Raw genomic sequence first — 55,441 nt, forward strand, 5'->3', positions numbered from 1 at the left:
GGTCTATCTGGCCAGCCGCGCCGGGGACTATGTCGTGGGCGAAGTGCTGACGGTCGACGGCGGCGTGGTGCACGCCTGCCCGCCCGAGATGATCGATCCGTGACGGACGGCGCCGCAGGACATCAAGAGCAACACAGCGAGAATTGAGGGCAAGATGATCGATCTTTCGGGCAGAGTGGCCATTGTAACCGGCGCGGGCTCGGGGCTGGGGCGCGAGCATGCGCTGCTTCTGGCTGCGCGCGGGGCGAAGGTCGTCGTCAACGACCTGTCCGAAGCCGCCGCGCAAGGCGTGGCGGAAGACATCCGCAAGGCTGGCGGCGAAGCGATGGGCGTCGGCGCATCGGTGACCGATTTCGACGCCGTGCAGGCGATGGTCGCCCGCACCGTGGAGCGCTGGTCCAGGGTCGACATACTGGTCAACAACGCCGGCATCCTGCGCGACAAGACCTTCGCCAAGATGGATCTTGCGGACTTCCGGTTGATCATCGACGTGCATCTCATGGGCTCGGTCAATTGCACCAAGGCCGTGTGGGAGCATATGCGGGCGCAGAATTACGGCCGCATCGTCATGACCACGTCGTCGTCGGGCCTCTATGGCAATTTCGGCCAGTCAAACTACGGCGCTGCGAAGATGGCGCTGGTCGGGCTGATGCAGACGCTTGCGCTGGAAGGCGCGCGCAACGATATCCGCGTCAACTGCATCGCCCCGACGGCGGCAACGCAGATGCTGGAAGGCCTGTTGCCGCAGGCGGAACTGGATCTTTTGCAGCCTGCCCGCGTCAGCCCGGCGGTTCTGGCTCTCGTGCGCGAGGACGCGCCGACGCGGACGATCCTGTGCGCCGGCGCCGGCTCGTTCGAAACGGCCCATGTCACCCTGACGTCCGGCGTCTATCTCGGCGGCGGCGCGCAGGCGGCGGACGAGATCGTGGACAGATGGAGCGAGATCGCCGATCGCGGGAGCGAAACGGTGCCCGATTCCGGCGAGCGGCAGGGCCGGCTGGAACTCGCCAATGCCGGCTACCAACGCACACCGAAGGGCTGAGGACCGACGTGGTCGCGACAACGCAAATCACGACGAGCCTCGCCGACTATCTGGCGCGTGTCGGCCAGGAGGTCGGCGTCTCGGATTGGATCGAGATCGACCAGCATCGCATCGACGCCTTCGCCGACACCACCCTCGACGATCAGTATATCCATGTCGACACGGAACGGGCGGCGTCCGGCCCTTTCGGCGTGACGATCGCGCACGGCTTCCTGACGCTGTCGCTGCTCAGCCGCATGTCGTTCGACGCGCTGCCGCAGATCGAGAACACCAGGATGGCCGTCAACTACGGCATGAACAGCCTGCGTTTCCTGGCGCCCGTCAAATCCGGCCAGAGGGTGCGCGGGCGTTTCCTGCTGCGCGAACTGTCCCGCAAGGCCGACGACAGGCTCCTGATCACCCATGACGTCACCGTCGAGATTGAGAACGAACCCAAACCGGCGCTCGCGGCGCAGTGGCTGACCATGGCGATGTTCTGACGCCACGCGGCACCGCAATGGTGCTCCCGCCCAACCATCCGACAAAACCCTGGAAAGGCATGCCATATGAGAGAAGCTGTTATCGTTTCGACGGCGCGGACGCCGATCGGCAAGGCGTATCGGGGCGCCTTCAACGACACCCAGGCCCAGGCTCTTGCCGGCCACGCGATCGCGAAGGCGGTGGAGCGGGCCGGTGTCGCGCCGGCGGAAGTGGACGACGTGGTGATCGGGGCGGCCCTGCAGCAGGGTTCCACCCATATGAACGTCGCGCGGCAAGCGCTGGTGAGGGCGGGGCTGCCGACCAGCGTGGCCGGCATGACGCTCGACCGCCAGTGCGCCTCGGGCCTGATGGCGATTGCAACCGCGGCCAAGCAGATCGTGCATGACGGCATGACGGTGGCCGTGGGCGGCGGGGTGGAATCCATCTCGCTGGTGCAGACGCCAAAGATGAACCTCGACCGGTTCGAGGACCCGTGGCTGGTGGCGCATCAGCCCGACATCTACATGTCGATGCTGGAAACCGCCGAGGTGGTGGCGGCCCGCTACGGCATTTCGCGCGAGGCGCAGGACGAGTACGCCCTGTCTTCGCAACTGCGCACGGCAAAAGCCCAGGCCGAAGGCCGTTTCGACGCCGAGATCGTGCCGCTGAAGAGCGTCATGAAGGTCAAGGACAAGGCCACCGGCGAAGAAAAGAGCGTCGAGGTGACGCTGGACCGCGACGAGGGCAATCGCCCCGAAACCACGCTCGACGGTCTTTCCGGTCTGAAGCCGGTGTTCGCCGGAGGCCAGTCGATCGCGGAAGGCCGCTACATCACCGCGGGCAACGCCTCGCAGCTTTCCGACGGGGCCTCGGCAAGCCTGCTCATGGAGGCGCGGGAGGCGGAGAAGCGGGGCCTCCGGCCGCTGGGAATCTATCGCGGCATGGCGGTGGCGGGCTGCGCGCCCGACGAAATGGGCATCGGCCCGGTGTTCGCGGTTCCGAAGCTGCTGAAGGCGCATGCGCTGACGGTCGATGACATCGGCTTGTGGGAACTCAACGAGGCGTTCGCGGTGCAGGTTCTCTACTGCCGGGACCGGCTTGGTATCGACCCGGACAGGCTGAACGTCAATGGCGGCGCGATTGCCGTCGGTCATCCCTACGGCATGTCGGGGGCCCGGCTGGTCGGGCATGCGCTGATCGAGGGCAAACGCCGCGGCGCCCGCTACGTCGTGGTGACCATGTGCGTCGGCGGCGGCATGGGCGCTGCCGGCCTGTTCGAGGTCAACTGATCCTGCCGCCGAAGGCGGCTTCGATTGAAGCCGCCTTCGGCATGCGTCAAAAATTCCGTCCGAGGGCTGGGATTTGCCGGTGCGGGCGCCTGCCGGCCGCCGATCCGGTTAGCTCCGCCGGCCCACATCGCGCGGCGAGGCTCCGTATTTGCGGCGGAACATCGTGGAGAAATGCGCCGAACTGCTGAAGCCGTGATCGAAGGCGACGGAGGTGATCGAGCGCCGGTCGCCGCGCGCCAGGCAGTCATATGCGAGCTGGAGGCGGCGGTTCCATATCCATTCCGACGCCGACATCTCGCAACCTTCGAAAAGGACGTGCAGGTAGCGCAGCGATATGCCGTTGGCGGCCGCCACCTTCTCCAGCGACAGGTCGGGATCGTCGACATGATTTTCGATCCAATGCTGGATCGACCTCAGGCGCGCCTTCTTCACCGAGCCTTCCGCCGCCGGCATGTCGCCTTCCGAAGTCAGCATGGTGAAGGCCAGCATGTCCATCAACTGGTTGCCGAGACCCGCCCGCACGTCTGCGTCGAGCCTGGAGCCTTCGGTGGCCAATGTCGCGCAGAACTCCGTCGCGATCCGGCCCAGCCCCTGGGTCGTGTTGAGGACGGCCGATACCGGGATGCGCTCGCGGGGGAAACGCTGCGCAAAATCGTCACGCGGAATCTCCAGGTAGAACGAGCGCACCTCGCCGTGGCCGTAGAGCACGTATTGCTCGGTGGCCGAGAAGATGGCGCCGCGGGCCGTGTTGGAATTATGCGTCTCCCCCCGCTGGAGCACGCTGATGCGCCCCTTGAGCAATAGCTGCAGGTAGTAGCAATCCTTGTCGAGCCGCGCGATGTGCCTGTTGTTGCGCTGGATACGCTGCTCGGACAGCAGGATGTCCGTCAGCACGACCTCGCCGAACTTCGCCTCGCGGATGAAACCGCGATAGCGTTCGGGATCCGCCGCCTTGACGTCGACATTGACATAGACATTGCAGATCGCGTCGCGCCAGGCACGATAGCGATCCGACGGCGGAAGATTCTCCGTCGAAAAAACAAGGTCCATGGGCCCCTCCAACCCGTGGCAACGCTTCCGCCTGCTAGAGGCGGACCTCTCCTTCGCGTTCCCGGCCATTCACATTCGCATGGATGATAGTGGCGGCGGGGCAGGCAGTCCAGCAGCGCCGCATCGAGTGCGCTCTCACTCAAAAGCGGTGCACCCACACGCAAGAAACAGGCGGCCGTCACCGCTAGTTACAGGTTGCGGCCGGCGGAATCACTTCGGACGGCCGTATGGCAGGGAGGCCGATATGCCGTTTTGGGGACGCATGAGCCAGGAGCAGATCGTCTTCGGTCTGGCCCTGCTGCTGTGCCTTGGTTTCGCGCTGGCTCTCCCGGGCTTTCTCACGGGGAACAATCTGGTCAACCTCGTGCGCAGCGTCTCCGTCCTCGGCATCCTCGGCGTTGCGATGGGCATCGTGGTGATCGGCCGCGGCATCGACCTGTCGCTGGTCGCGCTGATGGCCATTTCCGTGGCGTGGACGCTCAGCCTGATCTCGGGCGGCATGCCCATGCCGCAGGCGCTGGCGTTCGGACTGGCCTTCGCCCTGGCGATCGGGGCGCTCAACGGCTGGCTGGTCGCCTATGCGGAAATCCCGGCGATCTTCGCCACGCTCGCAATGGGAACGCTCGTTTACGGCATAGGCCGCTACTTCCTCTTCAATCTGGAAGTTGCCTACATGCCCAAGGCGGCGGACACGCTGCTGTGGGTCGGGCAGGGTTCGCTTGTCGGCATTCCCGTGCCGATCTTCCTGTTCGCCGCGGTGTGCCTCGCCGGTCATCTATTCCTGCGCTATGCCAAGTCGGGCCGGTACCTGCGGGCGGTGGGCGACAACATCCTCGCCGCGCGGATAACCGGAATTCCGGTCCGGCCCGTGATCGTGCAGCAATATGTCATGTCGGCGCTGATAGGATATGTGGCCGGCATCATAACCGCCGCGTCCGTGGCGAGCATGAACACGCGGCTTGCGCTGTCCACCTACATCTACGACGTGATCCTGGTGGTCGTTCTCGGGGGAATAGGTCTCTCGGGCGGACGTGGCGGCATCCGCAACGTCATCGTCGGCACCCTGCTGATCGGCGTCCTGCTCAACGGCATGACGATCATGGACATCCAGTACACCGTCCAGAACGTCATCAAGGGCGTTCTTCTTCTTACGGCGATCGTGATCGACACGGTCCTCAACCCGCGCGACGAGCAGACCGCGCAGCAGGGTGACATCTAGCCTTATTCTTAACGGAGGAGAGACATGAAACTGTTCAAGACCGGCATCATCGCCGCAGCATTTGCCCTGTGCGCGGGCGCTGCGGTGGCGCAGGAGGGCATCGATGACCCGACCCGGGCGCCGTACTACGATTCCTTCAAGGGCAAGCGGGTGGCGTTCGTGCCCGTGGCCATGGGCATCGACCTCACGGAAGGCTGGGCCGCGGGCCTCAAGGAGGCCCTCGAGCCGCTCGGCGTGACGGTCGACATCCGCGACCCGAATTTCAACACAGACGCGGGCGCGCAGGCGCTCACCGCGCTGATCACCGAGAAGCCGGACGTCATCGTCGTGCACAATCCCGACGTCCAGTCCTATGCACGCCTGCTCAAGAAGGCCGAGGAAGCCGGCATCTACGTCGTGCAGGTGAACATGCGTTCCGCCTACTCGACCGACGTGTTCGTGGGCGCCGACTATGTCGCCATGGGCGAACAGATCGGCCAGCGCCTCGTGGACAAGTGTTCCCCGGCCAATGGCGGAAGCGGCAAGGTGGCGATCACGCAGGGCGTGCTGACGGCCGCGGCGAGCGTCTACCAGATGCAGGGCATCAACAATGTGCTGTCGCAGCATCCCGACATGCAGATCGTCTCGAACCAGGCGGCAGACTGGGATTCGACGAAGGCGAGGAACATCACCGCGACCGTCCTCCAGCAGCACTCCGACCTCTGCGGCATCACCGGGTTCTGGGACGTCATGGACATCGGCACCGCGGCGGCCATCAAGGAATCCGGCAAGGACGTCTACATGCTGACCCAGGGCGGCGGCAGCCGCCTGGCCTGCGACGGGCTCACCAACGGGAGCTATTCCGAGGTCGCCGTCTTCTTCGTGCCGGGACAGGCGCGCGACATGGCGACCATGATCAAGCACCTGCTGCAGCAGGGCCAGGCGCCCGGCACCACCAGGACGACGCTGTTCACGCCGCTGACCTTCCTGACGAAGGACAACATGACACCGGCTTCCTGCTGGGACATGCCCGAAAAAGGCTGATCTTTGGCAACGGCACCGGCGGCGCATGCCGTCGGCGCCGCATCCTTCAATCCGAGCATAGACCATGGCTTTTTCAGACAGCGTGGTGCGCTGGCGCTACCGCCTCGTGCCCGATCACCTTCTCGGCGAGATACTCACCAAGCGCTGGGTCGACAACGCGATCCCGCTCCTGATCCTGGCGGCGGTGGTTGCCGTCTTCGGATCGGTGATCCCGGATTTCTTCGGGGCCGCCAGCGTTTCGAACCTGATGCGGCAGTGGGGCGAGTTCGGGCTCATCGTGCTGGCGCTGACGGTCGTGATCGTGGCGGGCGGGATCGACCTGAGCGTCGGTTCGATCTTCGCGCTCGGCAACATCGTCGCGCTTGCGCTGTTCAGCGTGGCGGGGTTGCCTGTCGCGGCGGTGGTCGTGGCGACGCTCGCCTGCGGCGCGGCCGTCGGCCTCGTGAACGGCCTGCTCATCGGCTATCTGCGGCTGCGCGCGTTTCTCACCACGCTGGTCACGCTGATCATCGTGCGCGCGGTGGTCGACATGCTGTTGCTGAAATATGCGGTGGCGATCGCGGCGGCGTTTCCGGATTCCGACCTCTGGTACTGGTTTGGCGAGGGCTATCTGCTCGGCCTGCCGTTCAGCGTCGTCGTCGTCCTGGTCGTGGCCCTTGTCGCCCATCTCGTGTTGAGCCGCACCAGCGCCGGCTGGCATGTGCTCGCCGTCGGCGGGTCACGGCGCTCGGCGCACAATGTCGGCATTCCGGTGCGCAGGGTGGTCTGCGCGACCTATGTGGTGTCCGGCACGCTGGCCGCACTCGCCGGCGTACTCTTCGCCTCGCGGCTGGGCGCCGCCGGCTCCGACATCGGCAACGGCCTCGAGATCGCGGCGCTGACGGCGGCCGTGCTCGGCGGCAACAGCCTCGGCGGCGGCCGCGGCTCCGCCGCCAAGGCGATCATCGGCTCGATCACCGTCATGATCATGGTCAACAGCCTGGTGCGAATGGGCGTCACGAGCGGCGCCAACTCGTTGCTGCTCGGCATGGTGCTTTTGGCCGCCGTGGCGGTCGACGTGCGCTGGGTGAAGAACCGCCACAAGTTCCTGTCGAAAGTCTATGTGTCGCCGACCTATGCCGAACTGCCTCCCGCGCCGGCGACGGACGGCGCGTCGCCCTATGCCCTGAACGACCGGCTGCACCCGGTCGAGGCGATCGGGCTCGGCCGTATCGACGGGCCGGAGGACGTCATTCTCGACGAGGACGACAACATCTATGTCGGCAACCGGACGGGCGACATCGTTCGCTTCCTGGCGCCGGACTACCGGCGGCAGGAGGTCTTCGCCCATGTCGGAGGAAGGCCGCTCGGCCTGGCCATGGCGCGCGACGGCTCGCTGATCTGCTGCATCGGCGGCATGGGCCTCTATCGCGTCACCCGCGACCGGAAGATCGAGAGGCTCACCGACGAGACCAACCGCTCCTGGTTCTCGGTCGTCGACGATTCCCGCCTGCGGCTGGCCGACGATCTCGATATCGCGCCGGACGGACGCATCTTCTTCAGCGAGGCCACCGTTCGCTACGACATGCACGAATGGCCGGTCGATTGCCTGGAATCGCGCGGCAACGGGCGCATCATCTGCTTCGATCCGAACGCGGGCACGACGCGCACGGTGCTGAGGAACCTGGTCTTCCCGAACGGCATCTGCATGACCCATGACGGGCAGTCCTTCCTGTTCGCCGAAACCTGGGCATGCCGGATCAGCCGCTACTGGTTCGACGGACCCAAGAAGGGGACCGTCGAGCCGGTGATCTCCGATCTGCCGGGCTATCCCGACAACATCAACCGGGCTTCGGACGGCACGTACTGGCTGGCCCTGGTCGGTATCCGCACGCCGGCATTCGACCTTGCCCTGAAGATGCCGAGCTTCCGCCGGCGCATGGCCCGGCGCGTCGCGCCCGACGAATGGCTCTATCCCAACATCAACACCGGCTGCGTGCTGCGCTTCGATGAAACGGGCCGCATCATCGAGACGCTTTGGGACCGCGGCGGCGAAAACCATCCGATGATCACCTCCATGCGCGAGCACAAGGGTCATCTCTATATCGGCGGCATCGTCAACAACCGCGTCGGGCGCCTGAAACTCGAAGGCGTCGACCCGGACTGGACGGCGCAGCGATCCTACTGGGGGAAGGCATGATCCGCGGCCTGACGCGTGCATTGGACAATCTGTTCGGTCGCGGCGACGCAGCCGTCACCGTGCCGCCGCTCGACGGTGCGCTTCGCCCCAACCGTGTGCTGGACGAGGCCACCTCGCGCTGGGCGCTCGAGGGCGCAGACTGCCTCGCCGCGTGCGGCGGAACGCTTTTCGCCTCGGCCGGGGAGAGCCTTTATGCGCTAGGCCCCGACGGCGCGTGGGAGCACCGCTCTTCCCATCCCGAAACGATTGCGGGCTTGTGTGCGGTCGGTGAAGACGGTCTGGCGATCGCGCGCGCCGACGGCCGCATCCTCATCGAAGGCGGCAGCTTCGACGGGCGCAGCTATCGCGTCGGCGAGGGGATCGCCTGCATCACCGCGCTGGCCGCGCATGGTTCCATGCTCTATGTCGCCAACGGCTCGGCCGCGAATGCGGCGGACGACTGGCAGCGCGATCTGCTCGAACGCAATGCCTCGGGAAGCGTATGGTGCATCGACCTGGCGGGCGGTGCCGTCACCCGGATTGCCGATGGCCTCGCCTGGCCCGCTGGCCTGGTCGTCGACGGCAAGGGGCTCGTCGTTTCCGAGGCTTGGAAACACCGGCTGGTGAGGATCGATCCATCGCGGCCGGGCGGCAATGCGGTCCTGCATGGCGATTTGCCGGGCTATCCCGGTCGCATCGTGCCTGCGAAGGACGGCTATTGGCTGGCGATGTTCGCGCCGCGCAGCCAATTGGTCGAGTTCGTGCTGCGCGAGGACGCCTATCGAAAGCGCATGATGGCGGAGGTGCCGCAGCACTATTGGGTTGCGCCCAAGCTCCGGTCCGGCCGCAGCTTCTATGAGTCGCTCCAGGGCGGCGGCGTGAAGCAGCTCGGCATGCTGAAGCCGTGGGCGCCGACCATGTCGGCCGGCCTGTGCGTCAAGCTCGACCGCGGGTTCCAGCCGCGCTCCAGCCTGCAAAGCCGCGCGGACGGAAGGACGCACGGCGTGACATGCGCGGCCGAGCATGAGGGGCAGGTCTTCGTGGCCGCGCGCGGCGACGGCGTGATCGTATCGCTTGCGATCGCGGACATGACGGCGGGCGGAGGAGAGACGCAATGAGGCCGATCGTCGAACTGCGCAACGCGACCAAGCAGTATCGGGGCATTCCCGCCGTCAAGGATGTCTCCTTCTGCCTTCGTCGCGGCGAGGTGCATGCGCTTCTGGGCGAGAACGGCGCCGGCAAGTCGACGCTGACGAAGATGATCGCCGGTGTCGTCGAGCCCACCTCCGGCGAAGTCTGGATCGATGGCGCCAGGGTCGAGCTGGCGTCGCCGTCGGACGCGCTGCGCCGGGGCATTGCCATGGTCTACCAGGAAACCAGCCTGGTGCCGTCCCTGACCGTGGCGCAGAACATCTATCTCACCGACGCGAAAAGGTTCCACAGGCTGCGCGGCATCTATATCGCCGGCCAGCAGTTCCTTCAGTCGCTCAACTTCCATGTCGACCCCACCGCGATGGTGTCGGGGCTGGGCGCGGGCCAGAAGCAGATGGTCGAGATCGCCCGGGCCGTGCACCACAACGCCCAGGTCATCATCTTCGACGAACCGACGGCGACGCTGACGCCCGAGGAAAAGCATCAGTTCTTCGCTCTCGTCGAACGCCTGAAGCAGCGCAGCGTCTCGATCATCTTCATCTCGCACGCGCTGGAGGAGGCGTTGGCGATCGCCGACCGCATCACCGTGATGCGCGACGGCGAGCACGTCGTCACCGACGACGTGGAAAAATTCGATCGTGAAAAGATCGTGCGGGCCATGGTCGGCCGCACGCTGACGGGGGAACTCTACGGCTCGTCCAGGGACCGCACCGTGCGGCAGCCGAGCGATAAGGTGCTGAGTGTGCAGAACCTGTCCATGGGCAACCTCGTGCGCAACACGTCCTTCTCCATATTCGCCGGACAGATCACCGGCGTTTTCGGCCTGATCGGCTCCGGCCGCACCGAAGCCGCGAAGGTCGTGGCCGGCGTGCTGAAGCGCGACATGTTCCATGGCGGACAGATCCGCCTCGGCGACCGCCCGGTGCGCTACCGGGTGCCGCGCACGGCCGTCGGCGACGGCATCGTCTACGTGACCGAGGATCGCAAGGTCGAAGGCTTCTTCGAAACGATGTCGATCGCCGAAAACATCCACATTGCCGCGCTGGCCGGCGGCCGCACGAGATCGGCCACCGTGAGCATGAGCGAGATGCGTGCGCTGGCAGGCGAGTGGATCGAGGCGCTGAACGTCAAGGCGATCAACGCCGATGCCCGCGTCATCGAGCTGTCGGGCGGCAATCAGCAGAAGGTGGTCGTGGCCAAGGCGCTGGTGCAGAAGCCCCGGCTGGTCATCTTCGACGAACCGACGCGCGGCGTGGACGTGGGCGCCATCGCGGAGATCCACGCCCTCATCAACAGGCTGGCGGACGAGGGGATCGCCGTGATGGTCATCTCGTCCTACCTGCCGGAAGTCCTGCAACTGTCCGACCGGATCCTGGTGTGCCGGCAGGGCCGCATCGTCGAGGAATTCGAGGGCAACAGGGCGGACGAGGAAACCATCATGTATGCGGCGGTGCACTGATGGAACGGCAGTTGAAGACGACGCGCCCCGTTCGCGAGGTGCGCACGATCGAAGATGTCGAGGCTATCGAGAGCCGGCCCTATGAGGAGCTGGTGACGGCGCGCAACCTCTATGACCTGTTCCTTGCGACCGCCCGGCACGGCGGCGACCGCAAGGCGCTGACCGTGCTGCGCTCTCCCGATCCCGCCGACGTCGGCGTCGCTTTCACGCACGAACAGCTTCTGGAGGAAATCACGCGCGCGGCGAACATGTTCAGGCGGCTGGGCCTTGCGCCGGGCCGCGGGGTCGCCGCCTTCCTGACGCCGACGCTGCCGCAGCTTCCGGCACTGCTGCTCGGCGCGCAGGTGGCGGGCGTGGCCAGCACGCTGAATTACCTGCTGAGCCGCGAGGCCATCGTCGACCTGCTGAATGCGGAGAAGGCGACCATCCTCGTGCTGCCGGCGCAGGAGCTTGACGAAGACTGCTGGATGAAGGCCGAGCGCATCGCCGACGCGGTGCCGAGCCTGAGGCACGTGATCGTGATAGGCGGCAGCGGGCCTTTGCCGGCCGGGTATTCGGCGCTGAGCGAAGTGCTGGCAGGGAGCCGGGGCGACGGTCTCGATTTCGAGCCGACCAGCGATCCCGACACGGTCTGCGCCCTGTTCCACACCGGCGGCACGACGGGCCGGCCGAAGCTGGTGCAGCTTACCCATGGCAACCAGATTCACGCAGCCTTCGGCTTCGGCCAGGTGTTCGCCTACAACGAGGACGATACCGTCATCAACGGCTTTCCGTTCTTCCACGTCGGCGGCACGATGACGGTCGGCCTGTCCGTGCTCGCCGCCGGCGGGCACATGGTGGTGCCGTCGGCCTATGGGCTGCGGCCGCCCGCGGTGGTGGAAAACTACTGGCGCATCGTGCAGCATTTCCGCGCCACCGTCATCGGCGGCGTGCCGACCTCGATCACGGCGCTGACCGGCAGCTTCGATCCCAAATACGACGTCTCGACCGTGCGCATGGCGGGCACGGGCGGCGCGGTGCTGCCGAAGGAGATCGGCGCCAGGTTCGAGGCCGCCACGGGTATCCGGCTGTTCGAGACCTACGGCATGACGGAGACTGCGGCGGCGATCGCCTTCAACCCCGGCCGCGGCGAGCCTCTGGCGGGCAGCGTCGGCTTTCGCGCGCCTTTCTCGCAAATCCGTATCGTGCGGCTGGGAACGGACGGGGAGTTGTGCGGGCCGGGCGAGAGCGGCTCGGTGGAGGTGCGCGGGCCGCAGGTGTTCCCCGGCTATGTGGACCCGAAGCACAATGTCGGCACGCTCGGCGATGACGGCTGGCTGACGACGGGCGATGTCGGCTACCTGACGACCGATGAGCGCCTGGTGCTGACCGGCCGCGAGAAGGACCTCATCGTCCGCAGTGGCCACAACATCGATCCGGCGGCGATAGAGGACGTGGCGAACAGGTTTCCGGGCGTGCAGATCAGCGCTGCCGTCGGCATGCCCGATCAATACGCCGGAGAGGTGCCGGCATTGTTCGTCGTGCCGGCGCCGGGCGCCCGCATCGATGTCCAGGCGCTGAAGACATATCTGGAGGCGAACGTCCATGAGCCGCCGGCACGGCCGCGCAGCGTGCTCGTCATCGACGCCCTGCCGGTGACGGCGGTGGGCAAGGTGTTCAAGCCGGCGTTGCGCGACCTCGCGATCAAGGAGAAGGTGCGCCTGGAAGTGGAACGGATCTGCGGGCCCGACGCTTCCGCGACGGTCGAGGTCTCCCTCGATGGCCTCAAGCGCACCCTGGCCGAGATCGCCCTTTCAGGGGCCGGCGCGGAACAGGCGGCGCAACTCGAGGCCGCGCTCCGGCCGCTGCCGCAGAGCTATGTTGTGCGAGGCGCCGAAAGGCAGGAGGCCGAATGCGTCCGTCTCGACGTCGAGGACGGGATAGCCACGCTCACATTCGACCGTCCCGAGAGCCTGAATGCCGCCTCGGAGGCGATGATGCGCTCGCTCGAGCGCCGGCTTCGCGCCCTCGGCGAGATGCCGGGGTTGCGCGTGGTGATCGTGACCGGCGCCGGCCGGGCCTTTTGCGCCGGCGGCGACCTCGTCGAATTCGAGGCGGCCTTGAAGGCCGGCGGCACCAGGCTCGTCGATACGCTGAGATACAATCAGGACGTCATCCAGATGGTCGAGGACCTGCCCGTGCCGGTGGTCGCCGCGGTCAATGGCGTGGCGGTCGCCGGCGGGCTCGAGATGCTGCTGGCCTGCGACATCGTCATCGCCGCGGAGGGCGCGAAGATCGGCGACGGACATGCGCGATACGGCGTCGTTCCCGCCGGAGGCGCGACGGTGCGCCTGGCCGAGAAGATCGGCCCGCTGCGCGCGTCCCAGCTCTTCTTCACCGCGTCTCTGATCGATGCCGGGACCGCGGCCGCGTGGGGTCTCGTCAATGAAACCGTGCCCGGGGAACGGCTGATGGAGCGGGCAAGGGAGCTGGCGCGCGAGATCTGCCGGTGCAGCCCGCAGGCGCTGCGGCACATCAAGCAGTTGACCGGCCCCGAGGCGCGCGACGAGCAGCGCGCCCGGCGGCTGCGCGCCGAAATCGAGCATTTCGTCGGCCACGTCCATGGGGCCGATCTCGCCGAAGGGCTCGCCGCCTTCGGAAGCAAGAGACAACCTGTGTATCGGGATGCCGGATGAGGCCCGGTCGGCAGGCCGCTGCCGGCATTCGTCTGAGGGCCGGCGGCGGCAAGGCCGAGCAGGAAGCAATAGCCTGCCTGGGGGCCGCATACCGCCCGCAGGATCACGGTCTTTCATCCGTCGGATCGATGGGGCCGCAACCATCCCTTACCTCCCTTGGTCGGGAGGTAAGGGATACCGCGGTCGTCGATTTCCAAACGCGCCTTGAAAAGTCTGCGACTTTTCGGGATCACGTTTTTAGAACTTGCTCGTCTCGTCGTAATATTTGACGGCGTTGTCGCCGGTGATGATCGGCGAGGGCAGGGCGGTTTCCTTTTCAGGCTGGCCGCCGGCGATGATCGCCATGGCTCGGTTGAAGCCGGCGCGCCCGATCTGGTCGGACGAATTGCGGCCGGTGGCGCCGTAATTGCTGCCCTGCTTCATGATCTCCTTCAGCGTCCCCATCTCGCCGTCGACCGAGGCGATGAAGATCTGGTCGCTTTTGCCGGCGTCGGTGATCGCCTTCTGCGCGCCGAGGCACATGGAATCGTTCTCGCAGAAGACGGCGTCGAGGTCGCCGTTCTTGGACAGCAGGTCCTCCATCTGGCTGAAGCCGCCATCGGCGCTCCACTCGCCCCAGCCGGGCGCCACGACGGCCTCGATCTTGGTGCCTTCCAGCTTCGCCTTGACGCCGTCGGTGCGGTTGGAGCCGATGGTGTTGTCGGCCGGGCCGCCGCGGATGATGGCGACCTTGCCCTCGCCATTCAGCCGCTTGGCGATGTAGTCGCCGATGCCCTCGCCGATGGCGCGGTTGTCCGGGCCGACCCAGGCGGTGTGGTCGCCGCCCTTCAGCAGCCGGTCGACCATCACCACCGGCACGCCGGCCTGATTGATCGCCTCCAGCGCCGCCGGCGCGGCCTCGATCCAGGCGCCGGAGACGATGAAGACGTCCACGTTCTGGTTGAGCAGGTCCTCCACGTCGGAGGTCAGCTTGGCCACGTCGCCCTTGGCGTCGGTGGACAGGACCTGGACGTTGGAGAAGTGAGACGCCTCGTCCTTCACGGCGGCGTCCATGCCCACGAAATAGGCGCAGCAGAGCGACAGGTTGACCATGCCGATCTTGATGTCCTTGGCGGCGGCCGGCTGCGTGGCCAGCGCCATCCCGGCGATGCCCGCCATCGCGGCGAACCGCAGCTTTCTTGCAATACCCATTTTCTTCCTCCCTTTGACAACCGGCCACATGCCGGCGGCTTTCAAGCTTTCTTGCGCCTGGCGAGCACCGCCACCAGGATGATCAGCCCCTTCAGAAGCTGCTGGTAGTAGGAATCGACGTTGAAGAGGTTGAGCACATTGTCGACCACGGCCAGCGCCAGCACGCCGCCCAGCACGCCGAGCGTGGTGCCGCCGCCGCCGCCCAGCACGCCGCCGCCGATCACCACGGCGGCGATGGCGTCCAGCTCATAGCCGATGCCGACGCTGGGCTGGGCGATGCCGAGCCGCGAAGCCAGCAGCACGCCGGCGATCGCCGCGAACAGGCCGCAGGCGACATAGGCGAAGATAAGATGCTTGCGCACGTCCACGCCGGCCAGCCGCACCGCTTCCATGTTGACGCCGAGCGCGAAGGCGGCGCGGCCAGACACCGTGTGGTTGAGGTAGAACCACACCGCCGGCACGGCGAGCGCGAAGACGATGAAGGTGACCGGCACCGGCCCCGCGAAGGCGCCGCCGATCACGGCGCGGAACATCTCGTCGGCCGGATAGCGGGGCGTGTCGGCGTAGACATAGACCAGCCCGCGCAGGCTGCCCATAGTGGCCAGCGTGACGATGAAGGATTCCAGCTTGAACTTCGCCACCAGCCAGCCGTTGATGAAGCCCACCCCCGCGCCCATCGCCAGCGCGACCAGGATCGCCAGCGAGAAATGCATATGGGCCTGCAGGCCGGTGGCGAGCAGGCCGGCGAAGGCCAGCACAGAGCCGACGGACAGGTCGATGCCGCCGGTGCGCACCACCATCAGCATGCCGAGGCTCAGGAAGCCGTTGGTGACGAGCTGGCGCGAGACGTTGACGATGTTGCGCTGGGTAAGGAAGGCATCCGAAGCGAAGGCGGCGAACACCACCAGTACGACGATGGCCGCCGCGAACAGCAGGTCGGCGCGCTGCATGCGCTGCCAAAAGGCGGGCCTCGGGCGGGCGGCGTAGGCGGTGTCGGTCAATGCGGGTGCTCCGATGGCGTGGGCTGTACGGCAAGACCGGCGGCATGGGCGAACACGATTTCCGGCCGGAAGGTTTCGGGCGCGAGTTCGGCCGCGATCCGGCCCTTGCGCACGATGAGCAGCCGGTCGGCCAGGCCCAGCACTTCCGGCATTTCCGACGAGATCAGCAGCACCGCGGCGCCCTCGGTCGCGAGGTCGCGGATCATCTGGTAGATTTCCACCTTCGTGGCGATGTCGACGCCACGCGTCGGCTCGTCGAAGATGAACAGTTGCGTATTCTCGACCAGCAGCCACTTGGCGAGCACCACTTTCTGCTGGTTGCCGCCGGAAAGCTGGCGCACGGGGCTGTCGGTATCGCGCAGCCGGATGGAAAGTTCGCGCACCTTGGCATCGACCAGTTCACCGCGCCTGGCGTGATCGATGATGCCTTTGGGCGCGTAGCGGGCGAAGCTGGCCAGCCCGGCATTGTCGACGATGCTGCAGTCGAGCGCGAGCCCGTCGCCCTTGCGATCCTCCGTCAGCATCGCCACGCCGCTGCGAACGGCCGCCCGCGGCGTGGCGAAAATCGTGCGTTCGCCGTTCAGCCTGATTTCTCCGCTGTCCGCCGGCCGCGCCCCGAAGATCGCCTTGCCGATTTCCGTCCGGCCGCTGCCGACGAGGCCGAACATGCCGACGATTTCGCCGGCATGGATCGAGAAGGAGACATCCTCGAAGGCGCCGGCCAGCGTCAACCCGGCGACATCGAGCACCGCCGCGCCCGTCTTGCCGGTCCTGGGCGGGAAGATGGCCGACAGCGGCCGCCCGACCATGGCGTGGATCAGCCTTTCCTGGTCGATGTCGCGCAAGGAGCTGGAAAGCACGCTGCGGCCGTCCTTCAACACCACGACCTCGTCGGCGATGGCGAAGATCTCTTCCAGACGGTGGGAGATGTAGAGCACCGTGGTTCCGGCCTGCGCCAGCGCGCGCACCTTGCCGAACAGCATGTCGGTCTCCGAGGCCGAAAGCACGGCGGTCGGCTCGTCGAGGATGAGGACCCTGGGTTTCGTGACGAGCGCCTTGGCGATCTCGACGATCTGCTGCTGCGCGACGCTGAGCGTTCCCACCAGCGCGCGCGGATCGATGTCCTGGAATCCGAGCTCGCCGAGCACGGTCGCGGCGACGCGCTCGGCCTCCGCCCAATCGATGACGAAGGGCAGGGCTCGCGTCGGCATGCGGCCGAGCAGGATGTTCTCGGCGACCGAAAGATGGTGCAGCAGGCTGAGTTCCTGGTAGACGGTGCTGATGCCGAGCGCCATGGCGTCGGCCGGACGCGCGATGCGCGCCGGCTGCCCGTCGATCAGGATACAGCCGCTGTCGGGCAGCACCGCACCGGACAGCATCTTCATCAGCGTCGATTTGCCGGCGCCGTTCTCGCCGCACAGCGCCAGCACGCGGCCGGGCTCGACCGCGAAGGAAATGTCGCGCACGGCCGGGTTGCCGTCATAGCTCTTGGCGACCTGGCTGACGGCGAGGTGCGGCATCAGCGCGCCCCGAAGACTTCATGCAGCAGCAGCGTCTTTTCCTTGCTCATTTCGTGGAGCGTGTCGTGGATGCCCTCGCGGCCGTTGCCACTGCCCTTGTTGCCGCCGAAAGGCAGGGTCTCGACCCGCACCGCCGTCGTGTGGTTGACGACGACCGTACCGACGTCGAGGACCTGGTAGGCACGCATGACGCGGCCGAGGTCGCGGGTGAAGATCGCCGCCTGCAGGCCGAACGGGCTGTCGTTGGCCAGCGCCAGAGCCTGTTCGAAGTCGTCATAGGGGATGAGCGGCAGCACCGGCCCGAACGTCTCCTCGGCGAAGGCCGGGGTGCCGGGCGCAACGCCGGTCAGGATGGTCGGCTCGAAGAAGTTGCCGCGCCTCTTGCCGCCGGCGACGATGCCGGCCCCATCGGCCACGGCCTGCCGCACCTGCGCCTCGACGCGCTCGGCGCCGCGCAGGTTGATCAGGGGACCGACATCGGTGGCAGGGTCCATAGGATCGCCGACCCGCAGCTTCCTTGTCCGTGCCGCCACCGCATCGAGCAGCGGCCCGTAGGCCGTCCGCTCGACCAGGACGCGCTTGACCGCACAGCAGATCTGGCCGTTGCCGGAAGTGAAGCGGCCCGCCACCAGGGCGTCCGCGGTGGCTTCGATGTCGGCATCGGCGCACACGATGGTGGCGTCGTTGCCGCCGAGCTCCAGATGCACCTTCTTCAGCGTCCGAGCCGCGACTTCGAGGATACGCCGGCCTGCCGCCGTCGAGCCGGTCATGGCGATCATCTGCACGCCTTCGGCCCGGACCAGCGCCTCGCCGACCTCGCGCCCGCCTGTCAGAACCTGATGCGCGCCGCGCGGCAGGCCGGCGTCCTCCATGTAGCGGCTGACCTCGATGATGGCGAGCGGGCAATCCTCCGGCGGCTTGGTGATGACCGCGTTGCCGGCGGCCAGCCCGCCCGCGACCTTGTGGCTCCACAATTCGACGGGGTAGTTGAAGGGCACGATGGCGGCGACCACGCCGAGCGGCTGGCGCATGGTCAGCGCCAGCGACTTCTCCCGGCCCGGTATGGAATCCAGCGGCACCGACCTGCCGAAGACGCGCTTGGCCTCCTCGGCATAGCCGCGGAAGATGCGCGCGGCGACCCCGATCTCGCTGGTGGTCTCGCCGATGCGCTTGCCGTTCTCCCTGCACAGAAGCCGGCCCAGCTCGGCCTGGTTTTCCTCGATACGGCGCGCCACGGCCTCAAGGATTTCGTAGCGGCGCCAGGCGGGCATGGCGGCCATTGCCGTGCTGCCGCGCTGGGCGGCGTCGACCGCCCGCTCGACGTCGGCGGCGCTCGCGCGCGGAACCGCGGCGATTTCTTCGCCATTTGCAGGATTGAGGACCGGGTCCGTGCCGCCATCCGATGCGGAGGTCCACAAACCGTCGATCAGCATGTTCATGGCTCGGTTCCTCCCGCAAGCGGCTGTCGCCCGCTTAGTCGTATTTCAGCTAAAGAACCAAGTCAACGAATAGTGAACTTGAATTCAAGTTATCTATGCCGTATACGAATATTGAACAAAGGAGCCGAATCCTTGACCACGACCGAGCCCGGCAGCGGCATCGATTCGAATGTCAGCATCACCGCGCTGAAGGCGCTGGGCGTGCTGGATTTCCTCGGGGAGCAGCGGCGGCCGGTGACGGTCTCGGAGGTCGCGGCCGGCGTCGCCGCCGACAGGGCGACCGCCTACCGCATGCTCATGACGCTGGTTCATTCCGGCTATGTGCAGAAGGAGGCCGATGCCAAGCACTATCGGCTGACGTTCAAGGTGCTTTCCCTGGCGCGCCACCTGATGGGCGAGGACGAGAGGGCGCGCCGCATCCTCGCCTGCCTGCGCCGGATTTCCGACGAGACCGGGGAGACGGTCCATTATTCCGTTCTCGAGCGCGACGCAGCCGTGCTCGTATACCGCGCCAAGGGCACCCAGCGCGTCGCTGTGGATTTCCAGATCGGGGACCGCTCGCCCCTGCATTGCTCCTCGATCGGGAAGGTGCTTCTGGCGTTCCAGGACATGCGGCTGACAGAGGCGGTGATCGCCCGCGGCCTGGTAAAGGTTGCTCCCAAAACGATCACCGAACCGGATGAACTGCGCCGGTCACTCGTTCGCATACGCGCCGAAGGCTACGCTTTCGACGACCTGGAATTTGCGCCCGACATGCGCTGCGTCGCCCTGCCGGTGTTCGAGAACGGCGGCGAGGTGCCGGGCGGCATTGCCATTTCCGGGCCTGCGAGCCGGTTCGATATCGGCAAGCTCGAGTCTCTTCGCGATGTGGCCATGCAGCACGCCACGCTGCTTTCCCGAGAGCTCGGCGGCCTTCCGTGACCGGGCCACAGTGGTGATTGCGGACTGGGACGAGTTGGCGGCTTCCTGCCTCAGATCGACCAGCCGCCGTCGATATTGTAGGCTTGGCCCGTCGTGTAGGTGGCTCCGGCCAGGTATACGGCGAGATCGGCGATTTCCTCGGCCGTGCCGAGCCGCCCCATGGGCTGGCGCGCTATGAAGGCTGCGCGCGCCGTCTCGTAATCGCCCTGGGCCCGCATACGGGCCTCCAGCGAGGGGCTTTCCACCGTGCCGGGGCAGATGGCGTTGCAGCGGATGCCCCTGGTCACGTAGTCGGCCGCCACCGCCTTGGTCAGCCCCACCACCGCCGCCTTGGTGAGGCCGTAGACGAAGCGGTTGGGCACGCCCTTGGGCGCGCCGGCCAGCGACGCCATGTTGATGATCGATCCGTCGCGGCGCTCCAGCATGCCTGGCAGCACGGCGCGAATGGTGCGCACCATGGCGCGCACATTGAGGTTCAGGGCGAAATCGAGATCGCCATCCTTCATCTCCAGTATGGAGCCGGAATGGACGAAGCCGGCGCAGTTGAACAGCACGTCCACGGGGCCGATGGCGACGAACGTCGCCTGGACCGCGTCCTCGTCGAGCACGTCCAGCCTGCTGGTCACGATGCCGGGCGCGCCGGAAAGCCCGGCCAGCGCCGCTTCGTTGACGTCGGTGGCGTGCACCTTGGCGCCTGCGGCCGCGAAGGCCAGCGCGCTCGCCCGGCCTATGCCCTGCGCTGCTGCCGTCACCACCACTGTCTTACCCTGGAGAGTCTGCATCATGTCACTTTCGGCTTGAAGGCACTTATGGCCGCAACGGTGCGCAACCTAATCGATGTTGCCGGTGATTGGCGAGCCCGGGAAACGGCTTCGCCGGAATATGGTTTCTGCGAACCGAAGCGGTTCACGGGATGTCCTCGAATTTCCGCCAGCGGGGAAGTTCCACCGCTTCGTCCAGCGCCTCGCGGATCGTGCCCCACGCGTTCAGGGGCTGAAGCAACTCGACATCGTCGGCATGCCGTCTTATCGCGGCGAGGCTTTCGCGCATGGTCGCGACGACCCTGAAAATCAGGCTTGCGGGAAACGAAACCTGGCTGAAGCCCATTGCACCAAGATCGGACGGGCTGAGCCAAGGTGTGTTGCCGCCTTCAAACATCGCCGCAGACAGGAAGCATCCCTTGAACGCGGCGCCGACGCGCACGTAGTCGGCTTCGCTTCTCAATCCGGCGATGAATATCCCGTCCACACCTAGCGCAAGAAAGCGCTCGGCCCGGCTCATTGCCGCGTCGAGGCCGAGCGGCCCGTAGGCGTCGGTGCGGCCGATGATGAAGGTACCGGGGTTGTTTCGGGCAGAAAGGGCCACGCGCAGCTTGGCTTCGATCACCGCAATGTCCGCGACGGCGACGGCTCCGTCCGCCCGCTGCCTCTTGCGGTCCCGATCCTGATCCTCGAACAGCATTCCTCCGACGCCGATGGCTTCATACGCGGCCACGGTACGTGCCACGCTTTTCACGTCGCCATAGCCATCGTCGGCATCGGCAAAAAACGGGATCGTCGAAGCGGCCGCGATATCTGCGATGCCCTGAGCCATGTCGGTCAGGCCCACCAGGCCGATATCCGGATAGGCATGGCGTGCGGCCAGCATGGCCGAGCCGCCAATCGCGAATGCCTTGAAGCCCGCCTGTTCGATAAGCCGGGCCGACAGGGCGTCATGGGCGAGCGGGGTGATCAGGGGACGTTCGCTGGCCAGCGCATCCCGGATGGTCGGCCTGCTCATGAAAGTCCTCCTCTCTCGCCGGTCTCGGCGAAAAGCCAGGCGCGTTCGGCCGTGGCCGCCTTGTAGTGGGCATCGATGTCGCCCGCGTGCCGCATCGTCATGTCGATTTCGTCATAGCCGTTGATGAGCGCCTCGGCGCGCAATGGCGGGACCCGGAAATCGTACTGGCGATGGTTCGGGCCGGTGATCTGCAAGCTTCTCAAGTCGACATGGAAAACGGGGTTGGAGCCGTGATCCTGAACGCAGCCGGCAAGACCGTGCATCGTGTCGACATCGATCAGCCCCGGAACCAGGGCGTTCCTGAAGGCATTCTCGTAAAAGATGTCCGCAAAGCTCGGAGCCAGCACGCATTGGATGCCGAACTGCACAAGCGCCCAAACGGCGGCCTCGCGCGACGAACCGCAGCCGAAATTCTCGTCGGCGAGCAAGATTCTGGCGCCACGGAAGACGGGCTGGTTGAGGATGAAGTCGGATCGCTCTTTGCCCGCGGCGTCATAGCGCTGTCCTCCGAAGAGACCCTTGGCCAGATCGGCGTTCGCCGTCCGCAGCCATGAGGAAGGAATGATGGCGTCGGTGTTGATGTTGGCAGCCGTCATGACCGCCATGACGCCGCTGATCTCCGAAACGGCTTTTCTCATGCCGGCCAGCCCTTGCGTATGTCGGTAATCCGCCCCGCGACGGCCGCGGCCGCCACCATCGCCGGGCTTGCCAGATGCGTGCGGCTCCGGGGTCCCTGGCGGTTTTCGAAGTTGCGGTTCGATGTCGAAATGCTGCGCGCGCCGGCCGGAACGATATCCTCATTGATGCTGACGCACATGGAGCAGCCGGCGTCGCGCCATTCGAAGCCGCTTTCGCGGAAGATGTGGTGAAGGCCCAGCTCTTCGGCCTGGCGTTTGACCGACATGGAGCCGGGCACCACAAGCGCCCGGACGTTTGCCGCGACTCTGCGTCCGCGGACAAGCGCCGCCGCGGCCTGCAGGTCGGCGAGCCTTCCGTTGGTGCAGGAGCCGACAAAGGCGACATCGATCGGAATGCCCTCCAGCGGGGTGCCGGGCTCAAGTTCCATGTAGCGAAGGGCCGCCGCCACACGCTCACGGCTCCTGCCGTCGGCGAACGACGCCGGATCCGGGACCCGCTCATTGATTCCGGCGACGTCCTGCGGGGTCGTGCCCCAGGTGACCTGGGGTGCCAGTTGGGCACAATCGATGACCAGTTCGCGGTCGAAACTGGCTTGCGGATCGGTCGCTAGCGACCGCCATTCCGCCATGGCGCGCTCGAAAGCCGAACCGGCAGGCGCGTATTCGCGCCCCCTTATGTAGGCGAATGTCGTTTCATCGGGGGCGATCAGGCCCAGACGTGCCCCGAACTCGATTGACATGTTGCAGAGCGTCAGCCGGGCCTCCACGGGAAGCGCCCGAATTGCGGGCCCCGCATATTCGATCGCATGGCCGCGCCCGGCGGCGATGCCGAATTTGCCGATCACGGCCAGGATCATGTCCTTTGCCGTGACGCCAGGCAGGACGTCGCCCTCGAATCTGACCCGCATGTTTCGAGGCCTGTCCAGGGCCAGGGTCTGCGTGGCGAGCACATGTTCCACCTCGCTCGTTCCGACGCCGATCCCGATCGCGCCCAGCCCGCCGACGGTGGACGTGTGGCTGTCACCGCAGGCAAGCACGCAGCCCGGCAAGGCCAGGCCGAGCTCGGGGCCGATCACGTGGACGATGCCTTGGCGCCGGTCGTCCACGCCGAAATGACGAATGCTGCTTGCCTTGGCATTCGAGCGCATCAGGTCGAGCAGTTCGCGTCCGGCAGGATTGCTCAACTCATTCCTGCCTGGCATCGTGGAGACGATATGGTCCTGCGTCGCCACGGTAAGCTCGGGATATCGCACCGCGCGCCCGGAGTTGCGCAGGCCTTCGAATGCCCGCGCGCTGGTCGTCTCCTGGAGGACATGCCGGTCGACGAATATCAGATCGCGACCGTCATACAGCCGCTTGATCAGATGCGCGTTCCAGATCTTGTCGAAGACGGTGGACGGCGCGCGAGCGGACTTTGCCAAATCATCCGCCATGATGACGGCTCGTTGCCTTCGGCCGCGAAAAAGGCGCCGCCTTGGTGCCGGACCTTTTCACCGCATGTTGGCTTCGTGGCATTGAATATCCTTCCATGCGGTCCGAACCCGGCTGCCCGGTTCGGCTCGTCGTCTTGCGTGAAATAGGCAGAAAGCCGCTTCGCTCCGGCCGCCCAGGCAAAAAGGCTAGCGTTTCGCCTCATGACGGCAAAGCCACAATTTCCTCATGAAATCAGCAGGAAAACTCAGTCCAAGGCCGGCGCGAGCGGGCAATGCCAGGAACGTCAGTCGCTTTGCTCAATCTCCTGGAGCAGCCACTTTTCGAAGGCCAGGGTAAGCGGGGGCGGCTTTCGTGAGCCGGGATATACGAGATAATACGCACTTGTGGTGCGAACCCTCAGATCGAGGGGCGCCATCAGCCGCCCGCTGCGAAGATCGTCCTCGACGAAGGCCAACTGGGCCATGACGATGCCTACCTCGTCGATCGCGGCCTGGTAGGCGAGCGCCGAGTTGTCGAACTTCAAGCCGCCATGCCCGTCGACGGTTTCCACATTGGCCGCGTTCAGCCAAGTCGGCCAGTCTTCGGATCTGTGCGTCGAGCTGAGCAGGACATGGTTTGCAAGGTCGCTCGGCCTGGCGGGGGGCGCGACCGTCTTGAACAGACCGGGGCTGCAGACGGGCAGCAGCACCTCGCCGAACAGGCGCCTGCATGTCAAACCCGGCAGGGGCATGGCCCCGGAATGGATGCAGACGTCGATATCCTCACGGTCGAAGTCGATCGTTTGATGGGAAGTGGTGATCTGAACGTCGATATGGCGGTGCAGCGCATGGAAGCGGGCCAGCCGGGGCACCAGCCATCGAATTGCGAAAGTGGGCGGCAGCTTGACCCTAAGCGTGTTCTTGTCGGGACTGCTCCAAAGCTGCCGCGTCTGCTCCTCGATCTGGTCGAACGCCACGCGCAGAGCCATCGCATAGGCTGCGCCTCCGGGGGTCATTTCAATGCCGCGGCGCGTGCGGACGCACAACTGAACGCCGAGCCAGTTCTCAAGCTGCAGAACGTGGCGGCTCACCGCGCCCTGGGTGACGAGCAACTCCTGTGCGGCGCGCGTCAGGCTGCCGTTCCGCGCCGTTGCCTCGAAGGCGCGAAGTGCGTTAAGCGGAGGAAGGCGGCGGGCCATCTGATCTGAGTTTTCCTGCGGTAATTATGAGAAAATTATAGCTTTGCGATTCTCGTGTACGCCACTAGCATGGCATATAACCTGAGGATTTTGTAAGTGTTTCAACTATGAAGATTTTCCGGGTCCAAACGAAGCGTCAACCGGGAATATGATTTATTTCAAAGAAAAACTGATGCCAGCGCGAGGACGCCAGCAGGTTGCGCATCGAACTTTGAACAGGGAGCAGCGATCACAACCTGATTAATATGGTCCTCGGAAATTGCAGGTTTTCGGACAGGGTCACGCTGCGGAAGCAAAACCCAAGGCGTGACGATCGAAAGCTGGCAACGGTCTCGGATCAGACAGCATGCACAGGGTCACGGACCGATGAGCCCGGCGGGACTGCGTTGCGGGCCCGGAAGGTGCATCTTTCGGACATGGTCGAGGGGTGGCCTGCGAAACCGGCGCGGCCATCGAGAAAAGTTCCGATAAGCGACAACCGGTAGAAATAGGGAAAGAGGGAGATTTCCAATGTTCAGGGTGGTACAAAACTTCAAGCGGGCCCTCAAGGCGGTCGCGCTCGCGTGTTGCGTCGTCGGCGCGAGTTCGCCGGCCTTTGCGGACCTTCAGGATATCCTGGCCTCGGGGAAGGTTCGCATCGGCGTGCCGCTTGACGTGCCGCCTTTCGGTTTCGTTGATGAGAACCAGCAACCTGTCGGGCTGGATGTCGATGTCGCCCACATGGTGGCCGATGCCCTCGGGGTGGAACTCGAACTGCAGCAACTCACCGGGGCCAACCGTATCCCCTTCTTGCTTACCGACAAGATCGACATCATCGTTTCCGGCCTGGGAGCGACGCCGGAGCGCGCCAAGCAGGTCGCGTTCAGCGCCCCCTACTCCACGATCTATATCGGCGTCTTCGGTCCCAAGGACATCGACGTCAAATCGGCGGACGAAATCACCACCCAGACGGTCGGCGTGCAGCGCGGTTCTTCGTCCGACCTGGTATTGACCGAACTTCTCGACCCTGCCCGGATCAAGCGGTTCGAGGACGATGCGACGCTGAACGCGGCCTATATCGCGAAGCAGATCGACCTTATCGGCACGGCGAGCATCATCCTGAAGCACGTAGCAAAGCAGAATCCGGGCCTCGACGTCGACACCAAGTTTGTGATCCGGCACTCGCCGCCTCATATGGCGGTGCGCTACGGCAACCCGGATCTGCTGCGCTGGCTCGATACATTCGTGTTCTACAATCTGGTCAACGGTGAGTTGAACAGGCTGGCGGTGAAATGGCTCGACGAGCCGCTGCCGGAACCCTTCCCCAACCTGTAGAGCGTCGGTTTAATCCACGACAATGCCGGACCCTGTCGGCCGCGAGGCCGGCGGGGTCCCATCTGCCAGATCGCGCAAGCGGAAACTGAGTGAGAACGGTATGCAAGAACGTGTATGGGATCAATTTCTTACCGCCCGCGACAGGGATGTATTCGCCGCCGCCGGCTACGGGGTTCGGCAGGGCTTCGGCGCCAGGCCTGCCCTGCTGATCATTGATGTCAGTTATGGGTTTTGCGGCGACAGGCCGGAGCCGATACTGACGTCCATTAAGCGCTGGAGCAATTCCTGCGGCGAAGAGGCGTGGCATGCCATCGGGGTTATCGCGAAGCTGGTCGAGATCGCGCGCCGGAAAGGCCTGCCCATCATATACACGACCGCGCATTATCGTGACGACCGGTGGGATATCGGCATGGGCAACCTGAAAAATGGCCGGGCCGTCGAGTGGGGAGGTGGCGTGGAGGGAGCGGGCGATCCCAATCTCTTCGTGAAGGAGATCGAGCCGTCCCCGGCGGACATCGTCGTGGTCAAGCCCAAGCCCAGCGCCTTTTTCGGCACGCCCTTGTCGTCTCACCTGACGCTGCTCGGCGCCGACAGCCTGATCGTGACCGGCACCACGACCAGCGGCTGTGTTCGCGCGTCCGTCGTCAACGCATTCAGCCACAATTATCGTGTCACGGTTGTCGAGGACGGGTGTTTCGATCGATCGCAATCCAGTCATGCTCTCAGCCTGTGCGACATGAACGCGAAATATGCCGACGTCGTCCCGGGCGCGGAGGTGTGCGAGCATCTCGAGGCGCTTCCTCCGGGCCTGTTCGCTCTGCCGCAGGGTGCAGGCGCCGATGCGGCTCCATAGGGTGCCCGGCCATCCGCGCATGGCGTCCAGGCCGGACGCGGCGCGCCGGAGCCTCGTGAATAAACCCGGTTCGTTCGAGTGCTGACATGACTGGTTTCAGCTTTCGCCAGATCCTGCAATATCAGGGCCTGTTCGTGCAGGGCATGGAGATCACCCTGCTTCTGGCAGGCATCGCGGCGTTTTTCGGTGTCATCATCGGCGTGTTGGGGGCGGTTGGCGTTCGATGGGGGCCGAGGCCTCTCCGGTGGATCATCCGCATATATGTCGAACTCATTCGGAACACGCCGGGGCTGATCCAGCTCTTTATCGTCTTCTTCGTGCTTCCCTCGTTCGGGCTGCGGCTGCCGCCGCTCCAGGCGGCGGCCATTGCGTTCAGCATCTATTTCGGCGCCTACGCGATCGAGATCATCCGGGCCGGACTGGACTCCATCCCGCGTAGCCAGATCGAGGCGGGGCAGTGCCTGGGCATTACCCGCTGGCAGATATTCCGCCACGTAATATTCATGCCGGCGCTGCGTAACATCTATCCGTCATTCACCAGCCAGCTTGTCCTGTTGTTTCTTGGAACGTCCATCGCTTCGCAGATTTCCGCCGAAGAGCTTTTTTATATGGGATCGTTTGTGGAAAGCCGGACATATCGCAGCTTCGAGGTCTACGCGCTCATCTGTGCGATCTACCTCGTCTCCGTGTTGATATTGAAGGTCATTTTTGCGCTCGGCGGAAGAATCCTGTTCCGTTGGCCTGCCCAGCATTGATGCAGCCAGGAGTTGCGGATGCGTACATTCTCTAGCACCGACATGATGTACCTCCTCCAGGCTTTGCAGTGGACGGTGGTTCTGGTCGTCATCGCGCTGGCATTTGGGGCGCCGCTGGGGCTCGGCCTGGCGCTGATGCGCACAAGCCGCCGCAGGATACTGCGCTATGTCGCGATGGCTTTTATCGAAGTTGTTCAGGGCGTCCCGCTTCTCGGGCTGCTGGTCTTCTTTTACTTCGGCTTCCCTCTGCTCCTCGGACAGGAGGTGGCGCCGCTGATTGCCGTGTCCGTGGCCTTCACCGCCTATTCGGCGTCCTTTCTCGGCCAGATCTGGCGCGGCGGGATCGAAGCCGTGAAAGGCACGCAATGGGATGCCGCCGAATGCCTGGGGATCACCAAGTGGCAGCAGTTCCGCTATGTCATCGGGCCGCAGGCGTTGCGAATGTCGCTTCCACCCACGGTGGGCCTCCTGGTCCAGCTTATCAAGGGAACGTCGCTGGCATCGATCGTGGGGTTCGTCGAATTGACCCGTGCCGGACAGATCATCGGCGCGGCGACATTTCAGCCGTTGCTTGTTTATTCATGCGTGGCTGCAATCTACTTCATGGTGTGCTTGCCGCTCACCCACTGGGCACGTTCATTGGAGGGACGGTTGAATGGCGCTTCTTGAAATCGCGGACGTGCGGAAGAAATTCGGCGCCCTTGAAGTTCTCAAGGGAATCTCCCTCAGCGTCGAAGAAGGGGAAATCATCGCCATAGTCGGACGAAGCGGCTCGGGCAAAAGCACGCTGCTGCGCTGCGTCAACGCGCTTGAAAGCATCGACGAAGGAACGATCCTCTTCGACGGGCTTCCTGTTCGACGCGATATGAAGAACTTGCGGCTTCTTCGCCAGCGAATGGGCATTGTGTTTCAGTCCTTCAACCTGTTCCCGCACATGAACGTGGAGCGGAATGTGACGCTGGCACCCATCCTGACCGGGAAGGTGGAAAAATCCGGCGCCCGGGAACTGGCCTTGGAGGTTCTCAACCGGGTGGGCCTTTCGGAGAAGATCGATGTGTATCCGGGCCAGCTCTCCGGCGGGCAGCAGCAACGTGTCGCAATCGCCAGGTGCCTGGCGATGTCCCCGGAGTTGATGCTTTTCGATGAAGCCACTTCGGCGCTCGACCCGGAACTTGTCGGGGAAGTGTTGCATGTGATCGAGGACATGGCCCGGAACGGCTTGACGATGATCTTGGTCACACACGAAATGGGATTTGCCCGTAACGTGTCGACGAGGGTGGTCTTCATGAACGAAGGCATGGTCTGGGAACAAGGCCCCCCGGCCGAACTGTTCGCCAATCCCAAAACGCCGGAATTTGCGAGCTTCATCCGCTCATCGGGACAGAGTTAGGGGGCTATTCCGTCAACGAAGCTTCGCCTCCTTTGGCCGCCAGACCTTGCGGAGAGCCTGCCCGCACCCGGCACTGGCCCGTTCAGCCCGCGAACGCTTTCAGCGCGATCCAAAGGCCGAGAACCAGGACGACCCCCATCCACAGGTGGAAGTAGCGCTCCAGGCCCATGGATCTATACGCGTTCGCCATGATCTGCGGCGGCACGAACAGCAGCGACAGCCCCTTGAGCAGCGCGACCCATCCGACAAGCGTGACGGCGACAGCGAGCGCGCCGCCGCTCCAGACATTGTGCCCGATCACGACCGCAAGGCCCGCTGCGGTGGCGACCATGCCGGAAAACAGCATCCATGGCCCGCTGTTGGCCATTTCGTCCAGCGTATCCAGAGTACGCCGTTTGGCGACGAGCATCGCGACGGAAATCGCGATCAGATAGAGACCGAGGAGCTTGCCGAGAAAGATCGTAGTCGCGGACATGGTGAGCATCCTCCCCAACGCCAGGAGATGGGACCACAGACCAGCGCTCGACACCAGAGGTTTTTAAGGGCCTTCCGGCCTGCGGAAAACCTGATGGGGCCATCGCGAAGCCATATCATCGGCGAAAATGCTGGCGCCAGCGATGCGGCGTCATGCCGGTGGACTGCTTCAGCGCGGTGGTGAAATGGCTCTGGCTGGAAAAGCCGCAGTTTTCCGCGATCTCGCAGATGGAGACGTTGCTGCCGGCCAGCAATTCCTTCGCTTTTTCCAAGCGCTCCTGCATGAGCCAACGGTGCGGCGTTTTGCCAAGTTCCTGATAGAAGCTGCGAGCGAAATGCCTGCGGCTGAGACCTGCGGCGTCGGCCAGATGCTCCAGGCCGATCTCCTTGCCGAGATTGTTGTCGACGAATTCCTTGACGCGCTTCAGCCGCCATTGCGGCAGCGCTATCGCCGTATCCGGCTGAAGATCCGTCCCGGCCCGGATCAGCAATTGCGAAAGGATCGAGGTCAGCAACCCGTCCGCCAGATAGTCGTGGGCGACCTCATGGCCGGCGGCGCTTTCCCAAAGCCGGTTCATCAGCACCTCGATGAAGGGGTCGGCCCATGTGTGTTGGCACAGCTTCCAGAACGCCGTCCCGATCTGCCGCGGACATGCGGGGCCCAGAACGCTGCGGACGGTATCGTTGGGCACGGCGAGAACCAGGATCTTGCGGCTGCCGTCCACATTCCATCTGCTCTCGATTTCGGCCGGGACGACGAGCATCCGCCCGGCCTCCGCCTTCTGGCGATGACGGTGCTCGCCGATCGTCCAGCCCCAGTTGCAATCGTTCTGGACTTCGAGGGGAAGCGCCAGGATCGTCTCGGCAAATGCCGGATCGACAAAATCGTGCGGTCCCTGCTCGACCAGTATCATGCGAAACGCCAGCCGCCCCCCGGGCCGGCGATGCTCCTGGGGAAACGTCCCGTACCCAGATCCCCGGTAGAAATCCGAATAGTTGCCCCACTCGATGTTCGACATTGGATGCCTCGCTGCAATTGGCGCTTTGCTGTCAAAAATGGCTCGATGGCGCAAGCGCAGCCGCGCTCATGCGGCTAGCCTGGGGAAAAATTATGGAAGCTCCGGCATCGGCCGCGCCCCGGGAGGGCGGGTCCGATGCCGGCACGCCGGGAAAGAAGCGGAATGCCGAAGATAAAGTCAGCGATAATCGGCTCGGGCAATATCGGGACCGACCTGATGATGAAGATCATGCGCAATTCCGCAACTCTGGAGGTTGCGGCGCTGATCGGCGTCGAGCCTGCTTCCGACGGCCTGGCGCGTGCGGCGCGCCTTGGCGTCGCGACAAGCCACGACGGCGTGGACGGCCTGCTGCGCATGCCCGAATTTCAGGATATCCGCATCGTATTCGACGCCACTTCGGCTGCCGCGCACGCCAGGCACGATGCCATATTGCGCCGGCACGGCAAGCAGGTCATCGACCTTACCCCTGCCGCCATAGGCCCCTATGTCGTGCCGCCGGTGAACCTGGACAGCCATCTCGATGCGCAAAACGTCAATATGGTCACCTGCGGCGGGCAGGCGACGATCCCGATCGTGGCGGCGGTGAGCCGCGTTGCGAAGGTGCATTATGCCGAGATCGTGGCTTCCATCGCTTCGAAGTCGGCCGGTCCCGGCACGCGCGCGAATATCGACGAGTTCACCCAGACGACGTCGCGCGCATTGGAAAGCATCGGAGGCGCCGTTCGGGGGAAGGCGGTCATCGTGCTCAACCCCGCCGAGCCCCCGCTGATCATGCGGGACACCGTGTATTGTCTGTGCGATGTCGCCGATGCGGGGGAGATAAAGGCGTCCGTCGAGAACATGGTCCGGTCGGTACGGGAATATGTTCCCGGCTACCGGCTGAAACAGGAAGTCCAGATCGAGCGCGTCGGCGCGGATGCCCCGCTGCGCATGCCGCAGGGCGATGCACCGTTCACAGGCCTGAAAGTTTCCGTTTTCCTGGAGGTGGAAGGGGCTGGGCACTATCTGCCGGCCTATGCCGGCAATCTCGATATCATGACGTCCGCGGCGCTGCGGACCGCCGAGCGCCTCGCCGAACTCCGCAACTGGAATTGACCGATGCCAAGACTGTTCATCCTCGACGTGACGCTGCGTGACGGCATGCATGCCGTCCGCCACCAATACGATCTCGGCCATATCCGCGAAATAGCCGGCGCGCTCGATGAGGCGGGCGTCGACGGCATCGAAGTCGGCCATGGCGACGGGCTCGACGGCTCCAGCATCGCCTACGGGTTCAGCCGCCATACCGATATCGCCTATATCGAAGAAGCCGCCAAAGTCTGCAAACGTGCAAAGCTGACCACGGTGCTGCTTCCCGGCATCGGCACGATCGACGACCTGAAAAGGGCGCGCGACGCAGGCATTCAGTCGATCCGCATCGCCACCCACAGCACGGAGGCGGACGTCTCCGCGCAGCATATTGCGGCGGCCAAGGAGATGGGCCTCGACGTCTCGGGGTTTTTGATGATGTCCTCGGCCAACTCTCCCGACGGGTTGGCGCAGCAGGCGCGGAAGATGGAAAGCTATGGAGCGGACTGCATCTATGTCGCGGATTCGGCGGGCGGCCTGACCATGCGCTCCATCGCCGAGCGTTTCCAGGCCTTCGACGCCATGCTCGCCGCGGACACGCAGCGCGCCATCCATGCCCATGAAAATCTTTCCCTGTCGGTGGCCAACTCGGTCACCGCCGTGGAAAACGGCGCGACCAGGGTCGATGCCTCGCTCGCCGGCATGGGCGCCGGCGCCGGCAATTGTCCGATCGAGGCGTTCGTGGCCGTGGCCAATCTTTATGGATGGGAACACGGCTGCGACCTGTTCAAGCTGCAGGATGCGGCGGACGACCTCGTGCGGCCGATCCAGGATCGTCCGGTTCGCGTGGATCGCGAGACGCTCACGCTCGGATACGGCAGCGTCTATTCCAGCTTTCTGCGCCATGCGGAGAAGGCGGCCGTGCAATACGGTCTCGACCCGCGCGCGATCCTGATCGAGATCGGCCGCCGGCGCCTGATCGGCGGGCAGGAGGATATGATCGTGGATGTGGCGCTCGATCTGGCCGGGCGGGCCGATGCCTGAGGTGGCGGGGGGAGGGACGAAGGCGGCGACGTTTTCACGCGGTGGCCTGCCGGTGATATTTCTGGCCTTTTGAAAGAAATCCGCCGATAGAAAGTTTTTGGAGTCTTTTGCAAATTGACGGCAAAGGGGCAGCCGCCGCTGTGAGCGCCAGGGCGGCATGCGAGGGGAAGACGTGGAACCATGACGATGCTGCATGCAGAAGGGGCAGGCCGCCTTGTCGAGGGCGGTTCGCCGTTGAGCCGGCCGGAAAGCGGAAGACCGGCCCCTGCCGGGGCGATTTGTCGTGCATTTGCCGGGCGCGCTCGTTTTTGCGGAGCCCGCAACACATTGTGACGAACGCATCGCCGATACTTTCCTGCGAGAATCTGACAATGGACTTCGGCTCTTTCCGGGCCGTCGACGGCTGTTCGTTTTCCGTTGCGAAAGGTTCCATCACCGGTCTCGTCGGACCCAACGGAGCCGGCAAGACCACCGTTTTCAACATGATTGCCGGCGCCCTGCGTCCGAGCGGCGGCCGGATCGTCTATCGCGGCGAGGACATAACGGCGCTGGCCCCCGACCGGCGGTTTCACAAAGGGGTGGTGCGCACCTTCCAGATACCCCATGAATTCCATCATCTGTCCGTCATCGAAAATCTGATGGTGGTGGCTCCGGCGCAGCCGGGGGAATCGCTGCTGAGCAACTGGGTCAGCCCCGGCAGGGTGAGGCAAGCCGAGGCGCAGACCTCGCGGCGGGCGTGGGAGGCGCTGGAGTTCCTGGAACTGACCCATGTCGCCCACCAGCGCGCGGGCCAGATATCGGGCGGCCAGAAGAAGCTGCTCGAACTGGGGCGGACGATCATGACCGATGCGGAGCTGGTGCTGCTCGACGAGCCGGCTGCCGGCGTCAACCGCACCCTGCTCCGGAAGCTGGAAGAGAAGATAGAATATCTCAACCGCGAGCGCGGCTACACCTTCATCCTCATCGAGCACGACATGGAAATGATCGAGCGGCTGTGCGACCCCGTCATCTGCATGGCCGAGGGCAAGGTGCTCATCGAGGGAAGTTTCCAGACGGTGCGCTCCGACCCGCGTGTTCTGGAGGCCTATCTGGGAGAGAGGCAGGGGGCCGCCACATGACCGCCCTGCTGACCATGAAGAACCTGCGCGCCGGCTATGGCGACGCCGACATCCTTTTCGACCTGTCCATCGAGGTCGCCAAGGGCGAGATCGTGGCCATCGTCGGACCGAACGGAGCAGGCAAGTCCACGGCCATGAAGTCGATCTTCGGCCTGCTCGACATCCGCGCGGGATCGATTTCCATCGGCGGAACCGACATCACCGGCTGGGCTCCGAACCGCATCGTCCAGGCCGGCATCTGCTACGTTCCGCAAGTGAAGAACATCTTCAGCGAAATGACCGTGCACGAGAATTTCGAGATGGGGGCCTTTCTTCGCAAGGGCGACTACAGCGCGGCCCTCGAGCGCGTCTATCATCTTTTCCCCGACCTCAGGGCGAAGCGGAAGACGACGGCCGGCAGCCTGTCGGGCGGGCAGCGCCAGATGGTCGCCATGGGCCGTGCGCTGATGCTGGACCCGCAGGTCCTGCTGCTGGACGAGCCGACCGCCGGCCTTTCGCCGAAATACATGGAGCAGATCTTCCAGATCAGCCGCGACGTCCGCGACAGCGGCGTGGCGATCCTTCTCGTCGAACAGCACGCAAAGCAGGCCCTGGCCTTCGCCGACCGCGGCTATGTGCTCGCTGCCGGCCGCAACCGGCATGAAGGCGCGGCCTCCGAGCTTCTGGCGGACCGTCACATCGCCGAAATGTTCCTGGGCGGATAGGCGGCACTCGCATGGACATACAAAGCTTCGTCAACTTCTTCCTGCTTCCCGGCATCGTGCAGGGCTCCATCTACGCGCTGGGCGCGATAGGCATCACGCTTGTCTTCGCCATCATGCGCTACGGCCACTTCGCCCATGGCGACCTCGCCACCTTCGGCGCCTTCATAGCGCTGGCCTTCACCACCATGCTCGGCGTGTCGCCCTATGTGGCGCTGCCTCTTGCAGTGCTGGCGACCGGCGCCTTCGCCATCGCCATAGACCGGCTGTTCTACGCGCATCTGCGTGCCCTGCCCAAGATCATCACCACGATCGCGTCCTTCGGCGTGGCGCTGATGCTGCGCTCCTTCGTCCAGGTCGTGTGGGGCGTGAACACGACCAGCTACACGCGCGGCATCACCCGGCCCGAAAACTGGTTCGGAATCCGAGTCAAGAGCCATGAGATCGTGACGCTTCTCGTGGCCATTGCCCTGGTCGTCGCGCTGCACCTGTTCCTGACCAGGAACAAATGGGGCAAGGCGATGCGCGCCATGTCCGACAATCCGGAACTCGCCCTGTTTTCCGGCGTCGACAATGGCAAGGTCATCTCGCTCACATGGATCATCGCCGGCGGCCTGTGCGCGGCCTCGGGCTTTTTCCTGGGCCTGAACACCGAACTCAAGTCGCTGATGGGCTGGAACATCCTGCTGCCTACCTTCGCCGCCGCCATCCTGGGCGGTGTCGGGCGCATCGAGGGCGCCATCGTCGGCGGGTTGATCGTCGGCATCGCGGAGGAACTCTCCGTGCTGGTCATTCCCGGCGAGTACAAGGTGATGAGCGCGTTCGGGATCCTGCTGCTCGTGCTTCTGTTCCGGCCCACCGGCCTGTTCCGCGGCAAGATTCTCTAGGGGAGGGGGCGTCTCATGGAATGGATCACCGTCCTCAACTACCCGATCTATCTGGCGATATTCATCTGCATCTACGGCTGCCTCGCCATCGGGCTGAACATCCAATGGGGCTATGCCGGCCTTTTCAACGCGGGAGTGGCCGGGTTCTTCGCCATCGGCGCCTATACGTCGGCGATCCTTACCTCTCCCTGGGCCGAGGGCCGGCTCGGCGGCTTCGACCTGCCGTTTCCTGTCGGCCTCGTCGGGGCGATGCTGCTGGCCGGGCTGCTCGCATGGCCGATCGGCAAGATATGCCTGCGTTTCCAGTCCGACTATCTGGCGATCGTCACGATCGGCGTGGCCGAAGGGATCCGCCTCGTGGCGCGCTCCGAGGAGTGGCTGACCAACTCCGCCCGCGGCATCACCGCCATCCCCCGGCCGTTCGGCGACCTGCCCTACGGGCAGGCGCAGATGGTCTATCTGGGCATCACCGCGCTGATCCTGCTCGTGGCCTACGTGCTTGTCGAACGCCAGGCCGTCTCGCCCTGGGGCCGGATGATGCGTGCCATCCGCGACAACGAGAGCGCGGCCCGGGCCATGGGCAAGGACGTGCCCTACCGCCGTCTCGAAGCCTTCATCCTGGGCTCGGCGCTGATGGGCCTGGCGGGCGCACTGTACGTGCATCTCGCCCGTACCATCACGCCGGACGCCATCGATCCGATGCTTGTCACCTTCCTGGTGTGGATCATGGTCATTCTGGGCGGGTCGGGAAACAACCGGGGCGTGCTTCTCGGCGCGATCATCGTCTGGATCATCTGGTCGACGTCCGAGATCATCACCGACCAGTTGCCGTCGGAATACGCCCTGAAGGCCAAGTATGGCCGCATGTTCCTGATCGGCCTGCTGCTGCAACTCGTGCTCCGCTTCCGGCCCGCAGGGCTGCTGCCCGAGAGATTGCGCAAGGAACCGCGGGACCGGGAGCGGCCGGTGGACGAGGATAGCGCCGCTGCTTCGGCAACCGGCAAGATCGCCAATTGACTTTATCCGGAAAGGCGAATGGATCGCCGAACCGACAACGACGGAGGATGGAATGAAAATGAAGCTTGCTGTGGCGGCCTCGATGTTGCTGGGGGCCAGCGCCCTGGCGACGCCGACGCTTGCCGACGTCAATATCGGCCTGCTGAACGGCATCACCGGCGGCGCCGCCGCGATGGCCCCTGAAATTACCAAGTCGCTCCAGTTCGCGGTCGATCAGATCAACGAACAGGGCGGCGTCCTTCAGGGCGAAAAGCTGGTCGGCATCATGGCCGACGACGGGTGCAGCCCGCAGGTCGCCGCCGACGCGGCCACCAAGCTCGTCAACGTCTCCCAGGTCATCGGCATTGTCGGGCCCCTGTGCTCGGGCGCGCTGATGGCGGCCACCAGTTCGGCCACGATCCCGGCCGGCGTCATCCTGATCTCGCAGGCCGCCACGTCGCCCGAAATCAGCACGCTCAAGGACAACGACCTGGTGTTCCGGACGATCCCGTCGGACGAATATCAGGGCCAGGCGCTGGCGCGGACGCTTCTCGACCGCGGCACCAAGAAAGTGGCCGTTTCCTTCATCAACAACGACTACGGCAAGGGCATTGCCGAAGCGTTCAAGAAGGAATTCGAAGCCAAGGGCGGCGAGATCGCCGGCTACGAGGCGCATGAGGAAAACAAGTCGTCCTATCGCGCCGACCTTGCCGGGCTGGCCCAGGGCGGCGCCGATACGCTGGTCCTGCTCGACTACGGCGACACGTCCGGCCTGACCGTGCTGCGCGAAGCGATCGAGAACGGTTTCTTCGAGAATTTCGTCGGCGCCGAGGGCATGAAGACGTCCGCTCCGATCAAGGCGATCGGCGGCGACAATCTGACGACCTTCACGGCCTCCGCGCCGGTCAGCGTGAAGTCCGAAGCGCTCGACATCTTCAACAAGGGCTTTGCCGAATCCGGCGGCGACATCAATGCCAGCTATGTCGGCCCTTCCTACGACGCCGTGTTCCTGCTGGCGCTGGCCATCGAGAAAGCCGGCGGCGATAAGGCCAAGTTGCCGGAAGCGCTGCGTGCCGTCTCGAATGGCGAGGGCGAGCCGATTCTGCCCGGCGAATGGAAGAAGGCCAAGGAACTGATCGCTGCCGGCAAGGCGGTCGACTACAGGGGCGCCTCCGGTGAACTCAACTTCGACGCCAATGGCGACGTCCCGGGCAGCTACGCCCTGTTCAAGGTCGTCGGCGACGATTGGGAAGTCGAAACCGAAATGAAGTGACCGTGCCGGCGCGGCGGGTCCGGGCCCGCCGCGCCGCCATCGTTGCGCGTTGCGGCGCGTGCTTCCGGCAGCGCCGGCACCGTGCCTTTTCCATGAAGTGAGATTGCAAATGAACATCCGGCTCGCCGACCGCATGTCGCAAGTGAAGCCATCCGCCATCCGCGAGCTTCTGCAACTCGGGGCGGACCCCAGCATCATCTCCTTCGGCGGAGGCTACCCGGATGCGTCGTTGTTCCCGCTGGAGCATCTGGAGGCCGTCTTCCGCTCCGTGATCGCCGACAACGGCCACGAAGCGCTGCAATATACCGTTTCGAACGGCAGTCCGAAGCTGCGCGGGCAGATCGCCGCCAGGATGAGCCGCGATGGCATCGACTGCGGCGCCGACAACGTGCTGGTCCTGCAAGGCGCCCAGCAAGGGCTGGATCTGGTCGCCAAGATGCTGATCGACAAGGGCGACGTCATCATCACGGAAAACCCGACCTTCCTCGGTGCGCTCATCGCCTTCAATCCCTGCGAACCGCGCTATGCCACCGTGCGGATTGACGACGACGGCATGGACATGGACGACCTGGAGCGGACGCTTGCACGCAATCCGGGGGCAAAACTTCTCTACACCGTGCCCGACTTCCAGAACCCGACCGGCGTGACGCTCAGCCTGGAGCGCCGCAGGAAGCTGGTCGAGCTGGCCAACAGGTTCGATTTCGTCATCCTGGAAGACACGCCCTATCGCGAGATCCGCTATCAGGGCGAGCCGCTTGCGCCCATCAAGAGCTTCGACACGGAAGGCCGCGTCATCTATCTCGGCAGCTTCTCCAAGATCCTCGCGCCCGGCCTGCGGTTGGGCTGGGCAGTGGCTTCCGAGCAGATCATCCAGCAGCTCGGCCTGCTGAAGCTCGCCGCCGACACCCAGTGCAGCACGCTGAACATGGCAGCGGTCTCGTTGTTTCTCGACACCTACGACATCGATGCGCATATCGCGACCATCCGCCGGACCTATCGCCGCAAGAAGGACCTGATGCTCGACACCATCAGGCGCACCTTCCCCCAGGACGTCGCCTTCACCGAACCCAGCGGCGGCCTGTTCACCTGGCTGACCTTTCCGGAAGGCTTCGACACCACCCGCTTCATGGCCGACCACGCATTGCCCGAAGCCAAGGTCGCCTACGTCCCCGGCGCGACGTTTTTCCCGCTCCGGCAGGAGGCCAATCATGCTCGCGTCAGCTATTCGACGCAATCGGACGAGGCCATCGTCAAGGGGATCACTGCGCTGGGCCAGTTGCTGACCGCAAGGCTCCAGGCATAACGCCGGCCGCAAGAGGAAGTCCGAATCGACTGCCGGAACGAAGGGAACAGGGATTTGACAGAGATCATCGAAGGGATCGCCGGGACGCTGGTCGCCGAACATCGCGGCGGCACCAAATTCCACAGGCTGGACGGGATCAATGATCTGGCGGAAGCCTACCGCGTGCAGGACGCCTATATCGGCGCGATCATCGGCGACAACGGCACGGCCGGCTACAAGATCGGCCTGACTTCGAAGCGCATGCAGGAGATGTGCGGCATCGACCAGCCGATCAGGGGAACGATCTTCAGCAACCGCGTCGCCGGCTCCGGCGCGCATCTGTCGCTGGCCGATTATCACCATCTCGGCCTCGAATTCGAGATCTGCGTCCGGCTCGGCCGCGATCTGGCGCCGACCGGGGTTCCGTTCACGCCGGAAAGCGCGGGCGAAGCCGTCGATGCCGTCGCCGCCGCCATCGAACTGGTGGACGACCGCCACGCCGACTACAGCGTGCTTCATTGCGAAACGCTGGTGGCCGACAACTCCTGGAATGCCGGCATCGTGGTGGGAGCCTTCGTGCCGCCGCCGGCCCGCCTTGACGAGGTGGAGGGCATCGCCTTTCAGGACGGGGTCGAACTGGCGCGCGGCCGGGGCGCCGACGCGCTCGGCCATCCGTTCGTTCCGCTTGCCTGGCTGGCCAACCACCTGGCCGGTTCCGGGCGGATGCTGCGCAAGGGCGATCTCGTCATGACCGGCAGCATCGTCACCACGCGGTTTCCCGCCGGAGCGTTCAACTATCGTTTCGACGTCTCCGGGATCGGCAGCGTCGAACTCAGCGGCGCGTGATCCCGGCCTCAGGGCCCGACGGTGAAGGTAGGAAGGAGGCTATGTCATGGACCTCGGATTGAAAGGCAAGTCCGCCCTCGTCATGGGCGCGTCGAAGGGACTCGGCTTTGCCGTGGCCAGGGAACTGGCCGCCGAGGGCGTGAAGATCGCCATTTGCGCGCGCGACGAAGCCCGGCTCAGCAATGCCGCCGAAACGCTCGGGGCGACCGCGCTGGCGGGCGATTTGAGACAGCCCCAAGAGGGCCGTCGTCTGGTCGAGCAGGCGATCTCCGCGCTTGGCGCGGTCGATATTCTCGTCGTCAACACGGGCGGTCCGCCGACCATGCCTTTCGAAAACATCTCGTCCGACGATTGGCGCAATGCGTTCGACGGGCTGTTCATGAGCGCGACCGACGCCATTCGCGCCGCCATACCCGGCATGCGCGAGCGCAACTGGGGCCGCATCCTGCTGGTGACGTCGATCGCCGCCAAGGAACCGATCAACAATTTCACCATCTCCAACGCCTTGCGGGCGGGCCTCCACGGCCTGACGAAGACGCTGAGCCGTGAATTCGCCGCCAGCGGCATCACCGTCAATGCCCTGATGCCGGGTTACACGATGACGGAGAGGCTGGCGGAGGCGAAGCTCGATCTCCAGAAGGTCGCCGGGATGATCCCCATGGGCCGCATCGGCCAGCCGGAAGAGTTCGCGGCGCTTGCCTCGTTCCTGGCCTCTGCCAGGGCAGGCTACATCACCGGGCAGGCGATTGCCTGCGACGGCGGCGCGCTGTGGTCGATATGAGCTGACGACGGCCGCGGCCCGATCAGTTTCGGCGCACGGCCTTCGCTTCGTTCCCGTCATATCGCCTTGGCAGGGTCGCCCCTGTCTTCAGGGGCGGCGCGCCATGCCCCGCATTGAAGAGGAACAGCAGCGCCGGGCTTGCGCCGATGACGCGCAGGCCGAGAACGGCGCAGATGACGGCAATGACCGGCAGCGAGAAAAAGGTGAGCGGGAACAGGTCCGACCCGTAATTGCCGAAAAAGCGCCGGAAGGCGATGCCGAGAAAATTGAACAGGATGGCGTGGCTGCAGAACAGGAAGAACGCATAGGGTTCCAGCCGCGTGCACAGCTTCGCCAGCGTTGAATGGCGTATCGCGCCCGTCAGCAGCCAGAAGCCGCCGGCCATGGTGATGCGCAGCAGGGTGTCGAGCGCAAGCCGCAGGGTCGGATCCATCTCGCTCAGCAGCACCCGCTGGACCCGGAGCGTCAGGAAGACGGCGACCATGATCGCAAGCCCCGCCGTCAGCACCCGCGCCATCCGGTCGATCGTCCGGCTGTCGGGCCCGGCAATGCGCAGCCACATGCCAAGACCGAAAAACAGCAGAAGCTGTGGCCGCTGCATGATGAGCAGGTCGTCGCCGAACACCATGAAGGCGACCAGTCCGAGCAGGGTTGCGAGCGGCGCTCGCGTCAGACCGGCAAGGAGCGCCGGTGAAAGCACGCAGCAGACGAAGAGGTCCCGCAGGAACCACAGCGGCACGTCGAGCGGCCATGTCGTAAGCGCAAGCAGCGCGTTCGCCATGCCGGCCGCAGAAAATTCCGGCATGTCGTGCCAGTTGCCGCTGATCAGGCCGTAGATCGCCAGCAGCGCCAGCATCAAGATGTTCCAGGCGGCCAGCGGCACGACGAGCGTGCGCAGCTTGGATTTGACCAGCTTCCAGCTACCCGCCTTCCGCAGGCTGGCGACCACGAAGTAGCCGGAGACGATGCTGAGCAGCGACACCGAGCTGAGGCCCAGGAGCCGCGAAAAGATGAAATAGACGATGTCGAATGCCCCGGCATCGCGGTCGTAGACGTTTTCGGCGATTCCCGGCTGGACGTGGACGAACATCATGAGGAAGATGCACAAGAAGCGCGCGATGCTCACACGTTCCGACACGTCCGGCGGGACGCGGGAGGTCGAAGCGGGCCTGAAAGGGTCGTTACTGGTCTTCAAGTTTCATCTCCTTGAAGAAGGGGATCGGTCCCGGCACCCGGGCCTCGTCGGGCACGGCCTTTCCGGAAGCGGGGGCGCACGGGAAGCGGTGGCGCTTCCCCGGCAGGGGACAGGCGCGGAAACCATGGGAACCACCACCTGTTGCAGAGCCGACGAATGCAGACCTGGCTAGCATGCGGCCATTTCCCTGAGGCAGGCGGGCGATGAAGACGGTCGCGCGCCTGTTCGGACGGGGCAGGAGAGCCGCCCGGGAACCGCGCCCCCGCCTGCGGCTCGACCCGGGCGACACGCCCATCTATGCGATCGGGGACGTGCATGGCTGCCTCGACGAATTGCGGGCGCTCGAACGCCATATCGAGGAGGACGCCAGCGCCTTGCCCGGGCGCAAGCTGATCGTGATGCTGGGCGATTATGTCGACAGGGGGCCATCCTCGGCACAGGTCCTCGACCATCTGATCGCGCCGGCGCCGGCCGGCTTCGAGCGCATCTGTCTTGCAGGCAATCACGATCTTGCCATGCTGGACTACCTGGAAGGCCGCGCCGGCCTGCGGTCATGGCTCGCCATCGGCGCCGAGCCGACGCTGTTTTCCTACGGCATCGACCACAACCGCCTGCGCGACCTGCACCGAGGTGCAGGACAGCTCGACGACGCCATCCGCGATGCCATTCCCCCCGCGCATCGGGACTTCCTGTGCTCCCTGCCGATCCTGGTCGAGGCGGACAGATATCTCTTCGTCCACGCGGGTATCCGCCCCGGCGTGGAACTGGCGAAACAGAGCGACCACGATCTTGTCTTCATCCGCTCGGATTTTTTCGATCATGCCGATCTGCTCACCCGCTACGTCGTTCACGGGCATACGCCCGTCGAGGAGGCGAAGCGCGAAGGCATGCGGGTCAATATCGACACCGGCGCTTTCTTCAGCGGCAGGCTCTCGGCGCTGCGCATATGGCGCGGCAAGGGGCGATACCTGACCAACTGAAGGCCCTGCGCCCCGTCCTGGCATGGCCGTGGTCAAGCCTTTTCCTTCCGGCCGGTCCTGGCCGCGGGCGAAACCTCTTCCACGTAGTAGGAGACGTAGCGGTCGAGATATTGCTCGGCGCCGCCGAACTGCCCGTAGCGCGCGAGCTTCTTCATGTCGGTCTTGTTGAGCACGATGCCGAGCGTCCTGGCGGCGATCTGCCGCTCGGTCTGCAATATGGAACGCACCAGAAGCCGGGGCGTGGCGCCCCATTCGGCCACCATCACCAGGCCGTCGGCCAGCGGCGCGAACGCCTTGGCGTCGACCACCGGCCCCAGCGGCGGCAGGTCCACCACGATATAGTCGAAGCAGGCACGCATCTCCTCGAGCAGATCGGCCATGCCCGGCCCCGAAATCAGTTCGCTGGTGTGGGACAGGCGCCTGCGTCCGACGGTGGGCAGGATCGCGAGCTGGGTCTTGCGGTCGGTAAGGCAGGCATTCTGCCAGCGCACGTCGCCGACGATCGCTTCCACCAGCCCTTTTTCCGGCTGCGGCAGGCTGCGGCTCAGGCCCGGATTGCGCAGATCGGCATCGATGAGCAGCGTCCTTGCGCCATTGGCCGCCAGGAGGCCGGCGAAATTCGCGGCCACCGTCGTCTTGCCTTCCCTGGGCAGCACCGACACGAAGCCGATGACCTTGCAGGGGCTGTGATGCAGGACGACGTCGCCGGCCAGCTTGACGTTGCGCAGCGTCTCGGCAAACGACGAACTGGGCGCATTGATCGCCACCCGCAGCATGCGCGGCGTGACCGTTTCCGAACTGTGCGGGCGCGCCTTCTCCCCGTTTGCGGCCGCGCCGCCCGCTTCGATCAGCCTGTTGCCGATCTGTGGCAGGTAGCCGAGGAAATTCACGCCCAGCGAATCGCGAACGTCGTCGCCGGTGCGGAAGAAGCGCTCGCGGAATTCCTGCACCGTGCCTGCGGCCGCGCCGGCGAAGAGGCCGAGCACGAGCGACAGTCCCAGCACCATGGTCTTGCGCGGGCTGGATGCGGTCGTCGGATTGTCGGCCTGCGAGATGATGCGGGCCTGCGCGATCGGGAAGGAACGCTGCTGGGCCGCTTCCTCGTAGCGGGCGAGGAATGCCTGATAGAGCGCCGCGAGCGCCTGCGATTTCTGCTCGAGATTGCGCAGCTCGACCTGATCCTTGCCGGTCATGGAGTTCCGGCCCGAAAGATCCTGGACGTTCGTCCGCAAGGACTCCTCTCGCGACCTGGCCACCTGGTATTCGTTGCGATAGCTCTCCGTCAGGCGCTGGAGCTCGGCGAAGATCTGCCGGGTCAGGTCCGCCTCCTCACGCCGCAGCGCAACCGCCTGGGGGTGGTCCTCGCCGAAACGGCTCGAAATATCCTGCTCGCGCTTGGAAATGCTCAGATAGCGCGACTTCATCTCGTTGATGGCGTTGGTGTTGTTGCCGCTGGTGCCCTTTTCCGCCGGGATCGTGGCGTTCCTGACGGCATTGTCCGGGCCGCTGTCGACGATGGCCTTGAACTGGTTGTAACGGGCGGACGCGTTGGCCGTGTCCGCCTGGGCGAGGATGAGCTGGCTGTTGAGGTCGGAAAGCTGCTGCTCGGACATGAGTTCGCCGCGCGCCGCCGTCAGCCCGGTCCTGGCCCGGAATTGCTCGACGGCGAGCGCGGCCTCCTGAGAGCTTTCGCGCAGGTCGTCTAGGCGCCCCTGCAACCATACCGTGGCCCGCTGGGTGGCGTCGAAATTCGCGTCGAGATGGTCGGCGAGATAGGCGTCCGCATAGGCGCGCGTGATCGCGCCCGCCAGTTTCGGATCCTGATTTTCGAAGGAAAGCTCGATGACCAGGCTGCGCCCGACACGCTCGGCGTTAAGGCCGGACTGGAGCAGGGCGACCGCCTTGCCGATCCTGGCATTCTCCGCCGACCTGTCCGACGATGCCGGGGAGGACGAGAACAGCCCGGCGAGCGACTTGACCGCGGCCTTGAGCCAGCCGGACGGCGAGCGCGGCGGGTTCAGGAAGGCGTCGTTGTCCTGGAGCTTCTGGTCCATCACCACCGACCGGGCAAGCCGGCTGGATTTCAGGATCTCGACCTGGCTGAGAACCATCGCATCGGCCTGCGGCCCGGCGGGCGGCGCCTGCTTGTCCTCGGCGAATTTGGTCAGGCTGTCGTCGAGCAGGATGCGGGTGGAGGCCGTGTAAAGCGACGGCGTGAAGGCAAGGTAGAGCGCGCCGACAAGAACCCCCAGGGCGGCAAACAGGCCGACCAGCCTCATCTGCCGGCGCGCGGCGGCCACGAGCATATCGAGATCGATGAAATTGTCCGCATCCGTGGCGGACATGAGACCTCGGTTCTTCAATGGGAAACTTCCATGGTTCATGAGCTTGCCTGCCGCCCGCCGCGTCATCACGCGCAGATGCCGGCCGCGGCTGCGCGCCGCGGCCATTCTTCTGCGCCGTTGTTCTCAAGCCGCCTGCGAAAGACGCCTGCGGGAAACGAGCATCTTCTCGATCGGTCCCAGCACCGTGTCGCGGATGTCGTCGCGAGCGAGCGCGAAGGCGACGTTTGCCTGGATGAAGCCATCCTTGGAGCCGCAGTCGAACATGCGGCCCTCGAAGGGCGCGGCGAAGAATTGCTGGCGTTGCGCCAGCCGCACCATGGCGTCGGTGAGCTGGATCTCGTTGCCGGCGCCGCGCTCCTGCGTGTCGAGGATGTCGAAGATGTCGGGCTGCAGCACATAGCGGCCGTTGATGTAGTGGTTCGACGGCGCGGCCTCCGGCGCCGGCTTCTCGACCATGCTGGTGATGGTGAAGCCGGAACCCGTCCGGGCGCCCTTGCCGACGATGCCGTAGCTGGCGGTCTCCCTGGGATCGCACTGCTCGACGGCGATCACATTGCCGCCGGTCTGCCGGTAGAGTTCCATCACGCCGGACAGGCAGCCCTTGTCGCCGTAGGACACCATGTCGGGCAGCAGCAGGGCAAAAGGCTCGTCGCCGATGATATCGCGCGCGCACCATACCGCATGACCGAGCCCATGCGGTGCCTGCTGGCGGGTGAAGCTGATCGTGCCCGGCATCGGCTGAAGCCGGCCGAGCGAAGCAAGCTGCTCGTTCTTGCCCGCGCGGGTCAGCGTGTCGAGCAGTTCGGGCTGGATGTCGAAATAGTCCTCGATGACATGCTTGTTGCGCCCGGTGACGAAGACGATGTGCTCGATGCCTGCTTCAAGCGCCTCGTCGACCGCATATTGCACGACCGGGCGGTCGACCACGGTCAGCATCTCCTTGGGCATGGCCTTCGTCGCCGGGAGAAACCGCGTTCCCAGCCCCGCGACCGGAATCACCGCTTTTCTGACTTTCTTCATCGCATCTTCCCTCTTTGAGATCGGGTCCCCCGCCGATTCGAACGGTTCCGTCATCTGATCCGCGCTGCGGTGCCTGCCGGCCGGAGCGTCGACGCCAGCCGGCGCAGCCGCGCCGCCACCGGCATCCTGAGATGCCTGAGCGCGGCCGGATCGCGCAGCGCCGTGCCTGCCGCCCTGAGCGGTGCGCCATCCTTCAGATGGCGGACCAGAAGCAGGAAGGAGGCCGCCTGCCGCAGGGAGCGCGTGCGCCGCGCCTGCGCTGCCTGCGCCTGGCGGTTCAATTCATGGGCGTGAACGAAATCGGCATCCGCCTTCAGCAGCGCCTCGAGATGATGCAGTTCCAGCACGCGCGAAATGGAACCGCCGCGAATGTGGTAGCTGTAGCCGACCAGCGGCTCGACGACGCAGCGCCCGCCGCGCGCCAGCGCCGAGGCCAGCAGCAGATAGTCTTCGCCGATGCGCAAGGCCTCGACATAGCGAAGGCCTGGGCGCTGGATGAAGGCGCGTTCAAAAAGCGGCTTCACATAGCCGAAGGAGAACCGCCCCTCGAACATCAGGTTGCCGGCGATGAAGTCGGCGAGACCGAGTTCGGGGCGCGCTTGGAGGAAATCCGCGTCGAACATGGCCTGCGGGGCGCCCGCGCCGTTTTCCACCACTTCGAGATTGTCGATGGCTATCTGCGCTTGTGCCGCCTCGGCGCGGTCGATCAGGCGCCGCAGCCGATCGGGACGGACGGTATCGTCCGAATCGAGGATCGCGATCCAGCGTCCGCTCGCCGCGTCGAAGCCGGCATTGCGGGCGCCGCCGGGGCCGCGGTTCTCATCGAGCGCGATCACCTTGACCTGCCCGGGCGGAAAGGCCCGTGCGACCTCGAGGGTGCGGTCGTTCGAGCAATCGTCGACGACGACCACTTCGACGTTCACGTCCCGCTGGGCCAGCGCGCTTTCGACTGCGCGGGCGATGCCTTGTTCGGCATTGTAGGCGGCGATGACGAAGCTGACGTCAGGCTGCATGGGTCTGCTCCCTGGCCGGCTCATCGCCATAGAGCCGGATTTCGCGCAAGCCGAGCAAGCCGCTGACCACGCCGACATGCATCACACCCCGCAGGACCTGCCGGTTGCGCCGGTCGGGTATCGCAACGAAGACGAGTGCGGCGCCGAGGCTGAATGCCGCCTTGGCGGCCGCCAGTCCTGCCTGTGTCAGGCGGAGGTGTCTCTGTGCCAGAAGCCGGCCGTGGGTCTGGCCCGAGCGGAACCGCCGCTTCGCCAGCCAGGAAAAACATGCCCGTCCGGCAATCACCGGCTCGTCCACGACGGCATCGCGCGCATAGGCGATCCGTCCGCCGGAGCGATGAAGCTGCGAGAAATATTCGGTGTCCTCGCCGCCTGTGCGTCCCAGCGCCGGATCGAAGCATCGACCCTCCACATGGGGCGATGCGCGCCGCAGCAGCACATTGCCGCTGTAGCCGGTGCGGATTTCGCCGTCGACCCAGGCCGGCTTCGTTGAGTGAAAGTCGCCGCGCCGCATCCACGCCGGTGCGGAAGGCGGATAGATCGCCCGCACCGGCCCCAGCACCGCATCGGCGCCGGTATCCCTTGCCGTTTCGACCAGCCTGGACAGCCACTGCGGCGAGACGGTGGAATCGTCGTCCACGAAAGCGAGGAAATCGCCCTCCGCTGCATCGAGGCAGGCATTGCGGGCCAGCGAGATGTTGGAGGCGGGGCAATGGATGTAGCGCAGCCTGAACGGCAGGTCCGGCGACACCGTCTCGACCAGTTCGCGGGCGCTCGGCTGCGTGTCGTTGTCGGCCACCACGACGCTCACGACCGACCCGTCCGGCAGGTCGAGCGCGCAGAGCGAGCGCAGCGTCTGCGCCAGATGGGGCCGGCGATAGGTGCATATGCAGATATCGATCCGCGTCGGGGATTTGGACGGATTGCTCATGGCGCCCGTGCCCCGCGCTGCTTCCAGGGCTGTTGCCGCCAGGCTTTCAGATATTCCAGCCAGAAGCCGGTGGACCAGGCCAGGTGCATGATCATGGCCGACACGCCCGCCAGGGGGCCGTGGCGGTTGCGCCGGCTCGCAGCCAGCCAGGCGCCGTATCCGATGCAGGCGGCAACCCACAGAAAGACCGGGACGAGGGCGGTCGTGCTGAGCACGGCCAGCGCCATGCCGGCCACCGCCGGCAGCACGAGCAGCGGAATGGCTTGCCGAGGCTTGAGCCGGGTGCCATGCTTGAGGACGTTTCTGGCCCGGCCGCGGCCGTAGCCGAGATATTGCCGGAACAGGGCGCGCGGCGTCGCGCGCGGATAGTAGGTCATGAAGGTCCTGTCGGTCATCCAGATGCGGTAGCCGGCAGCCATGAGCCGGTGATCGAGTTCCGCATCCTCGTTATGGCTGAAGCTTTCGTCATAACCGCCCACGGCGCGGAAGGCCTCCACGCGCATCAGCGCGTGATGTCCGTGGTCGGTCCAGTGGCCCGGCACGCCTTCGCGATGCGGCGATCCGCCATTGCCGAGCCTGGAATTCTGCGCCATGGCCGTGGCCTTCTGGAACGGCCCGAAGCCGATCGTGGCCATCGAGACGACGACCGAATCCGCGCCTGTCTCGCGCGCCTCCTCCAGAAGCATCTCGCAATAGCCGTCCGGATAGCCGCCATGGGCGTCGACGCGGATGAAGTAATCGACGTCATGGCCGAATTCGGCCACGGCGAGATTGATGGCGGCGCTCTGCAGACGGCGTTCGTTGTCGAGCAGCAGGACGCACGGTTGCGCCGAAGCGATCTCGCGCACCGTCGCGCGCGTGCCGTCGGTGCTGCCGCCGTCGGCCACCACGATCCTCATGCCGAGCCGCTCGGCCGGTTCCAGAAGCTGGTCTACCAGATCGCCGATATGGTCGACCTCGTTGAGGCAGGGGATCACGATCATGCAGCGGCCGGAGGTGGCCGGTTTCGTCGGGCTCTCTGGCCTGTCGAGGATTTCTCCGCTCATGCCGCCAACTCCACAAGGGCGTCGGGGTGGCGATAGCCGGCGATTCGATGGAGCTGTTCGACCAGACTGCGGCACTCGCCGGGGCCGCAGACCCATGTCCGGCGGTCCTGCGCTTCTATTGCAGCCCGCTGGGCTTCATATCCGTCGGCGGTTACGCCTCCGAGCAACGCGGCGAGGCTCTTTGCCGATGGCTCGTCAAGCAGCAACCCGAGACGCCGCTCGGCCAGGAAGCGGGCGGTTTCCGTGCCTTTCATCGCCAGCGGAACCGCGCCGAACCGGCAGCCTTCGTAAAGCCGGTTGGGCAGCAGCCAGCTCGAATTCATGCCTTCTTCGAAGAAGTCGATGGCCCAGGAGAAGTGCACCTCGCCGTAGATGGCGGGCAGATCCTCCGGATTCCGATAGGCGCCCTCGAAGCGCATATGCGGCTCGGTCCCGACAAAACCGTCGAAGTCGTCGAACTCGACATGGGCGGGCCGGCCGCGCAGCACCACCTCGAAACGGCCGTCCATGGCGCGCGTGAATTCCGCCAGCAGCTTCAGCGATCTGGCGCATCGCAGCGCGCCGAACCATCCGATCCGCCATGGCTCGCCGGCCTGCGGCGGCGGCGCCGGGCGGACGGCACCCTGCGTACCGGAAAGTTCCAGCATCTTGTTCTGGAGCAGGAGCACAGGCGCGCGCGACTGGCCGTAGGCTTCGAAGTAATCGCGCGTGAAGGCCGGCGAGCTGGTCAGAAGCAGCGCTGCGTTGCGGCCCAAAAACCTTTCCGCGCCGCGCATGGCCCTGGCCACGCCGCCGCGCCCGAGCAGCAGACGATGGATGTCCAGGCATTCATAGACGATCGGGATGTCGGCCCCGAACAAGGCGCGGGCCCTGTTGGCCAGCGCCAGCATTTCGAGATTGCGGCCGATGACGATGTCGGGCCGGCCCATGTCCTTCAGCTTCGCGGCGAGCGTCAGCGCGGCCTTCGCCACCGCAGCCAGGCGCTGGCCGAATGCGCGGTTCTGCGTCATGCCGAGATCGATCGGCACGATGCCGGCGAAACCGGGCAGGGCTTCGCGCCGCCGGAAGCCGGCCAGCGTCACCCGGGCGCCGCCGGCCTGCAACATCGAGACGCGCCGACCGACCGCCGGGTCGCACAGATCATGGACCAGGTACAAGACATGCAGCATTGCTTGCTTCACCGGCGATCGGTTCGCCGGCCCGCATGCAGACAGGTGACGGTCTTCATTGCGTACCCTGTTTCAGCTTGCAGACGATGGATTCGGGGAACTGGCAGGGATCGTCCGGCGCGGTGTAGGAAACGCGCTCCACCTCGGCCGCGACGGGCCGGCCCGGATCCTGGAAGGGGCCCATCCAGGACGTCAGCGTGTCGCTGCCCCACACGCTGAGGAATATTTTGGAGGCGTGACTGGGCAGCTTCGCCGGGTCGGTGACCTCGTCGACGAGCTTGCCGTCGACATACCAGGCGATCCGGTCCTTCTGCCAGACGAAGGCGTAGTCGTGGAAACCCTTGTCGGCGCTGCCGGGAACCTCCGCCAGCTTGGCGCTGCCGACGCTCTTGGCGTTGACATACTGGTTGACCTGCACCTTCGACGGGTCCTTGCCGAGCACCTCGAAGTCGATCTCGTCATGGGGCTGCTTGTCGATCGGGCCGATATAGCTGAAGAAGCCGGTGTTGAGGCCGGAGCCGGCCATCGCCTTCATCCGCACCTCGAAGGTGCCGTAACCGTAGCGCTCCCTGGTCTGCACCTCGCCGCAGACATGGCTGCGCTCCTTGTAATCCTGCCTGGCGAAACCGATCCTGAGCCTGCCGTCGGCAACGCTCACCTGCTTGGCGGACCAGGTGCAGTTCTGATGGTCGCCGTTCGACCACCCGTCGGAAACGTACCAGCGCTGCGTGTCGAGCCGGTCGAACTCGTCCACGAAGGACTTGCCGGACGCCCGACCCGCATCTTGCGCCTGCGCCGGAAGCAGTGCCGACAGGGCGAGGATGCCCGACACAACATACAGCGCGGGGGTCCGCACCTGCGTTTTCAACATTGTAACCGTCCTACTTTCTGTTCGGAGCCGACAAGGATCCGCTTCAATTTCGAGCCAATGCGGCAATGCAGATAGGACGGTGAGGGGATGGTAATGTGGCACCCGGCCGGATTTGCGGGGAGCCGGCGGTCACTTTTTATGAGTGCGGGTTAATATGCCTCCCGCCGGCAAAATGCTCGTCCTCGCGGACCGCTTCCGTTTCAAGGGGAAACCGATCCGCATGCGCGCGCATTTCGGTAACGAAAGCCATCTGCCGCTCGAGCGCCTTCAGGCGGGTATCGTAGCGCATCATCGCGCCGGTCAGTTGATCGACGGTCGAGGACAGGCCGGGATCGGGCTGATCGTCTTCCAGGGATTGCTGCGAGAAGGCCGCGCGCTCCGTCGCGGTGGCATGGCGCGCGCGAAGCCCTTCATGTTCCTTTGCGATGGCCGCATGGAAATCGTCCAGGAAGGCGAACAGCTTGGCAAGGCGCACTGCATCGGCTTCGCCGTCCCTCTGGCGACTCCTGACCCGGAACGGGCCGGCCGAGCGGAATTTGAACAATGCCATGGCGAGGCACCCTCCCTTGATTGATTCGCGATTCCATTCTGCGGTCTCGCGGCCGCTTTGCGAATGCCGTCTTGCGACCGGCCGGTCTCAGCAGTTCGCGCCGGCTGCTCCGGCCTTGCGCTGGCGCAGCAGTTCGAGCAGCTTCCGCAACAGGTCGCGCTCGGTGAGCAGCAGCAGGAGGCCATAGATGGCCGCGCCGGCGGCGGCGCCCACCGCCACCTGCGAAAGCGCGTTCCACCACACGCCGCCGGGCAGGCCGGCCTTCACGTGATCGAGCAGGAAACGCACCGCGACCGCCATGATGACGGAAGCGATCATCGGCCGCGTCGTCACGTAGAAGCTGGAGAAAAACGCCGTGCCGTTGGTCCGGAAGACGGCCCACGAATAGAAGACCAGCGTGACCACATTGGCCAGGCACAACCATACCATGGCGGCGAAGAGGCCGCCGGTCATGGCGCCGTAACTGATAAGGCCGTAGACGAGCGCGGCACGCAGCATCGCCACCCACCACAGCACGTCGGACCGGCCTGCGCCCTTGAGGAACGGAATGTAGGTGCTGCAGGGCGACATGATGCCTTTGGAGACCGCAAGCAGGCCGAGCACCGGCCAGGCATGCACCCATTGCGGCCCGAAGATCAGGAACATGCCCGGCTCCGCCACCGCCCACAGGCCGAACATCATCGGCGCCAGGGCGACCGTCGTGACCTGCGTGCTCAGCATCAGGGCATCCGTGCGGCGGCGGGCATCGCCGTTCATATGGCTGAAGACGGGAAACAGAACACCCATCAGCCCCGCCAGCAGCACCTGGTTGGGGATGCTGGAAAAGCGGTTCGCGGCCGCATAGGCGCCGGCGTCGGCAAGCCCCAGATGCCGCGACACCACCACCAGCGGCGACTGGAAGGTGATGAAGTTGAACAGCTCCGAGACCATGATGCCGAGGCTGTACCGGGTGAGCGCGCCGAGCTTGCCCAGCGACAGGACGAATCGCGGCCGGTAGCCGGTGGCGTGGAAAAGCCCGCCCAGCCGCACGACGGCCGACACGAAAAGCTGGGCCACCAGCGACCACACGCCGACGCCCGCCAGGGCGAGGCCGACGGCCGTGACCGCACCCACCGATTCGGAGAAAACGCTCCAGGCCGCATCCTTCCGGAACGCCATGCGCCGCGCCAGCAGCGAATAGGCGACGTCGCCGCTCAGTTGCAGCGGCACCAGAAGCGCCATGACCCGCAAAAGGGAGGCGGCGTCCTCCGCGCCCAGCCAGCCGGCAAAGGGCAGGGCGCATATATAGATGCAGGCCGACATCGCCAGGGCGACGGCCAGATTGACCCAGAAGACGGAGTGCACCGTCTCCTCGTCCTCCTCCCGTTCGAGCACGAGGGAGGCCGAAAGCCCCGCGCTGCCGATCATGGTCAGGAACATCACCACCGTCTGGGCCACGGCAACCACGCCGAACTCCTGGGGGGTGAGGATGCGCGCCAGGATCGGGACGGTGACAAATTTCAGCCCGAATGTGCTGGTCTTGGAAATCACGCTCCAGCCGACACTGTTCGTCACGGTTCTGAGGTTGACTGTTGTCGGCATGGACGGGCGCCGTTCCTTTCGAGATCGGACCCAGTTCGTCAGCGAGCCCTGCGGGGGGCACCGACTGGAACTCATCGGGCCTTTGGCGGCCCCCTAGACTCCCGAAGGCGCGAAAAAATGACGAAGTGCACTGTCATCATACCCTACTACCAGCGGGAGCCCGGAATCCTGGCCCGCGCGCTGCGATCCGTGCTTGCGCAAACCCATCCGGATTTCGACGTGATCGTCGTCGACGACGCCTCGCCCTTGCCGGCAGAAACCGACCTGCAGGAATTTCCTTTGGAAGATCGGGCTCGAATTACCGTTATAAAACAACCCAATGCCGGCCCAGGCGGGGCGCGCAACATGGGGCTGGATCATGTGCCGGCCGATACGGCCTATGTCGCCTTCCTCGATTCCGACGACGAGTGGATGCCTGGCCACCTCGGCGATGCGGTAGCCGCGTTGTCACTTTTTGATGCAGACTGTTACTGGGCTTCGATCCGCGGCGGCGAGGAATTCTACTATCATTTCGGCGTGGCCGATCTCGCGGGCACCACGGAAATGCTGCGCCTGAGCGACGATCCGCCCGTCGTCGAGCTTCCCGATCTCGCCAGTACGATGCTGAGGAACTGGAGCTTTCTGCATCTGTCCTGCATGGTCATCGGCAAGGCGCTGTTCAGCAGGATCCGCTTCGAGGCGGCGCTCAGGCTGGCGGCGGAAGATGTGCTGTTCTTCTATGACTGCGTGCGGAGCGCGCGCCGCACCGTGCTGTCGGAGGCTGTCGGCGCCGCACGCGGCGAAGGCATCAACATCTTCCATGGCATGGGCAGCGATTCGCCGCTGTTCCTGAAACAGCAGTTCAACACCTGGGTGGCGCTGGACCGTCTGGAAAGCCGCTTTCCCCATCGCGCCGAGGACAGGGCCTCGATCGAGGCCTACAAGCAGACGGCGCGCAACCAGGCGCTGTGGGGGCAGGCGCGGCTGGTGAAGGCCCGCAAGGTTCCGCAATTCAGGCAACTTGCGCAATGGGCGTGGCGCGATCCGAAACTATTGCGTAGCGCCGTCCAACTCGCCGTCGGCAAGATCGCCGGATAGGGAGAGCGCCATGCATCCCTTCCATTGGGAATCCGCCCACGGCAATTTCGGCGACGACCTCAACCTGTGGCTCTGGGACTTCCTCCTGCCCGGGCTGCGCGACGTTCATGCACAAACGCTGCTCGTGGGCGTCGGCACGGTGCTGAACGAAGCGCTGTTGCCGGCGGGCGTGAAGAAACTCGTCGTCGGCAGCGGCTTCGGCTATGGCAGCGCGCCGGACCTCTCCGATCCTGCCGAATGGGACGTGCGCGCCGTGCGCGGCCCGCTGACGGCGCGCAGGCTCGGACTGGACGAGCGGCTCGGCATCGTCGACCCGGCCGTCATGGTGGCCGACATGCCGGAATTCCGCGACCTGCCGAAAAGCGGTGGCGCGATCTTCGTGCCGCATTGGGAATCGACGGTGGGCGGCATCTGGCCGACGGTGTGCGGCGAGGCCGGGCTGGGCTACGTCGACCCCTGCGGCGAGGCGAGGAGCGTGATCGGCAAAATCGCGCAAGCCGAACTGGTGGTGGCCGAATCGATGCACGCCGCCATTTTGGCCGATGCGTTCCGCGTGCCCTGGGTTGCGGTCACGACCTCGCAGGGCATCAACAGCTTCAAATGGCAGGACTGGGCGGCATCGCTCGGCGTCCGCTACGCGCCGAGGCGTATCCCGATCTCTTCGCGCGCAGAGGCGATCACGAAAGGGGGCCGCTTCTGGGGCATCAGCTTCGAGGGACGCACGCATGAGGCCGAGGCCCCTTCCGGGCCGGGCACACCGGAAACCATGCTCATGGAAAGGCAGGCGGAGCCTGTCTCGGTGCTGCGTGCGGCGGCAAAGAAGATGCTGGCCGCTCCGTCCATCCTGGCGCTGCGGCAGGCGCGCAAGGCGGAACCGCAGCTCAGCGCCGACCGCGCCCTTGCCGAAAAAAAGGATCGCTTCCGCGAGGTGCTCGCGGGCATTCGCAGGGACTATTTCTGAGCCGCGACACGGGCCGGAAGCAGGTAGCGATGCGGCATCGGGCCTGGTTCGGCCCGGCCGCTCCGCCTGTTGCGCAGGGTTTCCAGCTTGTCGGCGGCCACGCCGCCGACAATTGCCGGCAGGGCTGACGGGCGCATCAGCGCACCGAGACCGGCGCGCAGCAGGCCGGTTTCCGCCTTGCGATCGAGGAAATGGCGCAGTTCGTAGCGACCGCGCACATGCCGTTCATGGCGCATGAGCGCCGCACGCGTGGCGCCCGGCATGGCTGTCGACCC

Annotated in this window: 52 protein-coding genes and 1 pseudogene (1 of these 53 only partly in view); 29 read left to right on the top strand and 24 right to left on the bottom strand. The window is 65.2% G+C overall.

The features are described 5' to 3' along the window. The 4 genes from ACTDI4_RS01300 to ACTDI4_RS01315 form a co-directional block, all read left to right on the top strand. Positions 1 to 103, top strand: partial view of an SDR family oxidoreductase gene (locus tag ACTDI4_RS01300; RefSeq protein WP_442839467.1) — the 3' portion only. It extends 680 nt beyond the left edge of the window; only the last 103 of its 783 coding nucleotides appear in the window; its start codon lies off the left edge, out of view; the stop codon is at positions 101 to 103. A 51-nt stretch (positions 104 to 154) separates the two neighbouring features. Next, positions 155 to 1,042 (top strand): SDR family NAD(P)-dependent oxidoreductase, encoded by an 888-nt coding sequence (locus ACTDI4_RS01305; protein ID WP_442839406.1) that lies wholly within the window; start codon positions 155 to 157, stop codon positions 1,040 to 1,042. Between the two features lie 8 nt (positions 1,043 to 1,050). Further along, positions 1,051 to 1,521, top strand: coding sequence for a MaoC family dehydratase (locus ACTDI4_RS01310; RefSeq protein WP_442839407.1), 471 nt, complete (start codon positions 1,051 to 1,053; stop codon positions 1,519 to 1,521). 66 nt (positions 1,522 to 1,587) lie between these two features. Beyond that, positions 1,588 to 2,790, top strand: coding sequence for an acetyl-CoA C-acyltransferase (locus ACTDI4_RS01315; RefSeq protein WP_442839408.1), 1,203 nt, complete (start codon positions 1,588 to 1,590; stop codon positions 2,788 to 2,790). Between the two features lie 108 nt (positions 2,791 to 2,898). Here ACTDI4_RS01315 and ACTDI4_RS01320 read toward each other — a convergent pair whose 3' ends face one another. Continuing rightward, on the bottom strand, positions 2,899 to 3,840 hold the full coding sequence (locus ACTDI4_RS01320) for a helix-turn-helix domain-containing protein (RefSeq protein WP_442839409.1): 942 nt from the start codon (positions 3,838 to 3,840) through the stop codon (positions 2,899 to 2,901). A gap of 244 nt (positions 3,841 to 4,084) precedes the next feature. Between ACTDI4_RS01320 and ACTDI4_RS01325 the strand changes: the two genes are divergently transcribed. From ACTDI4_RS01325 to ACTDI4_RS01350, 6 genes are all read left to right on the top strand, one after another. After that, complete coding sequence (locus ACTDI4_RS01325) at positions 4,085 to 5,059, top strand: ABC transporter permease (RefSeq protein ID WP_442839410.1); 975 nt, start codon at positions 4,085 to 4,087, stop codon at positions 5,057 to 5,059. A 24-nt stretch (positions 5,060 to 5,083) separates the two neighbouring features. Next, the gene (locus ACTDI4_RS01330) at positions 5,084 to 6,082 is read left to right on the top strand and encodes a sugar ABC transporter substrate-binding protein (RefSeq protein WP_442839411.1); all 999 of its coding nucleotides are present in this window, start codon (positions 5,084 to 5,086) and stop codon (positions 6,080 to 6,082) included. 64 nt (positions 6,083 to 6,146) lie between these two features. After that, the gene (locus ACTDI4_RS01335; RefSeq protein WP_442839412.1) at positions 6,147 to 8,261 is read left to right on the top strand and encodes an ABC transporter permease; all 2,115 of its coding nucleotides are present in this window, start codon (positions 6,147 to 6,149) and stop codon (positions 8,259 to 8,261) included. Continuing rightward, positions 8,258 to 9,358 (top strand): strictosidine synthase, encoded by a 1,101-nt coding sequence (locus tag ACTDI4_RS01340; RefSeq protein ID WP_442839413.1) that lies wholly within the window; start codon positions 8,258 to 8,260, stop codon positions 9,356 to 9,358. Before ACTDI4_RS01335 ends, ACTDI4_RS01340 begins: the two co-directional genes overlap by 4 nt. Further along, positions 9,355 to 10,851 (top strand): sugar ABC transporter ATP-binding protein, encoded by a 1,497-nt coding sequence (locus ACTDI4_RS01345; protein ID WP_442839414.1) that lies wholly within the window; start codon positions 9,355 to 9,357, stop codon positions 10,849 to 10,851. The genes ACTDI4_RS01340 and ACTDI4_RS01345 overlap by 4 nt, the downstream gene beginning before the upstream one ends. Then, on the top strand, positions 10,851 to 13,526 hold the full coding sequence (locus tag ACTDI4_RS01350) for an AMP-binding protein (RefSeq protein ID WP_442839415.1): 2,676 nt from the start codon (positions 10,851 to 10,853) through the stop codon (positions 13,524 to 13,526). The genes ACTDI4_RS01345 and ACTDI4_RS01350 overlap by 1 nt, the downstream gene beginning before the upstream one ends. 237 nt (positions 13,527 to 13,763) lie before the next feature. Here ACTDI4_RS01350 and ACTDI4_RS01355 read toward each other — a convergent pair whose 3' ends face one another. Genes ACTDI4_RS01355 through ACTDI4_RS01370 form a run of 4 tightly spaced genes read right to left on the bottom strand, consistent with a single transcriptional unit; the run spans position 13,764 to position 18,677 of the window. Further along, positions 13,764 to 14,717 carry a substrate-binding domain-containing protein gene (locus tag ACTDI4_RS01355; RefSeq protein ID WP_442839416.1) on the bottom strand — a complete coding sequence of 318 codons (954 nt, stop codon included), beginning with the start codon at positions 14,715 to 14,717 and terminating at the stop codon, positions 13,764 to 13,766. Positions 14,718 to 14,758: 41 nt separating this feature from the next. Further along, the gene (locus ACTDI4_RS01360; protein WP_442839417.1) at positions 14,759 to 15,718 is read right to left on the bottom strand and encodes an ABC transporter permease; all 960 of its coding nucleotides are present in this window, start codon (positions 15,716 to 15,718) and stop codon (positions 14,759 to 14,761) included. Continuing rightward, entirely contained in the window at positions 15,715 to 17,238 is a 1,524-nt protein-coding gene (locus tag ACTDI4_RS01365) for a sugar ABC transporter ATP-binding protein (RefSeq protein ID WP_442839418.1), read from the bottom strand. Before ACTDI4_RS01365 ends, ACTDI4_RS01360 begins: the two co-directional genes overlap by 4 nt. Further along, a complete protein-coding gene (locus ACTDI4_RS01370) occupies positions 17,238 to 18,677 on the bottom strand; it encodes an aldehyde dehydrogenase family protein (RefSeq protein ID WP_442839419.1) in 1,440 nt (479 codons plus the stop codon). The genes ACTDI4_RS01365 and ACTDI4_RS01370 overlap by 1 nt, the downstream gene beginning before the upstream one ends. Before the next feature lie 132 nt (positions 18,678 to 18,809). Here ACTDI4_RS01370 and ACTDI4_RS01375 point away from each other — a divergent pair, with 132 nt between their 5' ends. Beyond that, on the top strand, positions 18,810 to 19,598 hold the full coding sequence (locus tag ACTDI4_RS01375) for an IclR family transcriptional regulator (protein WP_442839420.1): 789 nt from the start codon (positions 18,810 to 18,812) through the stop codon (positions 19,596 to 19,598). Between the two features lie 50 nt (positions 19,599 to 19,648). Here the strand turns inward: ACTDI4_RS01375 and ACTDI4_RS01380 are convergent, their stop codons facing one another. The 5 genes from ACTDI4_RS01380 to gcvA form a co-directional block, all read right to left on the bottom strand. Next, positions 19,649 to 20,383 carry an SDR family oxidoreductase gene (locus ACTDI4_RS01380; RefSeq protein ID WP_442839421.1) on the bottom strand — a complete coding sequence of 245 codons (735 nt, stop codon included), beginning with the start codon at positions 20,381 to 20,383 and terminating at the stop codon, positions 19,649 to 19,651. 121 nt (positions 20,384 to 20,504) lie between these two features. Further along, positions 20,505 to 21,377, bottom strand: a complete 873-nt coding sequence (locus ACTDI4_RS01385; protein WP_442839422.1) for an isocitrate lyase/PEP mutase family protein — start codon at positions 21,375 to 21,377, stop codon at positions 20,505 to 20,507. Next, on the bottom strand, positions 21,374 to 22,015 hold the full coding sequence (gene leuD, locus ACTDI4_RS01390; RefSeq protein WP_442839423.1) for a 3-isopropylmalate dehydratase small subunit: 642 nt from the start codon (positions 22,013 to 22,015) through the stop codon (positions 21,374 to 21,376). Before leuD ends, ACTDI4_RS01385 begins: the two co-directional genes overlap by 4 nt. Next, the gene (leuC, locus tag ACTDI4_RS01395) at positions 22,012 to 23,448 is read right to left on the bottom strand and encodes a 3-isopropylmalate dehydratase large subunit (protein ID WP_442839424.1); all 1,437 of its coding nucleotides are present in this window, start codon (positions 23,446 to 23,448) and stop codon (positions 22,012 to 22,014) included. Before leuC ends, leuD begins: the two co-directional genes overlap by 4 nt. Positions 23,449 to 23,732: 284 nt before the next feature. Then, on the bottom strand, positions 23,733 to 24,626 hold the full coding sequence (gene gcvA, locus ACTDI4_RS01400) for a transcriptional regulator GcvA (protein WP_442839425.1): 894 nt from the start codon (positions 24,624 to 24,626) through the stop codon (positions 23,733 to 23,735). 510 nt (positions 24,627 to 25,136) lie between these two features. Between gcvA and ACTDI4_RS01405 the strand changes: the two genes are divergently transcribed. From ACTDI4_RS01405 to ACTDI4_RS01425, 5 genes are all read left to right on the top strand, one after another. Then, positions 25,137 to 25,940 carry a transporter substrate-binding domain-containing protein gene (locus ACTDI4_RS01405; protein ID WP_442839426.1) on the top strand — a complete coding sequence of 268 codons (804 nt, stop codon included), beginning with the start codon at positions 25,137 to 25,139 and terminating at the stop codon, positions 25,938 to 25,940. 100 nt (positions 25,941 to 26,040) lie between these two features. After that, positions 26,041 to 26,793 carry an isochorismatase family protein gene (locus ACTDI4_RS01410; protein ID WP_442839427.1) on the top strand — a complete coding sequence of 251 codons (753 nt, stop codon included), beginning with the start codon at positions 26,041 to 26,043 and terminating at the stop codon, positions 26,791 to 26,793. An 86-nt stretch (positions 26,794 to 26,879) separates the two neighbouring features. Next, positions 26,880 to 27,548, top strand: coding sequence for an amino acid ABC transporter permease (locus ACTDI4_RS01415; protein WP_442839428.1), 669 nt, complete (start codon positions 26,880 to 26,882; stop codon positions 27,546 to 27,548). Positions 27,549 to 27,566: 18 nt separating this feature from the next. Then, positions 27,567 to 28,217 (top strand): amino acid ABC transporter permease, encoded by a 651-nt coding sequence (locus ACTDI4_RS01420; RefSeq protein WP_442839429.1) that lies wholly within the window; start codon positions 27,567 to 27,569, stop codon positions 28,215 to 28,217. After that, positions 28,204 to 28,938: an amino acid ABC transporter ATP-binding protein gene (locus ACTDI4_RS01425; protein WP_442839430.1), complete on the top strand. Its 735-nt coding sequence runs from the start codon at positions 28,204 to 28,206 to the stop codon at positions 28,936 to 28,938. The genes ACTDI4_RS01420 and ACTDI4_RS01425 overlap by 14 nt, the downstream gene beginning before the upstream one ends. Positions 28,939 to 29,020: 82 nt before the next feature. Here ACTDI4_RS01425 and ACTDI4_RS01430 read toward each other — a convergent pair whose 3' ends face one another. Together ACTDI4_RS01430 and ACTDI4_RS01435 are read right to left on the bottom strand one after the other, a co-directional pair. Beyond that, on the bottom strand, positions 29,021 to 29,413 hold the full coding sequence (locus tag ACTDI4_RS01430) for a hypothetical protein (protein ID WP_442839431.1): 393 nt from the start codon (positions 29,411 to 29,413) through the stop codon (positions 29,021 to 29,023). Between the two features lie 115 nt (positions 29,414 to 29,528). Continuing rightward, the gene (locus tag ACTDI4_RS01435; protein ID WP_442839432.1) at positions 29,529 to 30,431 is read right to left on the bottom strand and encodes a helix-turn-helix domain-containing protein; all 903 of its coding nucleotides are present in this window, start codon (positions 30,429 to 30,431) and stop codon (positions 29,529 to 29,531) included. Positions 30,432 to 30,593: 162 nt separating this feature from the next. Here ACTDI4_RS01435 and ACTDI4_RS01440 point away from each other — a divergent pair, with 162 nt between their 5' ends. Next, the gene (locus ACTDI4_RS01440; protein WP_442839433.1) at positions 30,594 to 31,526 is read left to right on the top strand and encodes an acetaldehyde dehydrogenase (acetylating); all 933 of its coding nucleotides are present in this window, start codon (positions 30,594 to 30,596) and stop codon (positions 31,524 to 31,526) included. A gap of 3 nt (positions 31,527 to 31,529) precedes the next feature. After that, positions 31,530 to 32,543, top strand: coding sequence for a 4-hydroxy-2-oxovalerate aldolase (gene dmpG / locus ACTDI4_RS01445; protein WP_442839434.1), 1,014 nt, complete (start codon positions 31,530 to 31,532; stop codon positions 32,541 to 32,543). A gap of 34 nt (positions 32,544 to 32,577) precedes the next feature. Here the strand turns inward: dmpG and ACTDI4_RS01450 are convergent, their stop codons facing one another. Next, a complete protein-coding gene (locus ACTDI4_RS01450) occupies positions 32,578 to 32,976 on the bottom strand; it encodes a hypothetical protein (RefSeq protein ID WP_442839468.1) in 399 nt (132 codons plus the stop codon). Here ACTDI4_RS01450 and ACTDI4_RS01455 point away from each other — a divergent pair. The 8 genes from ACTDI4_RS01455 (at position 32,915) to ACTDI4_RS01490 (ending at position 40,427) form a co-directional block, all read left to right on the top strand. Next, positions 32,915 to 33,661 carry an ABC transporter ATP-binding protein gene (locus ACTDI4_RS01455; RefSeq protein WP_442839435.1) on the top strand — a complete coding sequence of 249 codons (747 nt, stop codon included), beginning with the start codon at positions 32,915 to 32,917 and terminating at the stop codon, positions 33,659 to 33,661. The two genes, ACTDI4_RS01450 and ACTDI4_RS01455, sit on opposite strands and share 62 nt — an antisense overlap. After that, the gene (locus ACTDI4_RS01460) at positions 33,658 to 34,365 is read left to right on the top strand and encodes an ABC transporter ATP-binding protein (RefSeq protein WP_442839436.1); all 708 of its coding nucleotides are present in this window, start codon (positions 33,658 to 33,660) and stop codon (positions 34,363 to 34,365) included. The genes ACTDI4_RS01455 and ACTDI4_RS01460 overlap by 4 nt, the downstream gene beginning before the upstream one ends. 11 nt (positions 34,366 to 34,376) lie before the next feature. After that, positions 34,377 to 35,249 (top strand): branched-chain amino acid ABC transporter permease, encoded by an 873-nt coding sequence (locus tag ACTDI4_RS01465; RefSeq protein ID WP_442839437.1) that lies wholly within the window; start codon positions 34,377 to 34,379, stop codon positions 35,247 to 35,249. Positions 35,250 to 35,264: 15 nt separating this feature from the next. Beyond that, positions 35,265 to 36,266, top strand: a complete 1,002-nt coding sequence (locus ACTDI4_RS01470; RefSeq protein WP_442839438.1) for a branched-chain amino acid ABC transporter permease — start codon at positions 35,265 to 35,267, stop codon at positions 36,264 to 36,266. A 58-nt stretch (positions 36,267 to 36,324) separates the two neighbouring features. Then, entirely contained in the window at positions 36,325 to 37,518 is a 1,194-nt protein-coding gene (locus ACTDI4_RS01475) for an ABC transporter substrate-binding protein (protein WP_442839439.1), read from the top strand. Positions 37,519 to 37,627: 109 nt separating this feature from the next. Further along, positions 37,628 to 38,821, top strand: coding sequence for an aminotransferase-like domain-containing protein (locus ACTDI4_RS01480; RefSeq protein ID WP_442839440.1), 1,194 nt, complete (start codon positions 37,628 to 37,630; stop codon positions 38,819 to 38,821). Positions 38,822 to 38,875: 54 nt separating this feature from the next. After that, entirely contained in the window at positions 38,876 to 39,646 is a 771-nt protein-coding gene (locus tag ACTDI4_RS01485) for a 2-keto-4-pentenoate hydratase (protein WP_442839441.1), read from the top strand. A gap of 46 nt (positions 39,647 to 39,692) precedes the next feature. Further along, entirely contained in the window at positions 39,693 to 40,427 is a 735-nt protein-coding gene (locus ACTDI4_RS01490; protein ID WP_442839442.1) for an SDR family oxidoreductase, read from the top strand. 22 nt (positions 40,428 to 40,449) lie between these two features. On the opposite strand, the gene ACTDI4_RS01495 is transcribed toward ACTDI4_RS01490, so the two are convergent. Next, on the bottom strand, positions 40,450 to 41,622 hold the full coding sequence (locus ACTDI4_RS01495) for an acyltransferase family protein (protein ID WP_442839443.1): 1,173 nt from the start codon (positions 41,620 to 41,622) through the stop codon (positions 40,450 to 40,452). Between the two features lie 203 nt (positions 41,623 to 41,825). On the opposite strand from ACTDI4_RS01495, the gene ACTDI4_RS01500 reads away from it, so the two are divergent. Next, entirely contained in the window at positions 41,826 to 42,602 is a 777-nt protein-coding gene (locus ACTDI4_RS01500) for a metallophosphoesterase (protein WP_442839444.1), read from the top strand. Between the two features lie 32 nt (positions 42,603 to 42,634). On the opposite strand, the gene ACTDI4_RS01505 is transcribed toward ACTDI4_RS01500, so the two are convergent. From ACTDI4_RS01505 to ACTDI4_RS01545, 9 genes are all read right to left on the bottom strand, one after another. Next, on the bottom strand, positions 42,635 to 44,947 hold the full coding sequence (locus tag ACTDI4_RS01505) for a Wzz/FepE/Etk N-terminal domain-containing protein (protein ID WP_442839445.1): 2,313 nt from the start codon (positions 44,945 to 44,947) through the stop codon (positions 42,635 to 42,637). A gap of 123 nt (positions 44,948 to 45,070) precedes the next feature. After that, on the bottom strand, positions 45,071 to 45,967 hold the full coding sequence (locus tag ACTDI4_RS01510; protein ID WP_442839446.1) for a UTP--glucose-1-phosphate uridylyltransferase: 897 nt from the start codon (positions 45,965 to 45,967) through the stop codon (positions 45,071 to 45,073). A 50-nt stretch (positions 45,968 to 46,017) separates the two neighbouring features. Continuing rightward, the gene (locus ACTDI4_RS01515; RefSeq protein ID WP_442839447.1) at positions 46,018 to 46,980 is read right to left on the bottom strand and encodes a glycosyltransferase family 2 protein; all 963 of its coding nucleotides are present in this window, start codon (positions 46,978 to 46,980) and stop codon (positions 46,018 to 46,020) included. Continuing rightward, positions 46,970 to 47,911 carry a glycosyltransferase gene (locus tag ACTDI4_RS01520; protein ID WP_442839448.1) on the bottom strand — a complete coding sequence of 314 codons (942 nt, stop codon included), beginning with the start codon at positions 47,909 to 47,911 and terminating at the stop codon, positions 46,970 to 46,972. The genes ACTDI4_RS01515 and ACTDI4_RS01520 overlap by 11 nt, the downstream gene beginning before the upstream one ends. After that, on the bottom strand, positions 47,908 to 48,957 hold the full coding sequence (locus ACTDI4_RS01525) for a glycosyltransferase family 2 protein (RefSeq protein ID WP_442839449.1): 1,050 nt from the start codon (positions 48,955 to 48,957) through the stop codon (positions 47,908 to 47,910). The genes ACTDI4_RS01520 and ACTDI4_RS01525 overlap by 4 nt, the downstream gene beginning before the upstream one ends. Further along, positions 48,954 to 50,126, bottom strand: coding sequence for a glycosyltransferase (locus tag ACTDI4_RS01530; protein WP_442839450.1), 1,173 nt, complete (start codon positions 50,124 to 50,126; stop codon positions 48,954 to 48,956). The genes ACTDI4_RS01525 and ACTDI4_RS01530 overlap by 4 nt, the downstream gene beginning before the upstream one ends. Before the next feature lie 55 nt (positions 50,127 to 50,181). Then, positions 50,182 to 50,997, bottom strand: coding sequence for a glycoside hydrolase family 16 protein (locus tag ACTDI4_RS01535; protein WP_442839451.1), 816 nt, complete (start codon positions 50,995 to 50,997; stop codon positions 50,182 to 50,184). 136 nt (positions 50,998 to 51,133) lie between these two features. Beyond that, positions 51,134 to 51,472: a hypothetical protein gene (locus ACTDI4_RS01540; RefSeq protein WP_442839452.1), complete on the bottom strand. Its 339-nt coding sequence runs from the start codon at positions 51,470 to 51,472 to the stop codon at positions 51,134 to 51,136. Between the two features lie 162 nt (positions 51,473 to 51,634). Then, positions 51,635 to 53,128 carry a lipopolysaccharide biosynthesis protein gene (locus tag ACTDI4_RS01545; RefSeq protein WP_442839453.1) on the bottom strand — a complete coding sequence of 498 codons (1,494 nt, stop codon included), beginning with the start codon at positions 53,126 to 53,128 and terminating at the stop codon, positions 51,635 to 51,637. Positions 53,129 to 53,245: 117 nt separating this feature from the next. Between ACTDI4_RS01545 and ACTDI4_RS01550 the strand changes: the two genes are divergently transcribed. Further along, entirely contained in the window at positions 53,246 to 54,205 is a 960-nt protein-coding gene (locus ACTDI4_RS01550; RefSeq protein WP_442839454.1) for a glycosyltransferase family 2 protein, read from the top strand. A gap of 10 nt (positions 54,206 to 54,215) precedes the next feature. Further along, positions 54,216 to 55,166 (top strand): polysaccharide pyruvyl transferase family protein, encoded by a 951-nt coding sequence (locus ACTDI4_RS01555; protein WP_442839455.1) that lies wholly within the window; start codon positions 54,216 to 54,218, stop codon positions 55,164 to 55,166. Here the strand turns inward: ACTDI4_RS01555 and ACTDI4_RS01560 are convergent. Beyond that, positions 55,157 to 55,441 (bottom strand): annotated as a pseudogene (locus ACTDI4_RS01560) (glycosyl transferase family A); the annotation flags it as partial. The gene ACTDI4_RS01555 and the pseudogene ACTDI4_RS01560 overlap by 10 nt on opposite strands.

Source organism: Mesorhizobium sp. PUT5, from assembly GCF_052216645.1.
GTDB lineage: Bacteria > Pseudomonadota > Alphaproteobacteria > Rhizobiales > Rhizobiaceae > Mesorhizobium.

Excerpts from the sequence above, each read along its gene's own strand:
- ACTDI4_RS01305 (WP_442839406.1), top strand. The coding sequence starts at position 155 with ATGATCGATCTTTCGGGCAGAGTGGCCATTGTAACCGGCGCGGGCTCG.
- ACTDI4_RS01315 (WP_442839408.1), top strand. The coding sequence starts at position 1,588 with ATGAGAGAAGCTGTTATCGTTTCGACGGCGCGGACGCCGATCGGCAAG.
- ACTDI4_RS01320 (WP_442839409.1), bottom strand. The coding sequence starts at position 3,840 with ATGGACCTTGTTTTTTCGACGGAGAATCTTCCGCCGTCGGATCGCTAT.
- ACTDI4_RS01325 (WP_442839410.1), top strand. The coding sequence starts at position 4,085 with ATGCCGTTTTGGGGACGCATGAGCCAGGAGCAGATCGTCTTCGGTCTG.
- ACTDI4_RS01330 (WP_442839411.1), top strand. The coding sequence starts at position 5,084 with ATGAAACTGTTCAAGACCGGCATCATCGCCGCAGCATTTGCCCTGTGC.
- ACTDI4_RS01335 (WP_442839412.1), top strand. The coding sequence starts at position 6,147 with ATGGCTTTTTCAGACAGCGTGGTGCGCTGGCGCTACCGCCTCGTGCCC.
- ACTDI4_RS01340 (WP_442839413.1), top strand. The coding sequence starts at position 8,258 with ATGATCCGCGGCCTGACGCGTGCATTGGACAATCTGTTCGGTCGCGGC.
- ACTDI4_RS01345 (WP_442839414.1), top strand. The coding sequence starts at position 9,355 with ATGAGGCCGATCGTCGAACTGCGCAACGCGACCAAGCAGTATCGGGGC.
- ACTDI4_RS01350 (WP_442839415.1), top strand. The coding sequence starts at position 10,851 with ATGGAACGGCAGTTGAAGACGACGCGCCCCGTTCGCGAGGTGCGCACG.
- ACTDI4_RS01355 (WP_442839416.1), bottom strand. The coding sequence starts at position 14,717 with ATGGGTATTGCAAGAAAGCTGCGGTTCGCCGCGATGGCGGGCATCGCC.
- ACTDI4_RS01365 (WP_442839418.1), bottom strand. The coding sequence starts at position 17,238 with ATGCCGCACCTCGCCGTCAGCCAGGTCGCCAAGAGCTATGACGGCAAC.
- ACTDI4_RS01370 (WP_442839419.1), bottom strand. The coding sequence starts at position 18,677 with ATGAACATGCTGATCGACGGTTTGTGGACCTCCGCATCGGATGGCGGC.
- ACTDI4_RS01380 (WP_442839421.1), bottom strand. The coding sequence starts at position 20,383 with ATGATGCAGACTCTCCAGGGTAAGACAGTGGTGGTGACGGCAGCAGCG.
- ACTDI4_RS01385 (WP_442839422.1), bottom strand. The coding sequence starts at position 21,377 with ATGAGCAGGCCGACCATCCGGGATGCGCTGGCCAGCGAACGTCCCCTG.
- leuD (WP_442839423.1), bottom strand. The coding sequence starts at position 22,015 with ATGAGAAAAGCCGTTTCGGAGATCAGCGGCGTCATGGCGGTCATGACG.
- leuC (WP_442839424.1), bottom strand. The coding sequence starts at position 23,448 with ATGGCGGATGATTTGGCAAAGTCCGCTCGCGCGCCGTCCACCGTCTTC.
- gcvA (WP_442839425.1), bottom strand. The coding sequence starts at position 24,626 with ATGGCCCGCCGCCTTCCTCCGCTTAACGCACTTCGCGCCTTCGAGGCA.
- ACTDI4_RS01405 (WP_442839426.1), top strand. The coding sequence starts at position 25,137 with ATGTTCAGGGTGGTACAAAACTTCAAGCGGGCCCTCAAGGCGGTCGCG.
- ACTDI4_RS01410 (WP_442839427.1), top strand. The coding sequence starts at position 26,041 with ATGCAAGAACGTGTATGGGATCAATTTCTTACCGCCCGCGACAGGGAT.
- ACTDI4_RS01415 (WP_442839428.1), top strand. The coding sequence starts at position 26,880 with ATGACTGGTTTCAGCTTTCGCCAGATCCTGCAATATCAGGGCCTGTTC.
- ACTDI4_RS01420 (WP_442839429.1), top strand. The coding sequence starts at position 27,567 with ATGCGTACATTCTCTAGCACCGACATGATGTACCTCCTCCAGGCTTTG.
- ACTDI4_RS01425 (WP_442839430.1), top strand. The coding sequence starts at position 28,204 with ATGGCGCTTCTTGAAATCGCGGACGTGCGGAAGAAATTCGGCGCCCTT.
- ACTDI4_RS01430 (WP_442839431.1), bottom strand. The coding sequence starts at position 29,413 with ATGTCCGCGACTACGATCTTTCTCGGCAAGCTCCTCGGTCTCTATCTG.
- ACTDI4_RS01435 (WP_442839432.1), bottom strand. The coding sequence starts at position 30,431 with ATGTCGAACATCGAGTGGGGCAACTATTCGGATTTCTACCGGGGATCT.
- ACTDI4_RS01440 (WP_442839433.1), top strand. The coding sequence starts at position 30,594 with ATGCCGAAGATAAAGTCAGCGATAATCGGCTCGGGCAATATCGGGACC.
- dmpG (WP_442839434.1), top strand. The coding sequence starts at position 31,530 with ATGCCAAGACTGTTCATCCTCGACGTGACGCTGCGTGACGGCATGCAT.
- ACTDI4_RS01455 (WP_442839435.1), top strand. The coding sequence starts at position 32,915 with ATGGACTTCGGCTCTTTCCGGGCCGTCGACGGCTGTTCGTTTTCCGTT.
- ACTDI4_RS01450 (WP_442839468.1), bottom strand. The coding sequence starts at position 32,976 with ATGGAACCTTTCGCAACGGAAAACGAACAGCCGTCGACGGCCCGGAAA.
- ACTDI4_RS01460 (WP_442839436.1), top strand. The coding sequence starts at position 33,658 with ATGACCGCCCTGCTGACCATGAAGAACCTGCGCGCCGGCTATGGCGAC.
- ACTDI4_RS01465 (WP_442839437.1), top strand. The coding sequence starts at position 34,377 with ATGGACATACAAAGCTTCGTCAACTTCTTCCTGCTTCCCGGCATCGTG.
- ACTDI4_RS01470 (WP_442839438.1), top strand. The coding sequence starts at position 35,265 with ATGGAATGGATCACCGTCCTCAACTACCCGATCTATCTGGCGATATTC.
- ACTDI4_RS01475 (WP_442839439.1), top strand. The coding sequence starts at position 36,325 with ATGAAGCTTGCTGTGGCGGCCTCGATGTTGCTGGGGGCCAGCGCCCTG.
- ACTDI4_RS01480 (WP_442839440.1), top strand. The coding sequence starts at position 37,628 with ATGAACATCCGGCTCGCCGACCGCATGTCGCAAGTGAAGCCATCCGCC.
- ACTDI4_RS01490 (WP_442839442.1), top strand. The coding sequence starts at position 39,693 with ATGGACCTCGGATTGAAAGGCAAGTCCGCCCTCGTCATGGGCGCGTCG.
- ACTDI4_RS01500 (WP_442839444.1), top strand. The coding sequence starts at position 41,826 with ATGAAGACGGTCGCGCGCCTGTTCGGACGGGGCAGGAGAGCCGCCCGG.
- ACTDI4_RS01505 (WP_442839445.1), bottom strand. The coding sequence starts at position 44,947 with ATGTCCGCCACGGATGCGGACAATTTCATCGATCTCGATATGCTCGTG.
- ACTDI4_RS01510 (WP_442839446.1), bottom strand. The coding sequence starts at position 45,967 with ATGAAGAAAGTCAGAAAAGCGGTGATTCCGGTCGCGGGGCTGGGAACG.
- ACTDI4_RS01515 (WP_442839447.1), bottom strand. The coding sequence starts at position 46,980 with ATGCAGCCTGACGTCAGCTTCGTCATCGCCGCCTACAATGCCGAACAA.
- ACTDI4_RS01520 (WP_442839448.1), bottom strand. The coding sequence starts at position 47,911 with ATGAGCAATCCGTCCAAATCCCCGACGCGGATCGATATCTGCATATGC.
- ACTDI4_RS01525 (WP_442839449.1), bottom strand. The coding sequence starts at position 48,957 with ATGAGCGGAGAAATCCTCGACAGGCCAGAGAGCCCGACGAAACCGGCC.
- ACTDI4_RS01530 (WP_442839450.1), bottom strand. The coding sequence starts at position 50,126 with ATGCTGCATGTCTTGTACCTGGTCCATGATCTGTGCGACCCGGCGGTC.
- ACTDI4_RS01535 (WP_442839451.1), bottom strand. The coding sequence starts at position 50,997 with ATGTTGAAAACGCAGGTGCGGACCCCCGCGCTGTATGTTGTGTCGGGC.
- ACTDI4_RS01545 (WP_442839453.1), bottom strand. The coding sequence starts at position 53,128 with ATGCCGACAACAGTCAACCTCAGAACCGTGACGAACAGTGTCGGCTGG.
- ACTDI4_RS01550 (WP_442839454.1), top strand. The coding sequence starts at position 53,246 with ATGACGAAGTGCACTGTCATCATACCCTACTACCAGCGGGAGCCCGGA.
- ACTDI4_RS01555 (WP_442839455.1), top strand. The coding sequence starts at position 54,216 with ATGCATCCCTTCCATTGGGAATCCGCCCACGGCAATTTCGGCGACGAC.